28 protein-coding genes are annotated in these 43,764 nt (G+C 66.8%); 11 read left to right on the top strand and 17 right to left on the bottom strand.

Going from position 1 to position 43,764, the window contains the following annotated elements; genetic code table 11:
• Positions 1-792 precede the first annotated feature (792 nt).
• Entirely contained in the window at positions 793-1,278 is a 486-nt protein-coding gene (locus tag KA383_19805; GenBank protein ID MBP7748367.1) for a hypothetical protein, read from the bottom strand.
• 330 nt (positions 1,279-1,608) lie between these two features.
• Here KA383_19805 and KA383_19800 point away from each other — a divergent pair, with 330 nt between their 5' ends.
• Positions 1,609-3,561: a hypothetical protein gene (locus tag KA383_19800; protein ID MBP7748366.1), complete on the top strand. Its 1,953-nt coding sequence runs from the start codon at positions 1,609-1,611 to the stop codon at positions 3,559-3,561.
• 443 nt (positions 3,562-4,004) lie between these two features.
• Positions 4,005-5,870: a response regulator gene (locus KA383_19795; GenBank protein MBP7748365.1), complete on the top strand. Its 1,866-nt coding sequence runs from the start codon at positions 4,005-4,007 to the stop codon at positions 5,868-5,870.
• On the opposite strand, the gene KA383_19790 is transcribed toward KA383_19795, so the two are convergent.
• The 3 genes from KA383_19790 to KA383_19780 are packed head-to-tail and all read right to left on the bottom strand — an operon-like array spanning position 5,860 to position 8,899.
• Positions 5,860-6,699 carry a carbohydrate ABC transporter permease gene (locus KA383_19790; protein ID MBP7748364.1) on the bottom strand — a complete coding sequence of 280 codons (840 nt, stop codon included), beginning with the start codon at positions 6,697-6,699 and terminating at the stop codon, positions 5,860-5,862. The genes KA383_19795 and KA383_19790 overlap by 11 nt on opposite strands.
• On the bottom strand, positions 6,696-7,604 hold the full coding sequence (locus tag KA383_19785) for a sugar ABC transporter permease (protein MBP7748363.1): 909 nt from the start codon (positions 7,602-7,604) through the stop codon (positions 6,696-6,698). Before KA383_19785 ends, KA383_19790 begins: the two co-directional genes overlap by 4 nt.
• The gene (locus tag KA383_19780) at positions 7,604-8,899 is read right to left on the bottom strand and encodes a sugar ABC transporter substrate-binding protein (protein MBP7748362.1); all 1,296 of its coding nucleotides are present in this window, start codon (positions 8,897-8,899) and stop codon (positions 7,604-7,606) included. The genes KA383_19785 and KA383_19780 overlap by 1 nt, the downstream gene beginning before the upstream one ends.
• 185 nt (positions 8,900-9,084) lie before the next feature.
• On the opposite strand from KA383_19780, the gene KA383_19775 reads away from it, so the two are divergent.
• The 3 genes from KA383_19775 to KA383_19765 all read left to right on the top strand — a co-directional run bounded on the left by KA383_19775 (position 9,085) and on the right by KA383_19765 (position 14,361).
• Entirely contained in the window at positions 9,085-11,280 is a 2,196-nt protein-coding gene (locus KA383_19775) for a right-handed parallel beta-helix repeat-containing protein (protein MBP7748361.1), read from the top strand.
• A 40-nt stretch (positions 11,281-11,320) separates the two neighbouring features.
• Positions 11,321-13,108, top strand: coding sequence for a beta-galactosidase (locus KA383_19770; protein ID MBP7748360.1), 1,788 nt, complete (start codon positions 11,321-11,323; stop codon positions 13,106-13,108).
• A 161-nt stretch (positions 13,109-13,269) separates the two neighbouring features.
• Positions 13,270-14,361: a hypothetical protein gene (locus KA383_19765; GenBank protein ID MBP7748359.1), complete on the top strand. Its 1,092-nt coding sequence runs from the start codon at positions 13,270-13,272 to the stop codon at positions 14,359-14,361.
• Positions 14,362-14,518: 157 nt separating this feature from the next.
• Here the strand turns inward: KA383_19765 and KA383_19760 are convergent, their stop codons facing one another.
• From KA383_19760 to KA383_19735, 6 genes are all read right to left on the bottom strand, one after another.
• Complete coding sequence (locus KA383_19760) at positions 14,519-17,812, bottom strand: Ig-like domain-containing protein (GenBank protein ID MBP7748358.1); 3,294 nt, start codon at positions 17,810-17,812, stop codon at positions 14,519-14,521.
• 280 nt (positions 17,813-18,092) lie between these two features.
• A complete protein-coding gene (locus KA383_19755; GenBank protein ID MBP7748357.1) occupies positions 18,093-20,699 on the bottom strand; it encodes a hypothetical protein in 2,607 nt (868 codons plus the stop codon).
• A 336-nt stretch (positions 20,700-21,035) separates the two neighbouring features.
• Positions 21,036-22,988 (bottom strand): hypothetical protein, encoded by a 1,953-nt coding sequence (locus KA383_19750; protein ID MBP7748356.1) that lies wholly within the window; start codon positions 22,986-22,988, stop codon positions 21,036-21,038.
• A 549-nt stretch (positions 22,989-23,537) separates the two neighbouring features.
• Entirely contained in the window at positions 23,538-23,960 is a 423-nt protein-coding gene (locus tag KA383_19745; GenBank protein ID MBP7748355.1) for a hypothetical protein, read from the bottom strand.
• Positions 23,960-24,970 carry a prepilin-type N-terminal cleavage/methylation domain-containing protein gene (locus KA383_19740; GenBank protein ID MBP7748354.1) on the bottom strand — a complete coding sequence of 337 codons (1,011 nt, stop codon included), beginning with the start codon at positions 24,968-24,970 and terminating at the stop codon, positions 23,960-23,962. The genes KA383_19745 and KA383_19740 overlap by 1 nt, the downstream gene beginning before the upstream one ends.
• A gap of 270 nt (positions 24,971-25,240) precedes the next feature.
• Entirely contained in the window at positions 25,241-25,963 is a 723-nt protein-coding gene (locus KA383_19735) for a hypothetical protein (GenBank protein ID MBP7748353.1), read from the bottom strand.
• Positions 25,964-26,254: 291 nt separating this feature from the next.
• Between KA383_19735 and KA383_19730 the strand changes: the two genes are divergently transcribed.
• The gene (locus KA383_19730; protein ID MBP7748352.1) at positions 26,255-29,221 is read left to right on the top strand and encodes a hypothetical protein; all 2,967 of its coding nucleotides are present in this window, start codon (positions 26,255-26,257) and stop codon (positions 29,219-29,221) included.
• Between the two features lie 54 nt (positions 29,222-29,275).
• On the opposite strand, the gene KA383_19725 is transcribed toward KA383_19730, so the two are convergent.
• Together KA383_19725 and KA383_19720 are read right to left on the bottom strand one after the other, a co-directional pair.
• Complete coding sequence (locus tag KA383_19725; protein ID MBP7748351.1) at positions 29,276-29,671, bottom strand: hypothetical protein; 396 nt, start codon at positions 29,669-29,671, stop codon at positions 29,276-29,278.
• 59 nt (positions 29,672-29,730) lie between these two features.
• On the bottom strand, positions 29,731-30,639 hold the full coding sequence (locus KA383_19720; protein MBP7748350.1) for a prepilin-type N-terminal cleavage/methylation domain-containing protein: 909 nt from the start codon (positions 30,637-30,639) through the stop codon (positions 29,731-29,733).
• A 278-nt stretch (positions 30,640-30,917) separates the two neighbouring features.
• On the opposite strand from KA383_19720, the gene KA383_19715 reads away from it, so the two are divergent.
• From KA383_19715 to KA383_19700, 4 genes are all read left to right on the top strand, one after another.
• Positions 30,918-32,105 carry a DUF4855 domain-containing protein gene (locus KA383_19715; GenBank protein ID MBP7748349.1) on the top strand — a complete coding sequence of 396 codons (1,188 nt, stop codon included), beginning with the start codon at positions 30,918-30,920 and terminating at the stop codon, positions 32,103-32,105.
• 70 nt (positions 32,106-32,175) lie between these two features.
• Positions 32,176-33,957, top strand: coding sequence for a C40 family peptidase (locus KA383_19710; GenBank protein MBP7748348.1), 1,782 nt, complete (start codon positions 32,176-32,178; stop codon positions 33,955-33,957).
• Positions 33,958-34,018: 61 nt separating this feature from the next.
• A complete protein-coding gene (locus KA383_19705; protein ID MBP7748347.1) occupies positions 34,019-34,885 on the top strand; it encodes a hypothetical protein in 867 nt (288 codons plus the stop codon).
• Positions 34,886-34,963: 78 nt separating this feature from the next.
• Entirely contained in the window at positions 34,964-35,683 is a 720-nt protein-coding gene (locus KA383_19700; protein MBP7748346.1) for a hypothetical protein, read from the top strand.
• A gap of 63 nt (positions 35,684-35,746) precedes the next feature.
• Here the strand turns inward: KA383_19700 and KA383_19695 are convergent, their stop codons facing one another.
• The 5 genes from KA383_19695 to KA383_19675 form a co-directional block, all read right to left on the bottom strand.
• A complete protein-coding gene (locus KA383_19695) occupies positions 35,747-36,691 on the bottom strand; it encodes a carbohydrate kinase family protein (GenBank protein MBP7748345.1) in 945 nt (314 codons plus the stop codon).
• An 88-nt stretch (positions 36,692-36,779) separates the two neighbouring features.
• On the bottom strand, positions 36,780-37,856 hold the full coding sequence (locus tag KA383_19690; protein ID MBP7748344.1) for an ABC transporter permease: 1,077 nt from the start codon (positions 37,854-37,856) through the stop codon (positions 36,780-36,782).
• Complete coding sequence (locus tag KA383_19685; protein ID MBP7748343.1) at positions 37,853-39,358, bottom strand: sugar ABC transporter ATP-binding protein; 1,506 nt, start codon at positions 39,356-39,358, stop codon at positions 37,853-37,855. The genes KA383_19690 and KA383_19685 overlap by 4 nt, the downstream gene beginning before the upstream one ends.
• Entirely contained in the window at positions 39,355-40,509 is a 1,155-nt protein-coding gene (locus KA383_19680) for a Fic family protein (GenBank protein ID MBP7748342.1), read from the bottom strand. The genes KA383_19685 and KA383_19680 overlap by 4 nt, the downstream gene beginning before the upstream one ends.
• Positions 40,510-40,631: 122 nt before the next feature.
• A complete protein-coding gene (locus KA383_19675; protein MBP7748341.1) occupies positions 40,632-41,663 on the bottom strand; it encodes a substrate-binding domain-containing protein in 1,032 nt (343 codons plus the stop codon).
• Positions 41,664-41,899: 236 nt separating this feature from the next.
• On the opposite strand from KA383_19675, the gene KA383_19670 reads away from it, so the two are divergent.
• Positions 41,900-43,222 carry a hypothetical protein gene (locus tag KA383_19670; GenBank protein MBP7748340.1) on the top strand — a complete coding sequence of 441 codons (1,323 nt, stop codon included), beginning with the start codon at positions 41,900-41,902 and terminating at the stop codon, positions 43,220-43,222.
• Positions 43,223-43,764: the final 542 nt, after the last annotated feature.

Below are 43,764 nucleotides of genomic sequence, written 5' to 3'. Positions count from 1 at the left end.
GAGTTCGAATCTCATCGGCTCCATTCGTAAGCGATAGAAAGGCCCGGACTTGCAGGCGTTGCAGGCCCGGGCGGCAACCTGATCGCACGTCGCACGATGGGCCAAGTCGCTCCCGGGAGACGGAGCCCCTGCGGGAGCAAGCGCGCCACATGAACTCGGCCATCAGCACGAGAGAACGCGAACCAGCCAGATCGCAACCAGGACGACAAGAACCAGCGTGACCTCAGGAGGCAGATACACAAGCAAATTGAGTGCTTTGAACGGAGTGGCGAGTCCCAGAGCAATTTTGCAGCAGGATCGATGGCACAACGCTGCGGGTGGAAGATCGAGGGCTTTGATGCACCTGCTGGCGGTCCATGAGCCAGACAAGATACTGCCGATCACAAGCAGGAAGACCAAGCAGACGCCGACAACTACGAATTCTGAGTTGAGAAACCACGACAGATATCGCAGCACGAACGCCGCGGCACTACACCCGGCCAACAGGCCGCACACGGCCCCCAGCGCGGCAACCAGATACGGCACCCCACACTTTGGCCTGACCACGTACGTGGTCGGATCACCCGGATCGAAAGCCCGCCCGCATTCCGGGCACCGTAGCTCGGGGAGCCCATCAAGGATGTAGCCACAATCGAGGCAGCGTTCATGCAATTCGGGCGGGGTCATGCCGCATTGTAACGCATGCGATGCAACCCGCCCTCGTGACGTTCGCCGTCCGGACCTTGGGCTGGTTGGCAGCAGGCTCCGCCCCTGCAACCCGCACACTCGCTCCCCGCGTCGTCGACTGCCGCGTCATGGGGCCGCCGGTTGCGTGGTCGGCGCCGCGAACGGGTCGTGGCGCACCACCTGCCCGATCACGCGCGCCGGGCGCTGCGTCGTGTCCAGGTCGAACGCCAGTGTCACGCCCTTGCGGTACGGCCATGGCCGCGTGTACAGGAGGATTCCCGACTCGAGGGTCGGCCCCGCGTCCCAGCACACGAAGCTCAGCGTCGGGTCCGGCCAGCTTCCCCGCTCGACCTTGAGCACGTCGAACCGTGCCACCAGCCACGTGTACTCCCAGTCGCCCCGCCGCTTTTTCCAGAATTCTTCGCACCCCCGAGACCGCGCCACCACGCGCGTATCCCCATCCGCGGCCCGGTCGTCGTAGAGCGGCACGTCGTTCGGCAACGCCGCGTTCACGACCGGCGACGCGCCCCACGGCCGCGGCGGCCCGCTCACATGACATCTAGCTACCGCCAGACATCCGCTGGCCAAGGCCGCAGCCAGTATCGCAGCCACGATTTCGCGTATGCATCGAGATTGGGCGCACATCGCCATCCTCCCGCCACGCCGGTCCCGCCGGCCTTGCTGCTGGACGCATCGGCCTGCTGTCGGGTTCCCGGGTCCAAAGCCAAGCGGTCAAACCTGAACGTCGTCGGCGGTCGAGTTGCCGGCCGGTCGCGGCCGTGCCAGCCTGCTATCATACGGTGGGCTGACCGGGCAGGTCTTGAACACGCGGGTGCGGAAACGTCTCCACCGCGGGCGTGATCCCCTGCGAGTGTTCATGGGGTTCGGTCGGTGACCTATTGGGCGGCGGTGTGCCGCGGCGCGACGACGGAGGTGCGGCCGGTGTTCAAATTCGACGGTAATCCCTGGCGCTGCTGGGAACGCAGCACGCTCGCGGGCGTGCTCAATGGGCCCGAGGACCTGCTCGTGCGCGTGGCACTGTATAACCGCCGCACGCGCGTGTACCAGTCGGAGTTTCGCTGGCCGGCGCTCGACCGGCTCGGGCCGAACGATTTTCGCGGCCGGTACGCCCAGGTCACGCTGCGCAGCGGTGCCGTGCGCTGGTCGTTCGAGGTCGCCGGCGACGGAGATCAGACCTATTTGCTCGTGCGGTGCTTCGAACCGGCGGCGGCGGGCGACCTGCAGATTCAACTGGAGACGCTCTACCAGCGCGCCGGCGCCGGACGCGTCGTGACGCGCGAGAACGAGGTGCTGGCCCAGGGGCGCGAGCGCGGCTGGCGCGTCATGTCGCCGTCGCCGACGGCGCATCGCGTGGGGTCGACCATCACGGCGCCGCTGTGCCGGCCATTTGTCGCCGTCATTCAGGCCCTACCCGACGACGGGCGCCGGCTGGAAATCCGCACGGAGTCCGAGCGCCGCCCGGGCGATGAGAACACGCCGCTCACCGCCGAGGAGCGCGACATCGCGGGCCGTGTCGCGGCGGCGCGGCGTGAATACCTGGCGTGCTTCTCGTACGTCCCGGCGGAATTCTGGTGGGCGTACGCGGCGATCGTGTACGGCATCGGCTGGAACATGATCTGGGCCGCGGATCGCGGCGAGCCGGTGCAGGTTTGCAGCCGCGACTGGTGCGTGCACGGCAACTACGGCGAGTGGGTGCTGTTCAACTGGGACACGTTCCTGCTGATCCCCGCGGCGGCGGAATACGACCTGGAGCTCGCGCGCCAGATCGTCGGTCCGCAGATGGCGGTGCAGACGCCGTACGGGCTGATTCCGGGAATCGCCAGTCCGCTCGGGATCACGTACGACCGTGCGATGCCGCCGGTCGCGAGCTTGGGGATCTGGAAGACGTACCAGCGCACGAAGGACCGGACGCTGGTCGAGGAGCACTACGAAGGGCTGTGTCGCTACCACGCGTGGTGGCGGCGCAACCGCGACGGCAACGGCGATGGTCTGCTGGAGTGGGGCAGCCATCCAGCCGCGCCGGCCCATCCGCAATGGCAATCGCACTCGTTGTGGGCCAGCCGCTACGAAACCGGCATGGACAACCACCCGATGTGGGACGGCGTGCGGTTCAATGCCGAGGCCAGCACGCAGGAGCAGACCGACATCGGTCTGAGCGCGCTGAATGCGGCGGATGCGGCGTGCCTGGCGCGGATGGCGGAGCTGCTCGGGCGAGGAGCCGAGGCGGCGCGTTACCGCGAGTATGCCGAGCGTGTCGGCCGTCTCGTCGATCAGCAGCTCTGGTGCGACGAGATCGGGCTCTGGCTTAGTCGCGACTGGAACGGTACGTGGAACACGCGTGCCGCCCCGACCTGCTTCTATCCGTTGCTGCTGCCGCACATGTCGGTCGCGCACACGCGGCGCGCGATTGACGGGCACCTGCTGAATCCCCGGCGGTTCGGCGGGCGCTACTTGCTGCCGGTCTCGCCGCGCGACGATCCCGCGTATCCGGAGCAGTATTACGTCCGCGGGCGGATCTGGCCGGCGCAGGCGCTGCTGGTGCATTGGGCGCTGCGCGAGGCACGGCAGGAGGAAGCGGCGGCTACGTTAGCGCGCGGTTGCCTGGAGACCATGCGGGCCGAGTGGCTCGACGAAGGCCACCTGCACGAGAACTACCACGCGGAGACCGCCGACGGCGACGACACGCCCGAGAGCGACCCGCTGTACAGCTTCGGCATCTTGCTGCCGCTACTGGCCTGGGGTCACCTGCGCGACACGACGCTGGACGGCACGCCGGTGCGGGCCGAACTGGAGACGCTCTCGGAGTATCTCGATCGCGGCGGCAAGCTGCGGCGCCGCATCGAGCCGTACGAGGATTTGCCGGAATTGCGATAGGCGCACTTCAGCCGAGCGGATGACGGCCCGCAGACCGGAGCCATAGAGCGGTTGTTCGATGGCGCGCGGGCCCGGCGTAAGACTGCGGGTGAGCTGGACTGCGGGAGCGCAAAATCGGCGCCCGCCGGGCGATCGCACGATCGACTCTCCGGCGGCGTTCGAGCGGCGGTGCGCGGGTGGTTGGCGCCGCGCTGTGAATGCGTGAGAGTGCCGCGTTTGGGCCGGAATGGCGACGTCTGGCACGTGGCGCACAGACATTTTCAGTGGTAATCAGCGGGCCAATTGGTAGAATGAGGCTCACTGGGGAGCGGACGAACACGGGCCCGTCCGGCCAGATTGACGTCTGTGTAACGAGGGTACATCGACTGGACAGGCTGACAGAGTTGGCTTCGCGCCGCAGCGGTGACGTGGGCTGAATGGGATCGGACGAACAATCCAGACCGATGTGCGCCGGTGGCGCAGCGCCAGAGGACGAAGCGGCGCACCGACCGGCCGGGACGCAGGGGCGCGGGCCGGAACGCCCGCAAACGCCGCGGACGGGCGAGGACTACGAGCATGCCCTCGAGCGGCTGACGCTCATCGCCAAGATCACCAACCCCGTGGTCGGTGCCGGTCCGTTGCCCGCCCAGGTCCACGGGCTGCTGGAAAAAGTGCGGGCGGCGTACGGCGTGGATGCGTGCGTCGTGCGGACGCTGGAAGGACAGGAGCTGGTCCTGCTGGCGGCCACGGGGGTGCCGACGGGCCAACTGAGCCCGCGATTGCCGGCGCAGGTCGGCATTGCCCGTGTGCTGATTCACGAACGTCAACCATTCATGGTGGAAGATGTCGAGACGGAGTCAGCGACGGCGGACCTCGCCGCGCAGGCCCGCGACGACGAGCAGAAGTTCCGGTTCCGGTCGTACGCCGGCGCGCCGCTGCTGGTGGAAGACAGCGTCGTCGGCGTGCTGGGCATTTTCACGTCGCGGCGCGTGCGCCGTTTCAGCGAGTCGGAACTCAACCACCTGCAGATTGTGGCGAACCACATTGCGATTTCGATCGTGAATGACCGGCTTTACCGGGAGCTGATTGAGAAGCGCGAACAATTGCAGCAGGAGATGCACGAGCGCGAGCTGGCGGAGCTGCGCCGGCAGGCAGTCGAGGAGCAGCTCCGCCACGCCCAGCGCATGGAGGCGCTCGGCCATCTCGCCGGCGGCATCGCCCACGATTTCAACAACCTGTTGACGGTGATCTTGGGCGGGACGGAACTGCTGCTCGAGATCGCGACGCCCGAGCAGCCGGCCGAGTGGTCGGAGTGGGTGCGGCGTGTCGATGGCGCGGCGCGGCGGGCGGCGAACCTGACGAAGCAACTGTTGGCGTTCAGTCGGAAGCAGCCGAGCAACCCGACGGTCTTCGACCTGCAGCAGCTGGTGCGGGACATGCATCCGCTCCTGCGACGGCTGGTGCGTGAGGACATCGAAGTGGCGCTGCGCTGCACGGGCGGTCCCTGTCCGGTGTGCGCGGACCGCGGCCAGATGGAGCAGGTGGTGATCAACCTCGTGGTCAACGCGCGCGATGCGATCCACGGTGGCGGGCGCATCGAGCTCAGTTGCGCGCCGGTCGCGCCGGATGCGGCTGGAACGATGGCGCTGGTCACGGGGCATGCCGGGCGCTGCGCGCAACTGACGGTGTCTGACAACGGGGTGGGCATGGATCCGCACACGCTGCAGCGGGCGTTCGAGCCGTTTTTCACCACGAAGGCGCCGGGGGCGGGGACCGGGCTTGGGCTGTCCACGGTTTACGGCGTGGTGCAGCAGTCGGGTGGGCAAGTCAGCGTGAAGAGCGCGCCGGGGCAGGGAGCGACGTTCTGCGTGACGCTGCCGCTGCACGAGGGCGGGATGGAGTCGCAGCGGCTGGAGGTGACGGACGCGGGGCGCCGTCCCGCGCGCGGTACGGAGGTCGTCCTGGTCTGCGAGGACGAGGCCAGTGTGCGCCAGGTCATGTGCCGGGTTCTGACCGGCGCGGGATACAAGGTACTCGAGGCTCCGAACGGCAGCGCCGCGCTGGAGCTGGCGCGTCAGAGCGCCGACGCCATCAGCCTGCTGGTCACCGACATGATCATGCCCGGCATGAACGGGCGCGAGTTGGCGACGCGGCTGCACGATACCCACCCCGGTCTGCGCTGCCTGCTCGTGTCCGGGTACCTGGGGGACATGGCGGACACGGGGCGGGCAGCGCGGCCCTGGGAGCACATGCTGCCGAAGCCGTTTGCGCCGCGGGTCCTGCTGGAACGCGTGCGGGAAGTGCTCGGAACGCCGGTCGTTAACCTTTGAGCCCGCTCACCACGGCACCGCGGATGAAGAACCGCTGCATCGCCAGGAACACGGCCAGCACCGGCACCAGGACGATCACCGCGGCGGCCATCTGGAGCGGCCAGCGCGTGCCGCCGTAGGCGTCGCTGAAGACCGAGAGTCCCACTTCGAGCGTCCGCATGGTGGTCGTGCTCGTCGCCAGCAGGGGCCAGTAGAAGTCGCACCAGGTCCAGATGAAGGCGAAGGCGGCCAGCGTCGCGAGGGCCGGCTTGGCCGAGGGCAGGATCACGTACCAGAGGATGCGCCAGTCGCCGCAGCCGTCGAGGCGGGCGGCGTCGTCGAGCGCGCGGGGGATGCCGATGAAATACTGCCGCAGCAGGAACGTGCCGAACGCCGTGCTGAGATAGGGGTAGGGGATGATTAGGCCGGCGTAGGTGTCGAGCAGGCCCATGCGCTGCACGAGCGTGAACAGCGGCACGATCAGCACCTGGGCCGGGATCATCATCGTGAGCAGGAAGACGAAGAAGAGCGTGTCGCGTCCGCGGAAGTGCAGCCGGGCGAACCCGTAGGCGGCCAGCGCGCAGAGCGTGAGCTGAAACAGCACCACGCCGGCGGTGACGAGGAAGCTGTTGACCGCGAAGCGCCAGACCGGCAGCTCGGCGAACGTGAGCACGTAAGTGTAGTTCTCAAAGTGCCAGCCGTCCGGGCAGAACAGCGTGGCCATGGTCGGGATCTGGGCCTGCGGCGGATGCAGCGAGGTGAAGAACATCCAGACGAAGGGCGTGATGGTGCTGACCGCGATCGCGGCGAGGAGCAGGTATTGGATCGCGGCGAGGAGCGTGCGCTTCATTGCAGCGTCTCCTCGCGCAGGCCGCGCCGCATGATCCAGAGCTGGAAAGTGGCGGCGAGCAGGATGATGGCGAAAAGGACGTAGGACTGCGCGCTGGCCATCCCGACCTCGAATTTCTGCCACGCCTCGTTGAAGATGTGGTACAGGACCACGTCCGTCGTGCGGCGTGGGCCGCCCTTGGTCATCATGTAAACGGGTGTGAAAAGCTGAAACGACGCGATGGTTGTCGTGACGATGACGAACAGCGTGGTCGGCGCGAGTTGCGGGAGCGTGATGTACCAGAAGCGCTGGCGGGCGTTGCAGCCGTCGAGGGCCGCCGCCTCGTACAGCGGCTCGGGGATCGCGTGGAGGCCGGCCAGGAAGATGACCATGCGTGGCCCGAGGCCGACCCACAGGCTCATCGCGACCAGCGCCGCCATCGCCCAGCCTGGCCGGCCCAGAAAGTTGGTGTCGGTCGGAATGCCGGTCCCCAGCCAGGCGTTGAGCCGGTCGAGGCAGAAATTCACCAGGCCCTGCTCGCCGGGCAACAGAATCCAGATCCACACCATCGAGAGCGCGACCTGCGAGCTGACCGCCGGGATGTAGTACAGCGTGCGGAAGATTCCGACCCCGCGGAGCTGCCGCGTCACGAGCAGCGCGACCGCCAGCGACGTGATCACCCCGAGCGGCACGGCGAACGCGGCGTACAGCACGGTGTTGGCGATGGTGTTGCGGAAGAACGGGTCCTGGGCCAGGGCGACGTAGTTCGCGAAGCCGACGAACGGGTGCTCAGTCTTGAGCAGGTGCCAGCGATGCAGCGACATCCACGCGGCCAGGAGCATGGGCACGAACGCGAAGACGGTCAGGTAGATCGTCGCCGGAGCGATGAAGACGTAGCCGCGCCAGTTGGTGCGCTGGTGGTCCATCACGGCTCCGCCAGGGCCGCATCGATGAGCTGGGCGGCACGGTGCAGCTCCGTCTGGACGCCGAGCGCGGCGCGCGAGCGGAGCAGGTCTTCCATCATCTCTTCCCCCAACGCCTCGACCACGGGGTAGCGCTCGACCGTCGCGCCCCACGGCGCCCGGGCGTACTCCACGGCGGCGATGAACGCGTCCTCCACGGGCGTCCCGGCGTAGTGCGCCGCCGCCTGCCGGTTGCCCGAAATGGCCAGCCCGGAGGACACGCGCCGCACCTGCACTTCGCGGCTGGTCATGTACTTGATGTACTCCCAGGCGAGGTCGGCGTGAGGCGACTTGGTCATGATCGAGAGGCCGCTCGCGTAGATCACCGTGGTCGGTTGGCCGGTGTTCGTGGGTAGGTCCACCACGCCGAAGTCGAGCCCCTCGGCTTGGTAGTCGATCATCATCCAGTGGCCTTTGACGTCCATGGCGGCGCGGCCAGAGCGGAACAGGTCTACGCCGGCGGCCTTGCCTTCGTCGATGGTCGGGGCGACATGGTGCGTGAGCATGAGATCGGTCAGGAACTGCATGGCCGCGACCGAGCGCGGGCCGTCGAAGTTGCCGGTGGCCTGGCGGCCGGTCGGGTCCAGCACGTCGCCGCCGTTGGTCCACAACCACGGGACCCAGAACGGCATGACGTTCATGAAGTACATGCCGTACTGGCGGGGAGGTGCCCCCGGCTGGTCGGCGGGGATGGTCAGACGCTGGGCCGCATGCAGGAACTCGTCCCAGGTCCAGCCGCGCTGCGGATAGGGCACGCCGGCCGCGTCGAACAGGCGCCGGTTGTAGTACATCATCATGGGCGTGAAATCGAGCGGGATGGAGTAGACCCGCTGGTCCCGACGGAAGATCTGCACGACCCGTTCGAAGTAGTCGGCCAGACGGAATTCTGGGTCTTCGGCGACCAGCGGCGCCAGGTCGCGGACCACGCCGTTGTCGATGAACACGGCCGCCGACGAAGCGTCGAGGGCGATCACGTCGGGGACACTGCCGCTGACATGCATCATCAGCAGCTTGGGGGCGTACTGGCCGAACCCGGGAATCTGCTCGAATTGCACGCGGACGCCGGGATGCATCTGTTCGAACTCTTCGCGGATTTCGCGTTCCAGCGTCATGAAGCCCGATTCGACTGCCGGGCTGCCCCAGTTGGACACGCGCAGCACGATCCGCGCTGAGCCTGCGGCGCGCCCGACGACAGCGCGCGACAGGATCGCGAGCAGCACCACCGCGGAGAAAAGCGTGGCAACGACAAAAACGCGCATAGGTCAACCGCGCGGCCGGGCGCGGGTCGTCACGGCGCGGCGCCGGGCACACGTCGCGGAGTATAACGGCCGGGCAACGCGCTGGCGACGGGGCGGCGCGCGTCGCGGGCCCTTGCGAGCAAACGAACGCCGGTCGTAGAATGGCAGCCTGCGATTCGAGGCGTCCTTCACACCCGTGGTGTACCATGAACATGCTGACATTGATCGCGATCGCCGCCTGCGCCCAGCCGCCCCAGCTTCCGGTCGTCGCGCTGACGGCCGATGACACGCGGATTGAGCGCTCCTGCCGGATCGAGCTCCCGCGCGACACGGTGCTGCGGGACGCGAATGGCGACGGGGTAATCCAGATCGTGGCATCCGGTATCGTCGTGGAGCTGACCGGGATGCTGCGCGGGGCCCCGACCGACGCGGCCCCGGAGACGTACGAAGGCTACGCGATCCGCGTGGCGGGTCAGAAGAACGTGACGCTGCGCGGCGGAGCCGTCAACGGGTACCGCTGCGCGGTGTGGGCGACCGGCGCCGACGGGCTCACGCTGGAGGACCTCGACGCGTCGGACAATCGCCGTGCGCGCCTGGAGTCTGACCCGCAGGTTGAGGACGGCAGCGACTGGATGTTCCCGCACGAGAACGACCAGAACCAGTGGATGACGAATTACGCGACCGCGCTCTACGTCGAAGACGCGCGGGACGTGACGGTCCGGCGCTGCCGCGTGTGGCACGGCCAGAGCGGGCTGTGCCTCGACCGCGTCAACGAGGCGAAGATCTACGACAACGACTTCTCATTCAACTCGGGTTGGGGCATCGCCCTGTGGCGCTCCGGGCATAACGTCATCACCCGCAACGCCTGCGACTTCTGCATGCGCGGCTACAGCCACATGGTCTACAACCGCGGCCAGGACTCGGCCGGCATCCTGGTTTTCGAGCAGTGCAGCGACAACGTCTTTGCCGAGAACTCGGCGACCCACGGCGGCGACGGCATCTTCGGGTTCGCCGGCAAGGAGGCCCTCGGCGAAGCGCCGGCGGGCGAGACACCGCTGGTGCACGTGGGCTGCGACCGAAACCTGTTTGTGCGGAATGACTGCTCATACGCCGCCGCACACGGCATCGAGATGACGTTCTCGTTCGGCAACCGTTACTCCGCGAACCGCCTGGTGGGCAACGCGATCTGCGGGCTCTGGCTCGGATACTCTCAGGAGTCGCTGGTGGCCGACAACGAGGTCGCCGCGAACGGCGGGATGGGCTACGGGCTGGAGCGGGGCGGCGTGAACATCGACAGCGGGCGCATGAACACGATCGTGCGGAACAAGTTTGACCGGAACGAATGCGGGGTGCACCTGTGGTGGGGCAAGCTCGACGCGTTCAAGGGTTGGGCGGCCGCGAACATCAAGGACTGGGAGGGGAACCTCATCGCCGAGAATGTGTTCGCGGGCAACACCGTCGGGCTGCACTTCCGCGGGCCGGGCAAGGTCACGTTGGCGCGCAACCGGTCCGAGGGGGAACGCTGGGAGGCGGTACTCGACCCGCAGACGCAGGTGATCCGCGACGAGGCCGTCACCGTGCCGCCAACGCCGGTGCCGGAATACCCGGTGTTCGGGGATACGCGACCGGTCGGTGCGCGCGCGGCACTCCGCGGCCGCGAAAACATCATCATGACGGAGTGGGGGCCGTGGGACCACGCTTCGCCGCTCGTGCGGCGACTCGCGATCACGGGGCCGACGCAGACCTGGGGCGTCTATCGCACGAGCACCAAGCCGGAGTACGCGCTGGACGGGGCGGGCGTGATTGGTGCGGCGGCCGAACCGCCGGTCGGGCCTGATCCGGGCGAAGCGTATGCGGTGAGAGCCGACGCGCCGGGCGTGCATCCGTATACGCTGACGGTGCGGGCCGGCGAGTTCCGTGAGCAGGTGCGGGGCACACTGGTCGTCACCGAGTGGCAGGTCAGCGAGTTCCCGTGGACGCAGAAACCGGAAACGGAACTGGAGGCGTGGCGGAAGGAGGCTGAGGGGGCGCAGGCGCAGACTCGCACTCTCGCCGGCCTGGCGCTGACGCACGGACCCGATCCGCTCGAGTTCGGGCTGCCGGGCAACCCGTCGACGGAAGACCTGCGGGGCAGTCGCCCGCGCCGACCCGCCGGTCTGATCGCGCGGACGCGGCTGGCGGTGCCAGCCGGGGACTGGACGGTCGCGCTCTATGCCAACGGCGGCGTGCGGCTGCTCGCGGACGGTCGCCCGATCATGGAGGAGTGGAAGAACAGTGGGGCGCGGCGGGTGACGGCGCCGCTGCACCTTGACGCGGCGCGCGACGTCGAGTTCGTCGTCGAGCAATTCCGCGAGCGTGCCAGCCAGACGCTGCTGTTCACCATCGAGCCGGCAACGAAGTAGGTACGCCGTCACCGCGCGGTAATCGGGCGAGAATCCAGTGATGGACCTGTTCGAGCGCTATGACATGATCGGCGGGGAGGTGCACTATGGGCGCATGGAGCCGCGCTACTGGGGTGCCGTCCTCGATGCGGCGCGCGGGCTGGGTGCGCGGGTGCTCGCCTGCTATGTCATCTGGGACTATCACGAGGTCCGCGAGGGCGAGTACGACTTCACGCAACTGCATGCATTCCTGAAGGAGGTTGAGTCACGCGGCCTGCGCGTGTTGGCCCGCCCGGGTCCGTACTGCTATGCCGAGTGGCGCAACCTGGGCATCCCCGATCACGCCGTGCCGTATCCCAAACATCATCCGGAATTCCGCCGCAAGGCGAGCCACTGGATCGCGGCGGCGCTCGCGGAACTGCGGCCGCACTTGGGGCGGCTGGTCATTGCCGTGCAGGCGGACAACGAGATCGACCCGTTCCCGCACTTCTATGGCGAGGACCAGGGTTTCGCCGAGTGGCTGCGGCAGCGGTATGGCTCCATCGAGCAGGTCAACGCGGCGTGGGGCACGCAGTACCGCGACTTCACCGAGCCGATCCCGACGCTCGTGCCCTTTGTCGAGGATCAGCGGCTGCGCGACGGTTGCCAGTACCGCTACGACTTGGCGACGAACTACGCACGCTGGGTCGTGGCCGAGTATCGCCGCCATGTGGGCGACACGCCGATCCTGCTGAACACGTGGCCGGGGGTGGATGCGCAGCACTGGCGCGACTTCGCCGAGCTGGCCGATTTCTACGGCATCGATCCGTATCCCTCGAACGAATGCCGCAACGACTTCCGCTACTTCCGCGAGCGCCTGCGCCTGCTGCGCGCCGTGACGCCGCACCCGTACATCGCCGAGTTTGGCAGCGGCATCTGGCACGGCATGCCCGACCGCGAGTACACGCCGGATCATTACCGCTTGACGGCCCTGACGGCGCTGGCCAGCGGCGTGCAGGGCTGGAACTGGTACATGCTGGCCGATCGCGACAACTGGCACGGGGCGCCCATCAATGCGCGCGGCGTGGAACGCCCCGAGCTGGGCGACGCGTTTCGCACCGCCGTCGGATGGTTTGAGAAGCTGCGGCATGCTCCGCCGCCCGCGACCTCCTGCGCGGTCACCTGGTCCTGGCACTACCACCAGGTGGCCCAGATCCGCAAGTGCGACGCCGACGACCCGCTGTTCGCCGTCCTGCACGAGATGGGCCTGGAATACGACTTCGTCGACGTGGATCGCGATTTCGCTCCGCCGCCGCTGCTATTCGTTGCGGGACGGATCGCGCAGCCGGAGCGGCTATGGCGATACGTGGAATCCGGCGGCACACTGGTGCTGTTCCAGCGACTGATCGAGGGGTGCGTGCGGCCCGACGGCACCAGTCATCCGGGTGCGGCGCACCTGGAGACCTCGCTCGGCTTCGTCAGCCACGGTCCGGTCTTCAGCTATCGGCGCACGCCGGGGACGCCGATCACGGCGCGACAATTGCCCGTGCCGGCGGATGATGACCAGCGCCGGATGTGGGACCAGGCGACGGACCGCACGTACACGACCGGGTACATCGAGCAGCGTGGCCAGGGCCGGGTGCTGGTGCTGGGCTGTGCCCCGAGCCGGGCGGCCATTCTTGCGATCCACCGGCACTTCGGCCGCGAGATACCGGTGCTGTCGCTGACGCCCGGGGTTCACGCCACGCGGCGCGGCGACCAGATCATCGTCCTGAACCCCGGCGCGGCGCAGACGGCCCGGCTCGAGGTGGCGGGCCAGGGCCGGTGTATCGACCTGCCGCGCTGCGGCGGCGTCATTCTGGATGTGTGAGCCGGAACCAGGGAAGGCCTGACGAGTGTGCTGTCTCTTTCAAAGTGACATGCCGGGGTTGATACGGGCGTCCCGCCCGTCATAAGAACGGGCCGGATGCCCGTACCACCCATGTTGGAGTAATACTGAGGCTTTACACCAGCAGCAAGAGGAGCACAACGATGCGTGGCATTCTGAGCGTGGTTACCTTGTGGGCGGCAGTCGTGTTCGCCGGTGCGCAGCAGGTCACGTCCGCGCCGACGCCGGCGGCGGGCGTGGGGCGCAAGACGATCAACGTGATCGTGATCAGCTTCGACCCGGTCCTGAAGACGCGCGGGAACAAGAAGCTGCACGAGGTCATGAAGTGGAACGATCCCTGGAAGCTGACGGAGCAGATGGTTAAGGATGCGCGCGCCGCGAGCTACGGCTACGTGGATTACCAGGTTGTCGAGAAGATCGAGTACGACGGCTTCACGACCTTCCGCGACGGCTTCACCTACACCGAAGAGCAGTTTCTCGAAGTCTGGGAGAAGGACCGCGACAAGGCCAACCCGGGCATGACGAGCTTCAAGTGGCTCTACGAGAAGTTCGACCTGCCGGCGAAGATCAAGGCGAAAAACGTCGACGAGATCTGGCTGTGGGGCGCGCCGTACATGGCCTGGGACGAGCTGCACTGGAAGATCCCCGGCGACAAGATCCCGTACCAGACGGACAACCCGTGGTTCTACCGCCCCTACGACATGCCCGACGTCGGCAAGACCATCTGGATCATGGGCTGGAACTACGAGCGCGATGAGGACTGCATGCTGGAGAGCTACTGCCACCGCATCGAGAGCGTCCTGTCGCTGACGGTGGGCAGGGGCGTCTGGGACCAGAAGAAGAATCCGGACAATGCGTGGGTGCGGTTCACGCGCATCGACCGCGACTTGCCGGGGGAGGCCGAGGTCGGCAGCGTGCACTGCGCGCCGAACTCGACCGGCGACTATGACTGGAACAACGCGAAGGAAGTCTGGACGTACTGCGACGACTGGCTCACCTACCCGACTCTGCCGCGGCAGAAGAAACTGCTGAATGCGAAAACCGGCGGCTGGGGGCCGGGTGGGACGGAGCATCACATGTGGTGGATGAAGCACCTGCCGCACGCGCCGGGCGTCACCGACGGCTTCTGCAACAATTGGTGGGAATACATCGTGAACTACGACGAGGCCGTAAAGAAGCTCCCGCCGCCCGGCGCGACGTTCGAGAAGGCCAAGGTCGCGATGTACCCGGAGTAGGCCGTCTGGCCGGCAGCGCGCCGCGCGCGACTCCCGCCACCAGGATAGAGCCTCAGAATTACTCCAACGTGGGTGGTACGGGCACCTTGCCCATTCTTACGACGGGCGGGACGCCCGTACCACCCCTCTCATGAGCCGCTTTCAATGAGGCGGCTCACTAGCTGCCGCTCAAGAGCATCACGAACGGGTTGATGTCGCCGAAGTTGACGGCACCGTCGCCATTGATGTCGCCATTCAGCGCCGGGCAGTCGGGGTACAGCGCCTGCCACGTGTCCGGGTTGCTCAGAAGCAGAACGAACGCGTTGATATCGCCGAAGTTGACGGCCCCGTCGCAGTTCACGTCCCCGGCCAGCAGGTCGGGGGCGGTCTCGGGACCCGCCAGGTAGTTCTGCGCAACCTCGCTCGCGGTCAGGGCCCGGTTGTAGATGGCCAGCAATTGCAGCTCACCCAGCCACGGCTGCGCCGAGGTGGCCTCGTTGCCGACGACCAGCCGGTAGCTGGTCGACCACGTCGAGAAACTGCCGTCGATGCTTCCCGTGACCTGCGGTGCGCCGTCGATGTAGAACTCCACGGCGCCCGAGGCGGCGCGCGTAAAGAGCAGGTGCTGCAGTGCCCGCCGCGCGATGTTCGCCGGCGTATTGAACGGTGCCCCGCCACTGGAGGAGGCCGACGTGCGGACCCGAGCCTGATAGAGCGTGCCGCTGTCCGGCTCGGCCAGACCCTGGGCCAGGCCGAAGTTGCGGGCGTACCCGGACGACATCGTCAGTATGGTGGCGGGTCCGTACTGCAGCGGGTCGGCCGTCATGACCCAGCCTTCGAGCGTGACCTCGTTCGTGGCCTGGCACGCGCTGCGGACCTTGGTCGCGTAGCCGGGGGACGAAATCAGCACGGGCAGGTCGAGCGACAGTCCGCCGGGCGTCCATGTCACCGCGCCGGCGTCGCCGATGTTCAGATCGAGTGGCGTCCCGTAGCCCCCGACGTCGTGCACAACGGCGCCGGTGCCTTCCTCGAAGTCGTACAGCACGACGAGCCCGTCGGCCACGCGCGTCTGCGGACTGTAGGCGAACGTGGCCTGCGAGTTCGCGGCGATCGGGTTGCCGGCGATATCTTCGACGTTATTGACCGTGAGCGTATAGGTGACGCCGGACGTGAAGCCCGCGGTTGTGAGAATCAGCGTGGCTTCATCGGGGGACAGGCTGGCGCCGGTCACGGCGACGCTGGGTGCAAGCGCGTAGTTGGCCGCGTTCTCGGCCGACAAGGCCGTCACGGGCTCGGAGAACACCACGCGGACCTGGTCGGTGCCGCGCGGCTGCGCGGAGGCCAGCAGGGGGGGCGTCGTGTCCAGGGTGCCGTCGCCCGCGGCCCAGATTTCGCTCGTGGGGCCGTTCGGGCCCGGGGTGCTCTCGGCATGCCACGCGACTACATCGGTTGAACCCAGGGCTGGCCAGCGATCGTGGTAGTTGTTGTTCGTGACCTGGAAGATCGTCGTGCCGACGCGCGTGTAGATTTCCCAGTCGTGGCCGTCAAAGCCCTGCCAGGCAATGCGGCCGCTGTCGTCGATGCGCGGGTACTGGTCATGGATGTCGTTGTTGGTGACGGCCTGGGCAGTATCGCTCGCGTCCGCGGCCCGCGTGTAGATCTCCCAGTCGTTGCCCTGGCGCGACATCCACACCACGCGCGCCGGCGTGGCATTATTGATCTGCGGCCACCAGTCTTCGGTGGAATTGCTGGACAAACGCACGGGGGTCCCACCCGTCGCGGGCGCCGAGTAGATCTCGACGTTCGTGTTGTCGTGGTACGACTGCCACACGACGCGGCCAGCGTCGTTCAGTTGCGGGTATTCGTCCTCCCGCGAGCTGTTGGATACGTTGACCAGGTTGGTGCCGTCGACGTAGGCGCTGTAGATCTCCCAGTTGCTGCCGCTCCAGCCAAACCACACCACGCGGGCCGGGCTCGCGCTGTTGATCTGCGGCCAGACGTCCTCGCGCGGCTTGCCCGATGTGGCCGCGTTGTTCGTGATCTGCACCACGTTGGTGCCGTCCGCGTTGGCGCTGTAGATCTCGTAGTCCTCGCCATCAAACGACTGCCAGACGATCTGCCCCGCGTTGTTGATCTGCGGATGCCAGTCGTTGAACGTGTTGTTCGTGATCCGGACCAGGTTGGTGCCGTCCGCCTCCGCACTGTAAATCTCGTAATCCTGGCCATCATGGGTCTGCCAGACCACGCGGCCGTCGGCGTTGATCTGCGGGGCCTCGTCGTCGAAGCTGTTCCAGGTGAGCCGGACCGGGTTGGTCCCGTCGAGGCGGCGCACGTAGATCTCGTAGTCGGTGCCGTCCCAGCCCTGCCAGACAAGCCACCCACCGGCGCTGACCTGCGGGCACCAGTCGTCGCGGTCATTGTCGGTGTACACACGCTGCGCGGTCCGCGTGGGCGGCGCCGGCGGCGGCTCTTCGCTCTGCGGGAAGTCGCCGCCGCTTTCCGTGTGGGAGTTGAAGTCCTGCATGTACTCCCACCAGTTGTTCAAGCGCGTCAGATTGTACTCGGTCAGGCTGCCCGCGACGTGCGGCATGTGCGCGAACCACCAGTTGTGGTGGGCGCGCATGTCGCCGTTGCCCCATTCCTGGCAGTTGACCCACACTTTCGCGCCCGTCAGGTTCGGGAAGTTATCGAGCCAGTCCTGGCACGTGCTCCAGACAAACGTCGGGTTGCCCCACTGGTAGTCGGCCGTGCTGTTGGGCGCGAAGTGCACGTTGCCGCACGCGGCCTCGCCGGGATAGATGAGGTCGTAGCGCGTGAAGATCGTCCACGTGTTCGTGCCGTAGCCGTAGGTGCGCGACAGGATCGACTCCGCGCGGTGGCCGTAGTCTTCGAGCATCTCGCCGACCCCACGCTCGAAGTTGAAGCCCATCATGATGAAGATCTTCGAGCTGGCGATCCGCACCTGCGGGCTCGAATTGCACCAGTAGCCGCCGCGGCCGCACATCGTGGATTCCCAGTACCCGGTGTACGGGAACGCCTGGATGAGGACTTCGTCGATCATGCCGGCGTCGACCTTCCGCGCCAGGTCGAAGTCGCGGCACGTCGCCTTGTAGTCGTTGCCCGTCGTGTGCCAGCCCGACCAGGTGTAGTAGCAGGCCATGTAGCCTTCGTCGGTGTAGCGGAACCCGTCCGTGTGGATCGGGAACTCGTCCGCCATGATCGTCTGCATCCGGCGGTAGTTCATCAGCCCGTAGCTGGACGTCTGCAGATCGTTCGAATAGGCGTCGCTCTGCAGCTTCGGATCGTTCCAGCCGCAGACCAGATGCAACCGCCCCGCCCCCTCGCTTTCGATAATGGGGTCATAGGCGATCATCAGTGTGCGGGGATACTGCGGCACCAGGTCCTGGGCAGGCGCGGCGTGGATTGCCCCCAGCGCGACCAGACCTAGGCCGAGACGGCGCAACGACGACATGCGAACTCCTTTCAGTGCCGATCGCCGGCTCTGACCGAGTGCCAACAGCGCGCCCGGCCGTGCGACGGCTGTGAGCCCCACCACTAATCCAAGTCTCGCGGTTTCACGTGTGGAAATCAACCCGGGTGCAGGCAGCGGGCGGCCAAAGCGGAATATCGGACTGTGCCGCCGGGAGCGCGCCGCTCACAGTGCCGCTGTCCAGTTGCGGTCAGGCCGGCCGGTGCCGTTAGACACCGGCCGGCCTGGTTGGAATCACGCTTACGCGCTCAAGGCGCTGCCACTACGGGCACATGATCGGCAGCGAGCTCGTGCTCAGCAGCGTGACAAACGGGTTGATGTCGCCGAAGCCCGGATACACGCCGTCATCGTTGATGTCGCCATTCTTCGGGTTGCAGCCGGCGTACGTGGTCTGCCAGACCGCGTAGTTCGACAGGTACAGCACGAACGGGTTGATGTCGCCGAAGCTGACCTGCCCGTTGCAGTCCAGGTCTCCGAGGCAGTAATCCGGCGCCACCGGCCCGACCCAGAGGTTCTTGATGTTGATCTCGTCCCAGCCGGTTCCGCCCCAGTCGGTCCCGTGGAACTCGATCCGGATGACCTTGCTCAGGTCGAAGCCGGGATCCGACAGGTCGGCCCCGACGCCGGGGTGCGTGGCGAGGTAATCCTGGATGTTGACGTCCACGGTCAGCCACTCGGGATACTGGTGGCCGTAGAGCGGGTTCGGCTGGCCGTCGATCGTCGGGTCATAGAAATTGGCGCCATAGCAGATGCCGAGGCAGCCGCGCTTCCCGGCGACGTCGCGCAGCGTGACCATGATCGGGGCATCCTGGTACGGCTTCGGCGAGCAGTTCGGGTCGGCGGGGTCGCAGGCCCAGTTGCTCGCATCCTGGAAGTAGCGGCCGTCGAACTTCAGGTGCATGTTCGCGCCCGAGAGGTCCACCGTTCCGTAGCAGCCCTGGATGAGTCGGAACCACGGGCCGTGGTACCAGTCGCCGCCGAGCAGCATGTAGCCGGTCGTGTAGTCGGTCGGTGCGCCGTAGATGTCCTCGCCGACATAGACCTCCACCACCTCGCCATCGGGATCGAGCGGGTCCGTAGAGGCGGGCGTGTAGATCGCGTTGCCCAGGCCGTTGTCGATCTGCACGTCCATGGGCACATCGATCGGCAGCGGCAGGGCCGTCCCGATCGTGATCTTGACGATGTCGCTCGAATACAGTCCGCGGTCGTCGTAGACCTTCAGGAACACGTAGTGGGCACCCGCCCCACTCAGCGTCGTCACCTTCGTCGGGTTCGGGCCGTCATACAAAACTTCGCCGTTGTACGTCCAGACGTACCGTACGATCGGGGCCGTGCCGGGCAAGCTCCCGCTGCCATTCAGCGTGACCGAGGCACTGGGCGCACACCCGCTGCCCGGGAACGTCTGGTCGGGGCCGGCGTTCGCGGTCGGCGGCGTCAGCACGCCCAGGAACAGGTCCTGGATGTCCACGTAGTCGGCGCCGGTTCCGCCCCAATCCGTGCCCCAGAACTCGACTTGCACCACGTTCGCATAGTCGAAGTCTGGCGCCACACTCTCGAACGTCATGTCCGTCGTGATGCGCGTCCAGGCAGGGTACGGTGTGGCCGGTTCCGGGAACCAGGGCGCCGTTTGATACAGCAGGCCGAAGCTCGCCAGGCGCCCGCCCGTGTCACGCAAGCGGACGAAGATCGGCGCGTCGTCATAGCCGCCGACCTTGTAGAGCCGGGCCCTGAACTGCAGGAACGTATTCGGCGCCGTGATGTCCACCGGGCCGTTGCAGGACTCGATGAAGTTGACGTACGGGCCGTAGTAGTACCAGTCCATACCGTTGTCGCGCGTCGTGAAATACCGCCGCGTGAAGCCCTCTTCGCCTTCAGTGAGGAACGCGATGGGACCACCGGTCTGGTCGATCGGCCCGCCCGTGATCGCGTGGTTGAGCTGCTGGTCCATCGGCAGGTCGACCGGTAGGCCGGTGGGCGGGAACGGCGGGATCGTGACGACCATGTCGTCACTGTCCACGTTGTTCGCGGCGTCGTACACGAACAGCGTCAGCGTGTGCGTCCCGGACGCCAGCCCGATCGTCGTCGTTGGGGTGGTGACGTCGGCCAGCGTGACCGAGGCGCGCTTCCACACGTAACGCACGATCGGCCCGGTGCTGCCGCTGCCGTCGAGCGTGACCTGCGTCGAGCAGGCCGCCGTCGGGAAAGTCTGGTCGGGGCCAGCGTTCGCATTGACCTGCGGCGGCACGTCGGTGATGACCAGCTTCTTCGCGTCGATGAAGTCGCCTTCCTGGCCGCTCCAGTCGGTCCCGTAGAAGCGCATGTAGCTGACCGTGCCGATGCTGAACGTGCCGCCCTCGGTGTACGGGTTCAGCGCGGGGTTGTTCAGCCAGACGGTCACGTGCGTCCACGTTGGATACGGCGGGTTGTTCCATGGGGGCTGGACAGCATAGACGATGCTGTAATCGCGATAGCCGACGTAATTGCCGGCCGAGTCCGCGGTGTAAATGCGCACAAAGATCGGCGCGTCGGCGTAGTTGCCGCTCACCTTGTAGTAGCGCAGGTCCACTTCCAGCTTGGCATTCGCGCAATTCAGGTCGCCGTAGCCGGCGCGCTGAAAACTGACGTACGGGCCGTAGTACCAGCCGGCCAGGAAGTTGTTCCGCACCCAGCCATCCGGCTCGCCGGGCGGCGTGGCCGGCAGGAACGAGAGCGAACCGTTCAGGCCCGCCGGGACGTAGATCGCATCGCCGTTGCCGATGTTGATTTGCTGATTCAGCGGGATGTTCACCAGCACCGTGTCGGCGCTGGCCAGTCCCGCCAGGCCCAGCGCGGCCACCATACCTGCCACTAGGTACTTCGTCATAGTCATCTTTGACCTCCACATAAAGAAGAGCACGCTAACAGGAACATGATCCGCTACTTCTGCCGACTCGGTAGGCGTCGTCGCGCCCATCCGCAGCGCACCGTCCCCCGAACTTCATTGTACCACGCTGGCGCTCGTCAGGAAGCGCATTTCCCGGTTTGGTCCAGTGCTGTGCTCGGACGGCGCACGCGCCCGGCTCGGTCCGCGGGGGCCGCAGTTATCGGTCCAATTCAGATGGCGCGTGTCCGCGCGCACGGCCGAAAACAAACGCCGGACCGACCGGTGACGCACGGTTCCGGCCGGCCCGGCTGAATCAACGCCCGCGCGCCTGGCGCGCGACTACTACGGGCAGTCGATCGGCAGCGAGCTCGTGCTCAGCAGCGTGACAAACGGGTTGATGTCGCCGAAGCCCGGATACGCGCCGTCATCGTTGATGTCGCCATTCTTCGGGTTGCAGCCGGCGTACGTGGTCTGCCAGGCCGCGTAGTTCGACAGGTACAGCACGAACGGGTTGATGTCGCCGAAGCTGACTTGTCCGTCGCAGTTGAGGTCGCCAAGGCAGTACGGCGGTGCGACCGGGCCGATCCACAAGTTCTTGATGTTGAACTCGTCGAACCCGGCTCCGCCCCAATCCGTGCCGTGGAACTCGATGCGCGTGACCATGCTCAGGTCAAACCCGTAGTCGGACAGGTCGGTACCCACGCCGGGGTGCAGCGCGAGGTAATCCTCGATGTCCACGTCGATGTCCAGCCACTCGGGGTACTGGTGGCCGTACAGCGGGTTCGGCTGCCCATCGATCGTCGGGTCGTAGAAATTGGCACCGTAGCAGATGCCGAGGCAGCCGCGCCGCCCAAACGCATCCCGCAGCGTGACCATGATCGGGGCGTCCTGGTACGGCTTCGGCGAGCAGTTCGGGTCCGCGGGGTCGCAGGCCCAGTTGCTGGCGTCCTGGAAGTACCGGGCCGTGAACCGCAGCCGCATGCTCGGGTCGGACAGGTCCATGGTGCCGTAGCAGGTCTTCAGCAGTTGGACCCACGGGCCGTGATACCAGCTCTCGCCGAGCAGCATGTAGCCGGTCGTGTAATCGGTCGGGGCGCCGTAAATGTCCTCGCCGACGTAGATCTCGGCCACTTCCGCGAAGCCGTCCCACCATGGAGCCAGCGGATCAACGCCGTAGACCGGCTGGTAGATCATGTCGCCGTAGTCGGAGTAGTTGACCTGTGTGTCCATCGGGATGTCGATCGGCAACGGCAGGGGGGTGCCCACGGTGATCTTCACGTCGTCGGAGGCGCTCGTGCAGGGGAACGCACCGCCCACCGTCAGCGTGATGTAGTGCACGCCGGTCAGCAGTTGCACCGTCGGCGTCATGCCGGTGGCGATCTGCCGGCCGCCCTCATACCACGTGTAGGACGCGGCACCCACGCTGGCGGACCCGTCGAGCTGCACCGATACGAGTTCGCCGCAAGTGGCCGGAATCACCTGGTCGCTGCCGGCATGCGCGACGGGCAGCGGCGGGGGGTCGGAGGCAGTGATCCGGTAGTTGTCCACCAGAAACACGTCGTCGGCGCCGTAGCTCGCGCCGTAGATGCGCAGCTCGAACCAGTCGGCGCGGGTGGCGATGTCGGCGCCAGGCGTGTTCGGGTCGGCCCAGTCGGGGAAGTAACGGTTTTTGCAGTAAACCACGCCATCGAAGGTCACTGCCACAAACCGGCCCGAGAGGTTGTCCGGGTCGTAGATCATGGTCCACTTGACGGTGTGCCAGTTGACGTCGGTCCAGGCCGGGCTGCCGTCCGGCCCCCAGCCCGCAGCGCTGCCATTGGGGTTGGGCGAATCCCACGACTGGCACGCCGGTCCACCGCCACCGTCGTAGTGCATGCTGCCGATCGCGGGCCAGCCGTTGACGCCATCGTAAACGCGCGAGGAATGCAACCTGCTCGGTACGCCCCAAGGTGTGCCGTCCTTATTCGTGACGTTCTTGAGGTCGTACTGGATTTCGATCATCCGGCCGTAGGTGACCAGGTCGGCGATGAAGTCGTAGCGGAGGCGAAGTTCGCCACCCACGTTGGTGAGTTGCACCGCCTGGGTACCCGCGGCCGCCGGACCGTTGTCCGTCGTGACGATGACCGCTTCGCCGCCACTGGTGAGTGTTGTCCAGCCGTTTTGGCCCGCCAGGTTGCCGGCGGTGTACGTGGGCGCCTCGAAGTCCATCTGCAGCGTGTACTGCGCCCACGCCGGCGTACACGACAGCACGACCGCAACTGCCAGCCCCGCACATCTCCACATGCTCCACTTCATCTCACAGGCCTCCTTACACCCCCCGTGGACCTCGCCAGAACGCGGCGGCGCGTGCCGCACGACTCTGCTGAGCAAACGAGACTTCGCCCGCGAACCACGTTGCGGTGCGCTGCTCCCGTGCATCGCACGTTGGCGTGCGTTGGTACCGCTCGAACGCAACTGCGCAACAGGTTCAGCATGGGCGGATTCTGATCCTGGTATGCCTTTTCACCTCACCCACAGACGCGTTGTGCGCCCGACGGACACAGCCCGATGCTGGCACAGGCACAGCGCGCCCGGACCAGAACGTCGGCGACCATGCGACCAGAGATATGCAGCACCGTCGCAGCCCGCCGGCCGGAATCCTAACCGGCGTGCTGCCCAAATAAAAGCATTTTTCGCCGCGCGCCACGGTCCGCAGGCGCGCCACTCATCGCACGCGGTCAGCCGTCCTTCTGAAGCGTGTGAACGAAAATCCCCGCTGGTACCCACCCCGCGGTGGATGGGCGCCGCTCTCTACCTCACGCCCAGAACATCAAACGGCCTATCCGCGTGACACGCGGAGATTCGTCACTTCGGCATCGCCGGGAGCGGCAGGTCGCCGGCGGGTTGGGCCTGTTCCGGATCTTCGGGCACCCAGACCTGCCCGGGCCCGCCGCACCCTGGGCAGGCCGGGATCATCGGCATCTTCGGCGGCCCGCCCTGGCGCGCTGGCACCGGCTGCGGAACGAAGCGTCGATTGCACTTCGCGCAGTAATGCCAGGGGTACACCGTGCGCTGGCCGGTCTTGGGATTTGTAAACGGTGCGGATTCGTCGTTCGTCGCCTGAATCACCAATTCTTCCTTGGTCTCCAGGTCGACGCCCTGCACGGTGTAACCGGTCGGATACTTCGCCTTCGCGCTCAGGCCGCGCGTGAACGTGATCACCCCTGCGGCGACCAACAAGACCACCGCCGCGCCGCCCATCAGCAGGTTTTTTGTGGCTGGCTTCATTAGTTGCGGTTCGCCGGGTTGGGCAGCTTGCGCCACTCGCCGCCGGTGATCGGGTTGTATCGGCCGTAGGCGTTGGCGCCGCCCGAGCGGTACTCCAGCTCGAGATCGTTGGACCGACCCGGCGCGGCCTTCCACGTCCACTGCCCGTGGTCCGGGTTGCAGCCGGGCCAGAGGTTCGGGTCACGGTCCCACGCGTCCACGAGACCCCGGTACTTCTCGTTGTCGAGGCGATTCTGCTTCTCGCCCGGCAACCAGCAGAACGTCTTGACCGTGTCGATCGCGTAATTGATCTGCCAGTCACGAATGTTGCCGTAGAAGCGCGGCTTGATCCAGCCCACGTGCTTGTCGCGGTAGAGGATGTTGGCGCGGTAGTCCTTGCCATGGCGGTAGCCCACCATGTTGCTTTCCCAGTTCTGCTGGACGATGCTCCAGTTCTGTCGGAACCGCGGCGCGCACAGCCAGTCGGCGCTCAGATTGCCCATCCAGTTCCACCAGCCGTCCGCGGCCATGACCTGGCGCGAGGCATCCTTGAAAAGATCCTGCGGCCAGCCATAGCGCAAGGTGATGTTCAGGGCATAGCTGGTCCGGACGCCGCGCTTGGGCGTCTCCCCCACGCCAAAGCGATTGACGGACCAGAAATCCCACGCTTCCCCGCGCAGCTTCATGGCCTCGTCAGGGCGCATGTCCGTCGGGCAGAAGGTGAGGTCGTTGTTTCCCAGGTAGTCGAGGTCGTAGAGGCCGTCCACCCAGGTCAACATGATGCCGGAGGGCCCACAGGCGCCGCCGTCGTCGTGGCTCGGGATCTGGCCGTTATTGTCGAGCTCGCACGACTGGAGGGCCAGACCGATCTGTTGCAGTTGTGAGCCGCACTTGACCTGCTTGGCCTGCTCGCGTGCCCGCCCGAGGCTGGGCAACAGGATGGAAATGAGCAGGGCGATGATGGCGACCACCACCAGCAACTCAATGAGCGTGAACCCCCGTTTCCAGCGCAGTTTTTCCGGGCGTGCCATTGATCCGCTCCATCCACGTACGACACCGGCGCCGATAAGCTGAAATGATCACGACGCTTGTCGCGCGCCAGCTATGCTTCCCCACTTCATTGTAGCCGCATTGCGCGCATCTGCAACCGCTTTTACGGATTCCGACAGGTCTAATGGGTCATGTTATCGGACGATCCGGTGGTCGGCGCGCTGTGAGTGGCCGGCGCACCGCCGGCGCAAGAAGACACCCCGCCCGGCTCCCGGACGGGGTGTCTTTTCAGGTTCGTGTGCCTGCGGCGACTAGCGCCGGCGCAGGAGGGCCAGGCCGCCCAGCGCGAGCAGGCTCAACGCGGCCGGCTCAGGCGTCACGGTCACGACGAAGTTGTCGATGTACACGGTTTCCGCACCGGTGCCCGATCCAGAGTCGTGGCCGAACTGGATCGTCCAGCCCGTCAAGCTCGTGATGCCGCTGAGCGGAATGTTGTTGTCCACCAGCACGCCGTTGTACCACGACGAGGCGGTGTTCGTGACGAAGTTCCATTCCATTTTCAGGTTGGCATAAATCCCGAACGCGGTCGGGGCCTGCCCGGCACCCGTGCTCCAGCCGAACGGGTGGGTGGCCTGCGACAGGTCCCACTGCAGGCCGTAGGTCGGCTCGCCGGCGTCCCACCACCACCACCACAGGTTCTGGATCTGGGCGTCGCGGTAGATGTCGTAGCTCACCGTGACAACGTCCCAGCCCGCAGCCACCGGGTCGGCGATGCCGATGTCCATCACGGACGTGTCGCCCTGCGTGTCGCCGACGTAGAGCCGCACCGCTTGCGTGCCCACGACCGGGTCCGGCGCGGTCACAACTTGCGGCGCGATGCCGCCGCCGGCGCCGCTGGCAGTCCAGCCGTCCTGGCCGGCGAGTGGGCCGGGGACGAAGGTGGCCGGCTCAAACCCATTTGAATCGTACCAGACGTCTGCCACGGCGATGCCGGTCAATGCCAACACGGCCGCCATTGCGATGGGAATCCTCATCTCCACTCCTCCACTAATCCGGGCGCTTGTTGACCGCAGCCCGCCGCGTCCCGGCACGCGGCGCACTGCGGGTCTATTATAACATGGCCGGGCTGGTCGCCTATCGGATTTTCCGCGTTTTCGGCGACGGCGGGCCCGAAAGCACGTCCGGCTTTGAGTCGCCCGCCCTTTCCGTTAAGCTGTCGGTAAGGCCGGTCCGCGTTGCGACGTGCACGGCGCGTGCCCGGCCAATGCTTCCCTAAGCCTCCGCGGGGCGTCTTGTCCCCCGTGCGGCGATTTGGAGGTCGAAGGATGTTACGTTCCCACACGATGCTGCTGGCGGTTACCTGCCTGCTGGGCGGATTGTTCCAGGTTACGCAGGCGGCGCCTCCACCCGCGCCAGACGCCCTCACCGAGTTCAGCGCTGCCCAGTGGGGGGCCGCCGCCAACGGGGCGAGCTCGGCGGTCTACAACGACACCGCGCGCCGGATGACCGGCTCCGCATCGCTGCGCTATGAAACCACCGGGTGCTTCGACACCTGGCTGTGGGCGCCGGTGACACAGAATGCCGGGTGGGACTTGCTCGCCGCCGGCAGCGGCGGGCTGAAGTTCTGGGTTCACACGACGAACCCGAACGGGGCTTTTCAGGGGCCGTGCCCCTGGATTCACGTCTGCACGACGCCCGACGACTACTATGCCTTCCACCCCAGCCAGGATTTCTTGAACGCCGCGCTGGGGCAGTGGGTGCAGGTCACCGTGCCGTTCAATGGCGATGCGACCTGGAGCGTCACAACGGTCGGCGCGCCGAGCCTGTCCAACGTCAATTACATCGAGATCCACGGCGACACGTGGGGCTGCAACTTCACCGCGTGGTTCGACGGGCTGCGGTTCGATGTGCCATTTGCGCCGCCGGAGGCGCTGATCGCGGTCGCCGGCCACCAGCGCGTGGACCTCAATTGGCTGCCGTTCAACGACTTCCTCGGCGAGTTCGACCATTACGCGGTGTATCGTGACACCCAGGCCTTCACCAACGTTACGGGGCGGACGCCGCTCGCCACTATCGCCGGCCTGAACAACACGAGTTATGCGGACACCACTGCCGTCAACGGCGTGCACTACCACTATGCGGTAACGGCCGTGATGAGCGGCGGCGGCGAGACGACGCAGGTGGAGTCGATCGGGCCGCGCACGCCGCGGAATGAGACCGACCTGCAAGTGACACATATTTCGCGCACACCGCGCTACCCGCGCTACTGGCCGGAATACACGTATTACTGGGTGACCGAGCCGAACGGGTTCGGGCCGTACGTGTTTTCCGCGGCGACGAGTCTCGGGGGCGGGCAGAGTGCCACGACCCAGCGCTGGCCGATCGCCGACGACCCGGTGACGTATACAGCGCATGTCCGCAACCGCGGGACGGTGACCTGGACCGGCACGCTGAGTGCGACGTGGCGCTTGGACGGCGTCGCGGTAAGCACGCCCGCGGTGCCGGTGACGCTGGCGCCGGGCGCCGTGACGACCTTTGCCTACGTGCTGCCGTGGGATGGGCAGTGGCACGAAATCTGCTTCACGCTGAACGTCAGCGACAGCCACGCCGACAACAACTCGCGGTCGATCTGGACGAAGTCGGCCCCGTTCCTGACGTACGTCGACCTCAGCGTGATCGAGGATTTCCGCGAGCGCAGCACACCCAACTACCCGCAGGCCGCGACCGAGGACATGCTCGACTGGCTGCAGCGGCACATGGACCGCATGAACCAGATGTTCGCGGACGCGGGCAGCGTCAAGCGCGTGCACTATGACCTGCTGGAAGTGCTCAGCGATCACGATCCGGATCCGGGCGTGCAGACCATCTATTTCGGGGTCTTTCCGTTCCGCTACTACGGCCATCCGTATGGGGACCCGCGCTCGCCGGGCTACTACCACGCCGACGTGGACATCGACTACGGCCTGTGCCACGAGCTGTCGCACCAGCTCGGATTGATCGACATCTACCAGCTCGATCTCAGCGCCGACCAGAACCTGGTTTCCAACATGGGCTACTCGGCCGTGCCCTGCCTGATGAACGGCTGCTCGCCGTTCTATTCGACGCACAGCGCCCTGGGGATGAATGCCTGGGCGGACATCGTCCACGGCTATTACGGCCAGTACATGTACCACATGCCGGAGCAGATCAAGCTGCGCATCCTGGACTACTACGGCCAGCCGCTGGCGGGCGCCACGGTCAAGATGTACCAGCTCGCCGAGCGCCCCGAGGGCAAGGTCATCGCCAACCAGATCAAGGCGCAGGGGGTCACCGACGCCAGCGGCGAGTGGACGCTGCCGAACGTGCCCATCAACCCGAGCATGGTTCCGCCCACCTTCGCCGGCGAACAACTGCACGACAACCCGTTCGGCTATCTGGCGGTTGTCGGCACCAACGGCCTGCTGCACTTCAAGATCGAGTACGACGAGTTCGTCGATTACGCCTGGCTCGACATCACCGAGGTGAACGTCGCGTATTTCCAGGGGCAGACCCAGTCCGCCACGTTCGAGCGGCAGGTCTCGATCGGCGGCGGCATCCAGCACTACCCGCCGGCCGACATGGCCGAGCTGAACGCGGCGAACTGGTCATCGTGGGCCCAGGATGGGACGATCACGCTGTCCGATGATGCCGTCCGGAAGAAGGTCGGCGCGGCGTCGCTGCTGGGCGAGTACACCGGCGGGTATGACAACTACGTGCGCTACCCGGCGGGCATCCTCGCCAAGTGGGACCTGAGCAGCGTGCAGAGCATCCGCTTCTGGGCGTACTCCGAGAACCCGAACTTCAGCTACCAGAGCCAGAGCCCCTGGGTCCGGCTGGGCAGCTACCAGGACGGCTATTTCCAGTGGACGCCGTCGTGGGACATCCTCAACACGGCGGAGGATCAGTGGCGCGAGTTCGTCGTGCCGATCGCCGGCAATTCGACCTGGACACGAACAACGAACGGCACGCCGAGCCTGGCGCAGATCAACTACCTGGAGATCCACGCCGACACGTGGGGGGCCGGCTTCGATCTGTGGCTGGACGGCGTGTGCGTGTACCCGCAGCCTTATAGGGTCGGTGATCTGAATTGCGACGGGGTCGTCAACTTCGGCGACATCAACGCGTTCGTATTGTATCTATCGAACCACCCGGTCTGGCTGACGACGTACGCCGGTTGCGATCCGCGCAGCGGCGATATCGACGGTGACGGCAACTATCCGTCGTTCGGTGACATCAACCCGTTCGTGACCCTGCTAACTGGTGGCGGGCTGTAGGGGCGCCAGCAGACCGCGCTGCAATCCGGCGAAGCGGCGAAGGGCGCGCCGCGGTTACTGACCGGCGGGCGCCGGGGCCCCGGCCTCCTCATCATCCGGTTCGAACATCGGGGCCTTGCAGTAGGGGCAGACCATAGGAGCACCGGGAGGTTGCGGCGGGATGGCGCGCTGGCACTTCGGACAGCGCACCGACGCGATGACGGCGGTCATGGCGCCGCACTTCGGGCACTGGCTCTTCCCCGTTGCGGAATCGTGCGGCAGTTTGTGATACTCGGCCGCCGAGACAACCGAGTCCTGGTTGCAGCCTGTGCAACAAAGGAGGACCTCGTCCTTCTCGCTGCCGCGCGGGGTGCCGGCGTTGTTCCAGAAGCTGATACCCGAATATGCGAACGCGGCGATGACGAAGATGATGAGGCCGATCCGTACCGCGCTCTTCTGACCATCAGTCATACGACAAGCACCTCTCGCAGCTTGGAACAGGCGTGGACGGGCACCGCGGCCCGACGTGCTCAGTCATTCTTGATTCCCAGGTGCGGCTTGTAGTCGCGCGTCCACATCTTCCGCCACGAATCGCGCACGTTGTCCGGGAAGAAGCGCGCCGGGGCATCGGACTGCATGACGCCGGCGACTTGTCGCTGGCTGCGCTGCAAGTCGAATTCTGGAGACCGGAACGTCGCATACCACTCGACGTGTCCGTCGAAGAACCCGATGTTCATGCCCCATAACTGGTTGCGAGGGTGGATTGCGCCCGGCGTCTCCGGGCCCCAGCACCAGTCCTTCATGTCCTGCGAGATCACTTGGTCCCAGGCGCCGTCGCGGTTGGATTCGCCGAAGGTAATGAACTTCGCCGCCTGGACGACGGCGCTGTCGCGAACACCCCAGATCTTGCTGAAATTCCAGTCGCCGTCGATGGAGTCCAGCAGACCGGTGATATGTTCCTGGCCATCATCCTGGTCGAAGCCACTTTCTCCGAGTCCCCAGTCGTTCGCGCCGTAGCTGAGGAAGGGGTAGCGGTACATCCAGCCCGTGTCGGTCCACGGTCCGCGGGCTTTGAGCGCGTTCGGACAGCCCCACAGCGCGCTCTCCTCGCCCCCGAGCAGCGACCCTTCGCCGCGGAGCCACTTGCCCTCGCCCCAGAAATACTCTCCCTGTTGGGACAGTTGCTGGGGGAAGAGTTGCGCGTGCGTGAACCGGTTCCAAAGCGCCATGTACGCCAACGAGCCCTGCGTAATCGACCGGAGGTTCGTGGCGCACTTCACGCACCGGGCGCTCTCGCGGGCCTTGCCCAGTGACGGCAACAGGATGCTGATCAGCAGCGCGATGATGGCGACCACCACCAGCAGCTCGATCAGGGTAAAAGCCGACGCACCCGCGGCTGACAGGGGGATCCGTTTCCGATTGCACCTAGACTTACACATGGGCCGCTACTCCGGCAGGCCTGTACAGCCCCCATCAGATGTACTCTCAATCTTACCCCACTTCTTATCGGCCATGCAACCACAATCGCTTGATCGGAGCCGCGGGGGGCCCGCGACCGCCCCCGGCCAGCCAGTGCGCCGGCCCGCGTTTGTGGCTTGCGGGCGCAGTCCAGCCGGTGAAAATCGCGTCCATGGTGCCGGTGCGGCGCGCCGGCCGTGACGGCGGAGGTCGCCGGTCCGGCCGTGCGGCGCACGCCGCCGCCGCGGGAGAACTTGCCATGACGCTGCTGCGCCTGGGCTGCATTGTGCTGGCGGTGGGCGGGGGGCTGGCTGGGCGGGCCGACGAGCCGAGCACAATGCCGGCCGCGGGGGAGCCGTCCCCGGCCGCGCCGGACATCCTGCTGGTCTACTACTGCTTCGACGCGAACGGACCGCGCGACTGGACGCCGGAGCGGCTGAAGCATTGTCTGGGGGACTATCGCGCCCGCGGCACGCCGGACGAGCGCGCGGATGATGTGCTGTTCGACACGTACCTGTGGATGTACCGCAAGAGCTCACGCGGGCACCTGTTCGAGACCAGTGCGAACGCGACGCCGACCACGCGGGTCGATTGGGATGAATGCCTCGACCGGCTGTTCGAGCCGGGCAAACAACTTCACGCGCTGGAAGCGGCGGCCGAGGAGCTGGGGGCGAAGCTGGGCCGGCCGGTGCGGCCGTGGGTGATCCTGACGTTGCCGTACCCGGACGTGCGCGTCGCCGCGTGGAACGAGGCCGGCGCAGAGCCGCAGTTTGATTTCCGCACGAGCGACGAGCCGCGGCTGGCCGCGGTGCGCTGGTACGCCGACGCGGCATTGGCGCGCTGGCAGAGCGCCGGGTTCCAGCGCCTGCGGCTGCTGGGGTTCTACTGGTTCAACGAGGGGCATCGCAACCTGCGGGCGGCGGAGGCGACGGTGAACGCGGAGCTGTTGACCGACCTGAGCCTGATCCGACAGGTGGCGGCACACGTCCACACGCTACGTAGCGACGGGCGGCGCCTCACGCTCAGTTGGATTCCATACAGCCCGTACGGCGGCGAGCGGATCGGCGTCATTCGTGAACTGATGCAGGCGCCGGCGGCGGAGCGCATCGACTACCTGATGATCCAGCCGAATTACTTCTTCGCGCGCTGGAAGAAGGAGCGGCCGGAACTGGTGAGCATCGTCCGCAACGCGGCGTCGGTGGGGGCGGGCGTGGAAGTTGAATTCGACGAGGCCCTGGTGAAGGACGAGGCCGCGCGGCAGCGGCTGCGCGACTACCTGGACGTTATCCCCGCCGAGCACCCGAGCTGGCGGACTGTGCCGATCGGGTACTACCAGGGGCTGCGGTCGGTGGAACGCATGGCCACGACACCCGAACTCGCTCCGCTCTACGAGGCGCTGTACGACTTCGTGCGGCGGCACCGTGCGGCCGATAACGCGTCGAACTGATACCGGGGCCGGCACTCCCGATCCGCGCGGGACGCACTATACTGCCCGCACCATGGAACGGAGGTGCGCAGTGAACCGTGTGTTGCCGGTGCTCTTACTGGTTGTGTCGATGCTGTTCGCCCGCAACGCTGTTGCGGCGCCACCGACGGATGCGAGTATCCAGGCTGCGATCGAGGGCTTCACGCCGCTCTGGGCGGCACCACGGGGTGAACTGGCCGGCTGGGTGATTGCACTCGACCCCGGCGACGAGGCGCCCGCAGCGACGGCACCGCGGCTGGACGATGATCTGAGCCTGCTGACGGGGGGACTGCTGTATCATTTCGTGCACGAGGCCCGTGCAGGGGCCATCCTGCTGCGCTCCGATGATACGCTCTCGACGGATTCCGGCCGGGATCGGCGGGACCAGCGGTTCGATGTGACGCGCGGGCGCGACTGCGATGTGTGCGTCGTCCTGCGCTACGCGTCGGACCGGACGGAGCCGACCGTCAGCCCGCTTGGGGAGCGCGTCACGGACGTGCAACTCAGCGCGGACCTGGCGACCGCGCTGAACGTGCCGCCGCAAACTGGCGTCCGCGCCGGACTGACCGTCGATGCATCGGTCGCGGCGGCTATATGCTGCGTCGAGCTGCCGCGCCCGGGTGCGGCGACCGCGATCGATGTGCCCGTGCGGCGGGCGTGTTTCGAGAATGCCCGCCGGATCTACGGCGGAATTCGCGCCTACTGCGCTGCGGCGAAGACGGCGCGCCCGACTCCGGTCCGGTCGCCCGCGGACGCCGACGGTGACACGCCGAATGTGCGCGGCCCGGCAACCAGCGTGGGCCGCACGCTCTGGCCGGCGGGCCGCTTGCCGAGCGCGCAGGCGGACTGGTTCTGCGACCTGTTCGGCCGGGTCAGCATCACGGCGCGCAGCCTGGTGTATTTCGATGCGACGGCAACCGGCGACGAGGGCATTACGATCCGCGGCAACACGAATGTGCCGCGCCTCGCGCTGGGACTCGAAAAGGCGCTGCACGATGCCGGCATCGAGCAGGTACGCAACGAAATCCGCGCGCTACCCGATCGCGGACAGCTCGGCGAGCGGCTGTTCGGCGCGTGCCGGGCGCCCATGGCGCTGACCTACATGAAGCCGGGCAACGCCGGGGGACGGCAGACGCAGATCCTTTTCGGCGAGCCGCTGTTCCTGCTGACGCGGCGTGATGGCTGCTATTTGCTGCTCGCGGGCGATGGTTACTGGGGCTGGGTGGACGAGACGGCGGTGGAGCCACTCACCGCGGACCAGTTCGACGCATACGTACAACATCCGGTGGCCGTCACGCTGCGCGACATCACGGAGCAGGAGGTGTTCGTGCCGCGTGGCGCGCGTGTGCGCCTGGCGGAAACCGGGGCGGATCCGCGGATTCTGCTGCCGGCCGGTGGCGCGCTGGCGGCGCCGGCCGACGCGCTGCGGATCGACACGCCGGAAGAAGGGGCGCAGCGGCGTGTGGCGGCGGCGCTGGAACTGCTGTATGTGCCGTATGTCTTCGGGGCGCGTTCGCCGCTGGGGGTGGATTGCAGCGGGCTGGTGACCAGTGCGTGGATGCGTGACGGGCGTACACCGGCGCGCGATGTATGGCAGCAGGCGTTCGCGGGTGAGCTGGTGGCGACGGCGTGGCACCGGACGAACATCCGGGCGGGGGATCAACTGTTCTTCATTCGCGATTCGGGCAAGCTGTATCACACGGCGATCGCGCTCGACGCGACGCACTTCGTGCACAGCTCGCCGCCGTGCGTGCTGATCAGCAGCTTCGACCCGAACGACCCGCTGTACGAAGAGGAGTATGAGCGGTACTTCTTCATGGCGAAGCGGCCGTAAGTGCCCTTGCGACCGGACCGCGACGCGTCGGTCGTGGCTGACCGTCGCGCGCGGATTGCTCATGGGCATCACGGTAGGGGCGGGGGCGTGCCAGCGGACAGATGTGCCACGCGGCGAGGAAAAGGCGACGGGCGCGTCAGCGGCAGCGGCGCACACGGTGCCGGTCGGAGATCTGACGGGCAGCGCGGCGGTCGGCGAATACGAGATTCGAACGTGGCGGCCAGACGTCGGCGAAGGGCGCGTCGAAATCTTGCGTGACGGTCAACGGATTTACGAGCGAACTGGCCACGTGTTCGAAATCGGTGGCAGCAGGTACGGCCCGACGCTCATCGAGGCGGGTACTGATGTTACCGCTGATGGTATCCCGGACGCGATTGTCCTGGAGTGGACCGGTGGCGCGCACTGCTGTTTCGACGTGGAAGTGTTCCAGTTGGGCCCGGTGTTCCGCGTCCTCGCCCGGGTTGAAGGGCAACATACGAAGCCCGAGTTCAAGGACGTCGACGCAGACGGCTTGCCGGAAGTCCTGCTGAACGACTGGACATTCGCGTATTGGCCTGGTTGCTTCGCGGATTCACCGGCACCAGCCGTGATCCTGCACTGGACGGGCGCGAGATACGAGGTGGCGCGTGATTTGATGTGCGCACCGGCACCGCCAGCGCATGAGTTGGCGCGCGAGGCAGAAGCTGTGCGCAGCGCAGCGAGATGGGCGGAGAATCAAGGCCGATACAGCCAATGGTACATCCCGGCAACCCTATTCCAGCGCGCGCTGGATCTGATGTACTCCGGGAATGAGGATGCGGGGTGGGCATTCATCCGACAGGCTTGGTCGCCGCTGTTCCCCGTGGACGAGGAGTTGCTCGCGGAGTTCCGACAACGGCGGAATGGCAGCGCATACTGGCGGGCGCTTCAAGGCGCGGAGGATCGGTGAGCGGTTGCCGGGTCCGCGCGGGCGGTTACGGTGCGGCCGGTGCTGGACGATCAGGTTCATGTCTCCGGAGGATGCACCATGTCACGGAATTCGGTGCTTGCGCTGCCGCTGGTCGGGTCGATGTTGTCGGTGGGGGGTTGCGTGCCACCGGCGGGGGATGGCGATGCGGAGCTTACGGATGTGCAGAAGGCGGCGGCCCAGTTCGTTGTCGAGCAGGTGGTTGCGGCGGCGACCACGTATGGGCTGTGCGGCGCGCTCAGCGATGCGCAGCGTGGCGTTAGTGTGCTGAACGACTGCAAGCACGGCTACGACGTGAAGGACGGCGTCGTGCGGCTGACACCACTGCGCAGCTCGTATGATCCTGACCCGCAGCCGGACGTGGGCACGCATCACATGCGCTACGCGGCGGTGCCGCACACGGGGCCGCTGGACAAGGCGGCGACGGCGCGGGCGGCATGGGCGTTCAATCGGCCGCTCGATGTATTGGTGCTGGAGACGGCGCCGGAGGGCGGGACACTGCCATCCGCGTGGTCGGGTTGTGAGGCGGCGCCCGCCAACATCATTGTGACGGCGGTGAAATGCGCCGAGGATAACGACGACTTCATCATTCGCGCGTACGAGTGCGCCGGACAGACCGTGATGGCGACGATCACACTGGGGTTCGCGGTGCAGAGCGCGATTGAGAACGACTTCCTGGAGCGCGCGTGGCAGAAAGCTGGTAAGGTCACGGTGGCCGGGCGGACAATCACGGCGGAATTCAAGCCGTATGAGATACGGGCGCTGCGCGTGGGAAGGTGAGTAACTGACTCGCCTGCTGCCCTGACCCTCCCCCTGCCGCCCTGCGAGGGAGGGGGGCATGCGTCAGCCGCGCTCGGCGAAACGCTGGATTTCCGCGAGCGGCTTGACGCCGGCGGTGGCACCTGCGGCCTGAATGCCGTGGGCGGCGACGGCGTTGCCGAGACGGGCGGCGGCGGCCATGGGGAGGTTCTGGTGCAGGCCGGTGAGAAAGCCGGCGCTCCAGCAGTCGCCGGCGCCGGTCGTGTCCACGACGTGTGGAACACGGAAGGCGGGCACGCGTTCCTCGTGGCCGGCGGCGTCGCGGCAGAACGCGCCCTGCGCGTCGCACTTGATGACGACGTTGCGGGCGCCGCAGGCTTGGAAATTGCGGGCGATGGCGGAGAGATCATCCAGGCCGGTGATGGCGCGGGCCTCCGGGTGTGAAGGAATGAAGTAATCGCAGTGGCGCAGCGCAGGCAGGACACGCCGCTGCCATTCGGATTGCGGGATGGACTCGACGAAGACGGTATCAAGCAGCGTCCGCGCGCCGGCGGCCCGGGCGGCGGCGAGCACTTCCGCGGTCTGCGGGCCATCGAGTGTTTCCATCACCATGGTGCCGGTCAGGAAAACGAGCTTGCGGCCCCGGAGCGCAACCGCGGGCACGTCGTCGGCGCAGATACGCGCATCGGCCCCCATGGTGTGAAAGAAGCAGCGCTCGCCGGTGGAGGCCACGCACGCGAAGGTGAACGACGTGCTGGCGTCCGGGTCGCGGACGATGCCGGCGGTGCCGATGCCGTGCCGCGCCAGCTCCGCGACGACGTAATCGCCGAGCATGTCGGTGCCGACGCGGGCGATGGTGTCGCAGGGGACGCCGAGCTTGGCCAGGGCGATGGAGCAATTGATGGCGTTGCCGCCGGTGCTCATGGTAAGCCGGTCGAAGAACCGCAGGCCGCCGGGGCTGGGAAACGCGTCGATGGGGCGACCGATGGCGTCCACGGTGGCGATGCCGATGATGAGGATGTCGTGCATGGGCGTCCTTTCGAGTCGGTCGGCAGCACGGGCGATCGGCGCTGCTGTCTTCTACCCTCCCCCGGCCCCTTCCTGGAAGGGAGGGGAGTCAATGTTCCGTGCGGCGGACACGCCATTGGTCGACCGCGACCGCGATGATGATGATGTGTCCGACGATCATTTCCTGCACGAAATTCGACCAGCCCAGCACGGTGCAGCGATTGCGCAGGTACGCCATCAGGAACGCACCCGCGAGCGTGCCAAGCATCGAGCCTTGTCCGCCGGAGAGCGAGCCGCCGCCGATGACGACCGCGGCGATGACGTCGAGCTCGACGCCGACCGCGACCGTGGGGTCGCCCTGTGTGAGGCGGGCGAATTGCATGAGGCCGGCGAGGCCGGTGAGCAGGCCGGCGAGCACGTAGATGCAGATCTTCAGGCGCGGCACGCGGAGGCCGCAGAGGCGGGCGGTGGCTTCGTTGGAGCCGATGGCGAAGGTGTAGCGGCCGAGGATCGTGTAGCGCAGCACGGCGGCGAGTAAGATGGCCAACCCGACCATGAGAAACACGCCGGGCGCGACAGGGAGCCACTCTTGCAACGGCACGGGGCGGACCCAGGCGTCGAGGCCGTGGGCGCTGGGCGGCGTTACCGGCATGCTGTTCGAGATCCACTTGGACATGCCGCGGTAGAAGCCGAGCGTGCCGAGCGTCGCGATGAACGGCGGCAGACGCAGGACCGTGATGAGCAACGCGTTGTACAGGCCGCACAGGGCGCCGGTGCCAAGCGCAACGCCCAACGCGGCGGGTATCGGCCAGGTACGCGCGAATGCATTGATTGGTCCGGCGGGGTTCAACCAGCCCAGGTGCCAGCAGTCCAGAAACGTGAACTGCCAGCCGCCGGCGAGCGTGATCGCCACGGTGACGCTCGCGAGCGCGATGGCGGAGCCGACGGACAGGTCGATCCCGCCGCTGATGATGATGAACGTCATGCCCATCGCGGTGATGCCGACGATGACCATGTGGACGGCGACCGTCTGCAGATCGAGCAGCGTGACGCGCGGATGCGGCGGGATGGCGTAGAAGATGGCGATGACGACGATCAGGCCGAGGAACGGCGCGAGCGCCGTCAGGGCGCGTTCGCCGACGGAGGAGCGTTTGTCGCGCAGGTCGGGCAGGGCCACATCGGTCACGGGGTCAACTCCTTGCCGCTGGCGGCGACGCTCATGAGGGTGTGCTCGGTCCAGTCGCGCGCGGGGCGCGGCGGGCCGAGCCGGCCGCGGTGCATGACGGCGATGCGGTCGCAGATGCCGAGCAGTTCCGGGATGTAGCTGCTGACGACCAGGATGGCCTTGCCGCGGGCGGCGAGTTCGCCGATGAGCTGGTAAATCTGGGCCTTGCTGGCGACGTCGATGCCGCGCGTGGGTTCGTCGAGCAGCAGCACATCGACGCCGTGGTGCAGCAGACGCGCCAGCGCGGCCTTCTGCTGGTTGCCGCCGGAGAGGTCGCGGACGCGTTGACGGGGGTTGCGAGCGCGAATGTCGAGGCGTTGGATCCAGCCGGCGGCAGTGCGGTGCAAGGCACGCGGGTTGATCCAGCCCCAGCGGGCGACGGACGCGAGGCGGCTGAGCAGGATGTTGTCGGCGACCGAGCGCGCGAGCGCGAGGCCCTCGGTCTGGCGGTCTTCACTGAGCAGGCCGACACCTTCTTGGAGGCGCGCGGCGGGCGTGTGCTTGCCGGCGGCCAACTGGGCAATGCGTACTTCGCCGCGTTTCACCGGGGCGAGCGCGAAGAGGCAGCGAAGCAGTTCCGTGCGGCCAGCGCCGACGAGTCCCGCGAGGCCGAGGATTTCGCCGCGCTGCAGCGTGAGGTTGGCACTGATGGGCAGCCGCTGTCCGGTCAGCGCGCGGATTTCGAGGATCGGCGAGCCGGGCTCGTGCGGTACCTGCGGAAACAACTCCGTGAGTCGCCGGCCGATCATCAGTTCGACGATTTGGCTGAGCGTCACATTGGCCATGGCGCCGCTGCCGACGTTGCGTCCGTCGCGCAACACGGTGTAGCGCTGGGCAACGCGCTGCACTTCTTCGAGGAAGTGCGAGATGTAGACGATGGCGACGCCGTCAGCCCGCAGACGGTCGATGACGGCAAAGAGCTGCTCGATGTCCGCGAGGCCGAGGCTGCTGGTGGGCTCGTCCATGACGAGGACGCGGGCCTCGGTGAGCAGCGCGCGGGCGATTTCGACGAGCTGCCGCTCCGCGGAGGAGAGTCGCCGGACGGGCGTTTCGGGGCGCAGGTCCGGGCGGCCGAGGCGCCGGAAGATGTCGGCGATCCGGCGGCGGTGGGCGGCGTGGCGGATGAGGCCGGCCCAGTGTTTCTCGGCTCCGAGAGTGATGTTCCCCTCGACGGTCAAGTGGGGGGCGAGGTTCAGCTCCTGGTAGATCATGGCGACGCCGGCGATGCGCGCGGCGAGGGGGTTGGCCGGCGTGAACGGCCCGCCGTCGAGACGGATGTGTCCGGCGTCGGGCCGCAAGGCGCCGGCAAGAATCTTCATCAGCGTTGACTTGCCCGCGCCATTCTCACCGATCAGGGCATGAACTTCGCCGGCGTGGACCACGAGGTCGACATCGGTCAAAGCGGCGGTCGCGCCGAAACGCTTGCAGACCCGATGCATTTCCAGTCGCGGCGTGTCCATCATTCTGCTTTCGCCGGCCGCTCGATCGCTCGCAGGATGGGGCGCGCGAGGTACACGCGTCCCCAGGCGCGGCCGGTGGTTTCCGTCAGCATCTCGATAGCCCGCAGGCGTTCGACGGCCTTGCGCGCGGTGGGGTTCGAGGTCTTCAGCAGTTTCGCCGCGCGGGCGACGGTCACGTATGGGTTGATGAAGAGCTCATCCAGCAGCGCCAGAGCCTTCGCGTGCGCGCGAAGCCGCTGGCGATACTTCTCACGCAGGTCCATCAAGACGCCGGCACGCTGGACTGCCTCCCGTGCCGTCTCCGCGACGCCGTGCAGGAAATACCCAATCCAGCCAGCCCAGTCCCCGTCGGTGCGCACGGCCTGCAAGTGGCGGTAGTACTCCTGCCGATGGGCTTCGAAGAAGGCGGAGAGGTAGAGCAGGGGCTGGGAGAGACGCCCGCGCTCCATGAGAAACAGTGTGATCAGCAGCCGGCCGACGCGTCCGTTGCCGTCGAGGAACGGATGGATGGCCTCGAATTGCTCGTGCATGAGAGCGCATTGCACGAGATCGGGCCACACGTCCCGGCGGCGCACGAACTTCTCCCACGCGCCAAGCGCGGGCATGAGTTCACTCGGCGGCGGGGGAACATACGTCGCGGTGGCGGGCGTACTACCGGGTGGGCCGATCCAGTTTTGTGAGCGCCGGAACTCGCCGGGCGTGGCCTGACCGCCGCGCACGCCATGCATCAGCTCGGCGTGTATTTCACGGACCAGCCGCAGGCTGAGCGGCAGTTTCGGTAGGCGCCGGATACCGAGTTCGAGCGCGCGGACGTAATTGCGCACCTCGCGAACATCCTGTGACTGTCCGAGTGCCGGGTCGGGCTGCACTTGCTCGCGGAGGAGCTCGGACAGGTTGGTCTTGGTACCTTCGATGCGGGAGGAAAGGACGGCCTCACGCTGCACGTAGGGCGCGATGAGCAGATGCGGGTTGGGCAGGTGTCGGCCGAGGCCGGAAAGCTCACTCAGGGCCGCATCCGCTTGGGAAAGGCGCAGCACGAGCTGGGCATCATAGCGCAGTTCCGGCGGCAGCGGGGCCGGGAGAAAGGCCCAGTAGCCGGCGGGAACGCGTACTGCCCGACCGGCGGCGGCAGACTTTAATTCACTTGGGTCCATCCGTGTATCCCGGGCTGCGCGCCGCGGCCGGCGCGGACACCTTTGAAACTTCAGAGTGATATTCTTTCAAAGATCGGCGCGCATTGCAAGTGCGGTTTCAAAAGGAGCGGGCGGTTGGTGTTTCATTTCAGGTAACTGGACAGGTCCGGCGCCAGCAGTTCCTGGTACTCCGGCCGCTTCATGGTCTCCGGCGTCACGAGGACGACCCCAGTGTCCTGCAGCGGTGGGACGGTCTGTCCGCGGATATGATCGACAGCCGTCTTCACGCCGACGTAGCCCATCTTCATAGGATTCTGCACGACCAGGCCGTCGAGCTCGCCCTTGCCCAGCGCCTCGACCAGGCCGGGGCTTGCATCGAAGCCGACGAACTTGAGCTTGCCCGTCAGTCCGCGGCTGCGCAGCGCGAGCAACATGCCGAAGGTGGAGGACTCGTTGGGGCAGAAGACGCCGGCGACGTTGCTGTCGGCGGTGAGCAGATTCTCGGCGGCCTCCTGCGCGGTCGCGCGCGTCGGGCCGGCGTAGCGCTTGCGATCGACCAACTCGATGCCCGGGAACTTGGTCAGGGCCTCCGTGAAGCCGCGTTCGCGATCGGTGGTGCTCGCCGAGCCTTCCTGGTAGCGCAGCAGCAGCACACGGCCCTTGCCGGCGAGTAGCGCACCCATGCGCTCGCCGGCCAGCACGCCGCCCTGGTAGTTGTTCGTGGCGGCGAAACTGACGAAATCGTGGCCAGCCTCGCCGGCCAGGGCGGAATCGATGATCACGACCGGGATCTGTGCCGCCATGGCCTGCCGGGCGGCCGGGACCAGGGCCTTGTCGTCGAGGGGTGCGAGGACGATCGCGTCGATCCGGCCGCTGATGAAGTTCTGGACGAGTGAGACCTGCTGCTCGCGGTCGTCCTCCTTCTCGGGTCCGCGAAAGATGACCTCGACGTCGCCCAGTTCGCGGCCTGCCTTGATGGCACCGGCGTGGACGGACTTCCAGAAATCGTGCGTGGTGCCCTTTGGAATGACCGCGATGCGCAGCTTGGCCTGACTGGGCTGAGTGCTGGTACCCGGACCGGCTGGCTGCGTTGCCCCGGCGCTGCTCGGTGGCGTCGGTCGCTCACAACCCCAGATGGCCGCCACGAGGGCGCACAGCAGCAAGCATCGAGTCATTGCGCATCTCCTCCGCATGAACGGTCAGGTCGATCGTGCCGCACATGATAACCTAACGCTGCGGCGCGCGTGACCATGCAACGACGCCCGGGCTGTCGTGAAGGCGTTGCAGCGGGCAGCCCGCTTGTGGTAGGGTGAGACGTAGAGTGCTGGCTCGCGGCCGTGCGAGGGAACACGGCCGGGGACGGACCGGTGCATGGGGGTGCCGGACGGGAATCCGGGAGAGGCGAACCACGATGTACACCACGATACGGCGGCGGGGCGGCTGCTGGGCATGGGTGGCGGTGTTTGCGTTCGGGGTGCTGGCCGTGAATGTCGAGGCACGCTCCGGCCGGTACTTGATCGTGGCGGCGCAGGACTTCGGCGGCAGCGCGGCGGTGGCCCAACTCGCCGCAGCACGGGTCGCCCAGGGACTGGACGTGATAGTCTACACGGTGCCGGTGGGCACAACGAAGGAGACGATTCGGGGGATCATCCAGGGCTGGTACGATCCGGCGTGGCGGGGTTACGTGCTGATCGTGGGCGACAGCGATAGCTCCACCGCGCCGTCCACCGCGACGACCATCCCGCATTGGGAGGGCGGCGGCTGGCACACGGCGACCACGGATCTGCCGTACGCGTGCATGGATGGCGCGGCGGACTGGTACCCGGAAGTATCGATCGGGCGCTTCGCGGTCGACACGGTCGCGCAGCTCCAGGCGGCGGTGACCAAGACGCTGCTCGTTGAAAGCGGGGAATTCGCCGACCCCGCGTACGTGCAGCGGGCGGCCATGCTGGCCACCGCGGATGCCGGCACCGGCGCGGAGCCGACGCACAACTGGGTGATCGCCAACTACCTCACGCCGGCGGGCTTCACGAGCACGAAGGTCTACGCATCGCAGGGCGGCGGCACGGCACAGATCACCGCCGCCGTGAACGCTGGGGCGCTGTTCACGGTGTATTTCGGCCATAGCAGCTTTACGAGCTGGTGGGACCCGGCGTTCAACACGGCCAACGTACAAGCGCTTTCAAACGCGGGGCTGTACGGCGTCGTGTTGGCGGTCTCGTGCGGGACCGCGCAGTTCAACTGGAGCTATGGTGAAACGCTGGGCGAGTTCTGGATCCGCGAGCCGAACAAGGGGGCGGCCGCTTACATCGGTACGACCGACCTGATCTGGTCCGCCCCCTCGGAGGCCTGGGAATCGGTCCGCCGGCTCGAGAAGTACTTCTTCCAGTCGTTCTTCGTCGATGACGAGTGGGAAGTCGGGCCGGCGTGGCAGGCGGCGTGTTATCGACTGCTGGCGGACCCGGACTATGGGCCGAACCACCAGCACACGCGCGACTATTTCGAGATGTTCGTGCTGCTGGGCGATCCGGCGCTGCGCCTGCCGCATTTCGGTATCGGCTCGGGTGACTACGACGAAGACGGCGACGTCGATCTTGGCGACCTGGCGCGCCTCCAGGCGTGCGCTGACCACGCGGCGCTCGGGGACTGTGCCCCGGGCAATGTCGCCGGTGGCCAGGTGGTCGACTTCGCAGACTTGCAGGCGTTTTGCAGCCTGTTGGGCGGCCCAGGCTAACCCGACCGGGCGGCGCGGCGCGTAGACCTGGGACGCCGAGAAGCGCCTCACCCGCGTGTGGCATGGCCGCTTCCGAGCCGGCCCGCTGCGCGCGTCACGCACTCGCGGACGATGACGGCCGTCCGGCGCGAGAACGGTGCCGAACGGCCATGTCTGCCCGGTGCAGTCGCGCGTTGGTGTGGCCGGCCCTCTTCGCCTCCATGCCTTGGTGCCTTCCCCTTCAACGCCCGCAGGGCGCACGACTGTAGCCCGGGGTCTCGACCCCGGAACCACCGCATCCTGCCCGCTCTTCCCTCCCAGCCCGCGCAGCGGGGCGTGTGGAAGTAGCCTCGGGCGCAAGCCCGTGGACGCCTGAGCGAGTCGAGAATGAGGTCTCGACCTGGAACGACCGAGCCCCAGTAATCGGGACATTCTAGAATGGCATTTAGATAATCTATAAGTGCTTGTGCCCAGCGCACTTACGTGCATTTGCGCAAAGGTGGGCCTCCTGCGAAGATGGTGGTGTTGACAACATCACCCGCACAGGAGGCCACGGATGGTCA

The organism is Phycisphaerae bacterium, assembly GCA_017999985.1.
In the GTDB taxonomy this organism is placed as follows: Bacteria; Planctomycetota; Phycisphaerae; order UBA1845; family Fen-1342; genus JAGNKU01.
The sequence above is the reverse complement of the archived record's forward strand: the minus strand, read 5'-3'. Positions and strand labels throughout refer to the sequence as shown.

Excerpts from the sequence above, each read along its gene's own strand:
- KA383_19795 (MBP7748365.1), top strand. The coding sequence starts at position 4,005 with ATGTGCGCCGGTGGCGCAGCGCCAGAGGACGAAGCGGCGCACCGACCG.
- KA383_19790 (MBP7748364.1), bottom strand. The coding sequence starts at position 6,699 with ATGAAGCGCACGCTCCTCGCCGCGATCCAATACCTGCTCCTCGCCGCG.
- KA383_19785 (MBP7748363.1), bottom strand. The coding sequence starts at position 7,604 with ATGGACCACCAGCGCACCAACTGGCGCGGCTACGTCTTCATCGCTCCG.
- KA383_19780 (MBP7748362.1), bottom strand. The coding sequence starts at position 8,899 with ATGCGCGTTTTTGTCGTTGCCACGCTTTTCTCCGCGGTGGTGCTGCTC.
- KA383_19775 (MBP7748361.1), top strand. The coding sequence starts at position 9,085 with ATGAACATGCTGACATTGATCGCGATCGCCGCCTGCGCCCAGCCGCCC.
- KA383_19770 (MBP7748360.1), top strand. The coding sequence starts at position 11,321 with ATGGACCTGTTCGAGCGCTATGACATGATCGGCGGGGAGGTGCACTAT.
- KA383_19765 (MBP7748359.1), top strand. The coding sequence starts at position 13,270 with ATGCGTGGCATTCTGAGCGTGGTTACCTTGTGGGCGGCAGTCGTGTTC.
- KA383_19760 (MBP7748358.1), bottom strand. The coding sequence starts at position 17,812 with ATGTCGTCGTTGCGCCGTCTCGGCCTAGGTCTGGTCGCGCTGGGGGCA.
- KA383_19755 (MBP7748357.1), bottom strand. The coding sequence starts at position 20,699 with ATGACTATGACGAAGTACCTAGTGGCAGGTATGGTGGCCGCGCTGGGC.
- KA383_19750 (MBP7748356.1), bottom strand. The coding sequence starts at position 22,988 with ATGAAGTGGAGCATGTGGAGATGTGCGGGGCTGGCAGTTGCGGTCGTG.
- KA383_19745 (MBP7748355.1), bottom strand. The coding sequence starts at position 23,960 with ATGAAGCCAGCCACAAAAAACCTGCTGATGGGCGGCGCGGCGGTGGTC.
- KA383_19740 (MBP7748354.1), bottom strand. The coding sequence starts at position 24,970 with ATGGCACGCCCGGAAAAACTGCGCTGGAAACGGGGGTTCACGCTCATT.
- KA383_19735 (MBP7748353.1), bottom strand. The coding sequence starts at position 25,963 with ATGAGGATTCCCATCGCAATGGCGGCCGTGTTGGCATTGACCGGCATC.
- KA383_19730 (MBP7748352.1), top strand. The coding sequence starts at position 26,255 with ATGTTACGTTCCCACACGATGCTGCTGGCGGTTACCTGCCTGCTGGGC.
- KA383_19725 (MBP7748351.1), bottom strand. The coding sequence starts at position 29,671 with ATGACTGATGGTCAGAAGAGCGCGGTACGGATCGGCCTCATCATCTTC.
- KA383_19720 (MBP7748350.1), bottom strand. The coding sequence starts at position 30,639 with ATGTGTAAGTCTAGGTGCAATCGGAAACGGATCCCCCTGTCAGCCGCG.
- KA383_19715 (MBP7748349.1), top strand. The coding sequence starts at position 30,918 with ATGACGCTGCTGCGCCTGGGCTGCATTGTGCTGGCGGTGGGCGGGGGG.
- KA383_19705 (MBP7748347.1), top strand. The coding sequence starts at position 34,019 with ATGGGCATCACGGTAGGGGCGGGGGCGTGCCAGCGGACAGATGTGCCA.
- KA383_19700 (MBP7748346.1), top strand. The coding sequence starts at position 34,964 with ATGTCACGGAATTCGGTGCTTGCGCTGCCGCTGGTCGGGTCGATGTTG.
- KA383_19695 (MBP7748345.1), bottom strand. The coding sequence starts at position 36,691 with ATGCACGACATCCTCATCATCGGCATCGCCACCGTGGACGCCATCGGT.
- KA383_19685 (MBP7748343.1), bottom strand. The coding sequence starts at position 39,358 with ATGATGGACACGCCGCGACTGGAAATGCATCGGGTCTGCAAGCGTTTC.
- KA383_19680 (MBP7748342.1), bottom strand. The coding sequence starts at position 40,509 with ATGGACCCAAGTGAATTAAAGTCTGCCGCCGCCGGTCGGGCAGTACGC.
- KA383_19675 (MBP7748341.1), bottom strand. The coding sequence starts at position 41,663 with ATGACTCGATGCTTGCTGCTGTGCGCCCTCGTGGCGGCCATCTGGGGT.
- KA383_19670 (MBP7748340.1), top strand. The coding sequence starts at position 41,900 with ATGTACACCACGATACGGCGGCGGGGCGGCTGCTGGGCATGGGTGGCG.